The sequence below is a fragment of the Mycobacterium persicum genome (assembly GCF_002086675.1).
GTDB classification, from domain to species: Bacteria; Actinomycetota; Actinomycetes; order Mycobacteriales; family Mycobacteriaceae; genus Mycobacterium; species Mycobacterium persicum.
The window spans coordinates 1-57671 of sequence record NZ_MVIF01000022.1 but is presented as its reverse complement, the minus strand read 5'-3'; the positions used below and the strand labels follow the sequence as shown (position 1 = coordinate 57671).

Below are 57671 nucleotides of genomic sequence, written 5' to 3'. Positions count from 1 at the left end.
CGGGTGTCGGAGGAGATCGACGCTGTCGAATGCATGGCGGTCCACTCGGTCTCCTACCTGGTGTCGACCCGGTTGATCGCCGGCCTGGTCGCTATCGTTCCGCTGTATTCGCTGTCGGTGCTGGCCGCGTTCTTCGCCGCCCGCTTCACCACCGTGTTCATCAACGGGCAGTCCAAAGGCCTTTACGACCACTACTTCAACACCTTCCTGATCCCCTCCGACCTACTGTGGTCGTTTTTGCAGGCGATCGTGATGTCGATCGCGGTGATGCTGGTGCATACCTATTACGGCTACAACGCCAGCGGCGGGTCGGTCGGCGTCGGAATCGCCGTCGGTCAGGCGGTGCGGACATCGCTGATCGTGGTGGTGGTCATCACGCTGTTCATCTCGCTCGCCGTGTACGGTGCGTCCGGCAACTTCAACCTCTCCGGATAAGGACTCGGCAGGGACATGGCAGGCGGATCACGACGCACCAGTGTGCGGGTGGCGGCGGCGCTGCTGGCCGGCCTGCTGGTGGGATCGGCCGTCCTGACCTACCTGTCCTATACCGCTGCCTTCACCTCGACCGACGCCGTCATCGTCTCCTCGCCGCGGGCCGGGCTGGTGATGGAGAAGGGCGCCAAGGTCAAGTTCCGCGGCGTCCAGGTTGGCACCGTCGAGGACATCACCTACAGCGGCGACCAGGCACGGCTGCGACTGGCCATCAGAAGCGGCGAGATGCATTTCATCCCGTCCAACGCCACCGTGCACATCGCCGGCAACACCATCTTCGGCGCTAAATCGGTCGAGTTCATTCCGCCCAAAACGGCGCCGTCGCCCACGTCGCTGCGTCCTAATGCGCACGTCGAGGCATCCCAGGTGCAGCTGGAGGTCAACACGCTGTTCCAGTCGCTCATCGACCTGTTGCACAAAATCGACCCGGTTGAATTGAACGGAACGCTCAGCGCGCTGTCCGAGGGCCTGCGCGGCCACGGCGACGACCTCGGCGCACTGTTGTCGGGGCTGAATACGCTGACGCGCCAAGCCAATCCGAAGCTGCCCACCCTGCAGGAGGATTTTCGCAAGGCGGGCATCGTGACCAACGTCTACGCCGACGCCGCGCCCGACCTCAACACCGTGTTCGACAGCCTGCCTACCATCAACAAGACACTGGTGGACAAGCAGAAGGACCTGAACACCACGCTGCTGGCCACGATCGGCCTGGCCAACAACGCCTACGAGACGCTCGAGCCCGCCGAGCAGAACTTCATCGACGCCGTCAACCGGTTGCGGGCCCCGCTCAAGGTGCTCTCCGACTACTCGCCGGAGTTCGGCTGCCTGTTCAAGGGAATCGGCCGCGGTATCAAGGAATTCGCGCCGTTGATCGGGGTCCGCAAGGCGGGCCTGTTCACCTCGTCGAACTTCGTGCTGGGCGCGCCGGCCTACACCTACCCCGAGAGCCTGCCGATCGTCAACGCCTCCGGCGGGCCGAACTGCCGCGGTTTGCCTGACATCCCGACCAAGCAGAACGGCGGGTCGTTCTACCGCGCGCCGTTCCTGGTCACCGACAACGCCAACATTCCGTACGAGCCGTTCACCGAGGTGCAGGTCGACGCGCCGTCGACCTTGCAGTTTTTGTTCCACGGCGCCTTCGCGGAACGGGACGACTTCTGATGGCGGGCGGGGGCATGCCGTCGCATCGCTCGATGGTGATCAAGGTCAGCATCTTCGCACTGGCGATGTTGCTGGTGGCCGCGGCGCTGGTGGTGGTGTTCGGCGACTTCCGGTTCGGCCCGGAAGCCACCTACCACGCCACCTTCACCAACGCGTCCCGGTTGAAGGCCGGCCAGAAGGTGCGCATCGCCGGCATACCGGTCGGGGCGGTGTCGGGGGTCGCGCTGAACCCGGACAACACCGTCGACGTGACGTTCGGAGTCGACAAGCGTTACACGCTGTACTCGTCCACGCGTGCGGTGGTCCGGTACGAAAACCTGGTCGGCGACCGCTACCTGGAGATCACCTCCGGGCCCGGGGAGCTGCGCAAGCTGCCGCCGGGCGGCACCATCAACGCCCAGCACACCCAGCCGGCGCTGGACCTTGATGCGCTGCTGGGGGGACTGAAGCCGGTGCTCAAAGGCCTGGACGCGGACAAGGTCAACACGATCACCAGCGCGGTCATCGAGTTGCTCCAGGGCCAGGGCGGCGCGTTGTCCGACGTGCTCGCCGAAACCAGCGCTTTTTCGACGGCCCTGGGCCAACGCGACCAGCTGATCGGCGACGCGATCACCAACCTCAATTCGGTGCTGGCCACCGTCGACCAGAAGAGCGCGCAGTTCTCCGCCAGCGTCGACCAGCTGCAACAGCTGATCACCGGGCTGGCCGAGAACAAGGACGCGGTTGCCGGCGCGATCCCGCCGCTGGCCTCGACGACGACCGATCTCACCGACCTGCTGAGAAATTCGCGCCGGCCGTTGCAGGGCGTCGTGGAAAACCTGCGTCCGCTGGCCACCGAACTCGACGACCGCAAGGCCGAGATCAACAATGACGTTGAGCAACTCGGCGAGGACTACCTGCGGTTGGCCGCGCTCGGTTCCTACGGGGCGTTCTTCAACATCTACTTCTGCACCGTGACGATCAAGATCAACGGTCCGGCCGGCAGCGACATCCTGATCCCGATGGGCGGCCAGCCGGATCCCAGCAAGGGAAGGTGCGCCTTTGCAAAATAACAAGCCAGATAACAAGAAGCCAGGCAGCAAACGCGATCGCGACCCGCTGCGCACCGGCATCTTCGGCGTCGTGCTGGTGGTCTGTGTGGTGTTGATCGCCTTCGGCTACGCCGGGCTGCCCTTCATTCCCCAGGGCAAGACCTACGACGCCTACTTCACCGATGCGGGCGGCATCACCCCCGGCAACGCCGTCTACGTCTCGGGCTTCAAGGTGGGCAAGGTCTCGGAGGTGAGCCTGGCCGGTGACAGCGCCAAGATCACCTTCAGTGTGGACCGCAAGGTCGTCGTCGGCGACCAGTCGTTGGCCGCGATCCGGACCGACACCATCCTCGGCGAGCGGTCCATCTCGGTGACCCCGGCCGGCAGCGGGCATGCCACCACGATTCCGTTGAACCGCACCACCACGCCCTACACCCTCAACGGTGCCCTGGAGGAGCTGGGCCGCAACGCCAACGACCTGAACAAGCCGCAGTTCGAGCAGGCCTTGAAGGTGCTCACCGAGACGCTGCACGACGCCACGCCGCAGCTGCGCGGTGCGCTGGACGGCGTGACGTCGCTGTCGCGCACCCTGAACAGTCGCGACGAAGCGCTGCAGGGCCTGCTGGCGCACGCCAAGACGGTGACCGGGGTGTTGTCGCAGCGCGCCGCGCAGGTCAACAAGCTGATCGATGACGGCAACCAGTTGTTCGCCGCGCTCGACGAGCGCCGTGCCGCGCTGGGCGCGCTCATCTCCGGCATCGACGACGTTTCGGCGCAGATTTCCGGCTTCGTCGCCGATAACCGCCGAGAGTTCGGCCCGGCCCTGTCCAAGCTCAACCAGGTGCTGAGCAACCTCAACGAGCGCCGCGACTACATCACCGAAGCCCTCAAGCGGCTGCCGGCCTATGCGACCACGCTGGGCGAGGTCGTCGGATCCGGACCGGGATTCAACGTCAACGTCTTCAGCGCGATTCCGGCGCCGCTGATGGCCATGGTGTTCGACATGGTCTACCAGCCCGGCAAACTGCCGGACAGCTTCGCCGACTATCTGCGCGGGCTCATCCAGGAACGCTGGATCATCAGGCCGAAGTCACCATGACGACCGCCATGCAGCGACGTTTCGGCCGCCGGGGCGTGCGCACCGTCACCATCATCGCGTTGGTCGCGGTGCTGGTGGGCGGTGTCTACGTGCTGGCGTCGGTGGGCGGCAACGGCCGCAAGATCGTCGCGTACTTCACCTCTGCCGTCGGGCTCTACCCCGGCGACGAGGTCCGCATCCTCGGGGTTCCGGTCGGGACCGTCGACACCATCGAGCCGCGGCCGTCCGACGTCAAGATCACCATGTCGGTGTCCGAGGACGTCAAGGTTCCCCGCGACGCCCAGGCCGTCATCATGTCGCCAAACCTGGTGGCGGCGAGGTTCATTCAGCTCACTCCCGCCTACACCGGCGGCGCGGTGCTGCCCGACGGCGCCAGCATCGAGTTGTCCCGCACCGCGGTCCCGGTGGAGTGGGACGAGGTCAAGGAAGCCCTGACCCAGCTGTCGGTCACGCTCAGCCCGGCGGCGGGCGAATTGCAGGGCCCACTGGGAGCGGCGATCAACCAGGCCGCCGACACCCTCGACGGCAACGGCGACTCGTTCCACAAGGCGCTGCAGGAACTCTCACAAGTCGCCGGGCGCCTGGGGGATTCGCGCAGCGACATTTTCAGCACCGTCAAGAACCTGCAGGTGCTGGTCGACGCGCTGTCGCAGAGCAACGAGCAGATCGTGCAGTTCGCCGGGCACGTGGCCGCGGTGTCACAGGTGCTCGCCGACAGCTCACGCAACCTGGACCACACTCTGGGCACACTCAACCAGGCGCTCTCCGATATCCGGGGCTTTCTGCACGAGAACAACTCGACGCTGATCGAAACGGTCAGCCAGCTGGGCGATCTTACCCAGACCTTGAGTAACCAGAGCGACAACATCGAGCAGGTGTTGCACGTGGCGGGTCCCGGTATCGCCAATTTCTACAACATCTACGATCCCGCGCAGGGCACCCTGAACGGTCTGCTGTCGATACCCAACTTCGCCAACCCCGTGCAATTCATCTGCGGCGGCTCGTTCGACACCCCTGCGGGAACGTCGGGACCCGACTACTACCGGCGCGCCGAATTGTGCCGGGAGCGCTTGGGCCCGGTGCTGCGGCGGCTCACGGCGAACTACCCGCCGATCATGTTCCACCCGCTCAACACCATCACGGCCTACAAGGGCCAGGTCATCTACGACACTCCGGCCACCCAGGCCAAGGCCGAGACGCCGGTTCCGGAGTTGACCTGGATTCCGGCCAAGCCGGCGACACAGCCTGCGCCGGGCAACACCACGGACCTGCAGAGCCTGTTCGTTCCGCAGGCGCCGGGCCCCCCGCCCGGGTACGGACCGCTGCCGGGACCGCCGCCCGCTCCGGCTGCCTCCGCGGCGCCCGCGGCACCGCTGCCCGCCGAGCAGGGGGCCGGCCGATGAGACGAATCATGTTGCGCGCCGGTGTTTTTGCTGCCGGCAGCACGCTGCTTGCCGGTTGTCAGTTCGGCGGGCTGAACTCGCTACCGTTGCCCGGGACCGCCGGCCACGGCGACGGCGCATTCACGATCACCGCCGAGCTGCCCGACGTGGCGACGCTGCCGCAGAACTCGCCGGTGATGGTCGACGACGTCACCGTCGGCAGTGTCGCCGGCATCGACGCCATGCAGCGGCCCGACGGGTCCTTTTATGCCGCGGTGAAATTGGCGCTGGACAAGCAAGTGGTGCTGCCGTGCAACTCGACCGCCACGGTCGCCCAGACGTCGCTGCTGGGTTCGATGCACATCGACCTGGTGCGTCCGGCTGATCATCCGACCGGCAGGCTGGGGGACCGCACCTGCCAGTCCATCCCGGAGTCCCGCACGGGCCGCGCGCCCACCACCGAGGAGGTGTTCGCCGCGCTCGGGGTGGTCGTCAACAAGGGCAATGTCGGTGCGCTGGAGGAGATCACCGACGAGACCTATCAAGCCGTGGCCGGCCGGCAGGGTCAGTTCAAAGACCTGATCCCCAGGCTCGCGGAGTTGACGGCCGGACTCAACAAGCAGGTCGACGACATCATCACCGCGGTCGAGGGGCTGAACAGATTCTCCGCAATCCTGGCGCGGGACAAGGACAACCTGGGCCGGGCGCTAGACACCTTGCCCGACGCGCTTCGGGTGCTCAACAAGAACCGCGCCAGCATCGTCGAGGCGTTCGCCGCGCTGAAAAAGCTGGCCATGGTCACCTCGCACGTGCTGTCCAAGACCAAGACCGACTTCGCCGCAGACTTGAAAGACCTCTACTCGGTCGTCAAGGCGATCAACGACAACCGTAAGGAATTCGTCACCTCACAGCAGCTGCTGCTGACCTTCCCGTTCCCCAACTTCGGCATCAAGCAGGCGGTGCGCGGCGACTACCTCAACGTGTTCACCACGTTCGACCTGACCCTACGGCGTATCGGTGAGACATTCTTCACCACGTCGTATGCACTCGACCCGAACATGGCGCACATGGACGAGGTCCTCAACCCGCCCGACTTCTTGACCGGGGAACTGGCCAACCTGTCCGGACAGGCGGCCGACCCGTTCAAGATTCCGCCCGGTACGGCGTCGGGTCAGTAAGGGTCAGTAAGGGGCAGTAGGAATGCGGAGATGATCGACAGACTCACCAGGATCCAGCTGGCCATCTTCGGGGTGATCACCGTCATCACCCTGGTGGTGATGGGTGTCTTCTACCTGCGGTTGCCGGCCACGTTCGGCCTCGGAACCTACGGTGTCAGCGCCGATTTCGTCGCCGGCGGCGGTTTGTACAAGAACGCCAACGTCACCTACCGCGGTGTGGAGGTGGGGCGGGTGGAGTCGGTCGAGCTGAATCCGTCCGGCGTCACCGCCGAAATGCGGCTAAACAGCGGCACTCCGATTCCGTCGAACGTCACCGCCACCGTGAAGAGCGTGTCGGCCATCGGCGAGCAGTATGTCGACCTGATGCCGCCCGCCAATCCGTCGCCGGCCAAGTTGCGCAACGGATCCACGATCGAGCGCAAGAACACCCGGATCGGCCAGGACGTCGCCGATCTGCTGCACAAGGCCGAGGTGCTGGTCAACAGTCTCGGCGACACGCGGCTACGAGAATTGCTGCACGAGGCGTTCACCGCCACCAACGGCACCGGTCCGGAGCTGGCCCGGCTGGTGGAATCGGCGCGGTTGCTGGTGGATGAGGCCAATACCAACTACCCGCAGGTCTCGCAGCTTATCGACCAGGCCGGTCCGTTCCTACAGGCTCAAGTCCGCGCCGGCGCTGACATCAAGTCGCTGGCCGACGGGCTGGCGCGGTTCACCGCCGAGCTCCGTGCGGCCGACCCGCGGATGCGCGACACCCTGGCCACCGCTCCGGACGCGATCGACGAGGCCAACACGGCGTTCTCCGGTATCCGGCCTTCCTTCCCGGCGCTGGCGGCCAGCCTGGCCAACCTGGGCAGGGTGGGCGTGATCTATCACAAGTCGATCGAGCAGCTGCTGGTGGTGCTGCCGGCGCTGTTCGCCGCGCTCACCACCGCTGCCGGCGGGGTGCCCCAGGACGAGGGCGCCAAGCTGGACTTCAAGATCGACCTGAACGACCCGCCGCCGTGCAACGTCGGCTTCATTCCGCCGCCGCTGATCCGCTCGCCCGCCGACGAGGGGCTGCGGGAAATCCCGACCGACATGTACTGCAAGACCGCCCAGAATGACCCCAGCACGGTGCGCGGCGCCCGGAACTACCCATGCCAGGAGTTTCCCGGCAAGCGGGCACCGACGATCCAGTTGTGCCGCGATCCGAAGGGCTACGTGCCGCTCGGCCGCAACCCGTGGCGCGGGCCGCCGGTCCCGTACGACACACCGGTAACCAATGGCCTGAACGTCTTGCCGCCCAACAAGTTTCCCTACATTCCACCGGACGCCGATCCGGATCCGGGCACGCCGATCGCCGGGCCGCCGCCACCGGGTGTGGTGCCCGGTCCCGGACCGGCACCGCACCAGCCGGCGCAGCCGGCGCCGCCGCCCAACGACAACGGTCCGCCGCCGCCCTTCACGTCGTGGATGCCGCCGGATTATCCACCGCAGCCACCGCTGCTTCCGTACCCGAAGACGCTGCCGCCGCCGCCCCCGCCGGTGGGCACCGGGCCGGAACCGCAAGCCAGTGGCCAGGCTTACACCACCTATGACCAGAGCACTGGAGTCTTCAAGGACCCGGCCGGCGGCACTGGTATCTGCGCGCCTGGCATCAATGGCGCGTCCAGCGCGGAGAATTGGGTGGACCTCATGCTTGCTCCGAAGGCTATGTAGTGGCACCACAGCAGCCGGGCGCGCAGCGGGTGCGCCGGCGGGCGTCTCGCGCGGCGGGTCCGGCAAAAGCCGCCTCGAGCCAGCGTGAAGCAGCCGAAACCCCGGTCAATGTCTTGTCCACGGCCGAGCCGAAGCGTCCGGACAAGTCGGCTAAGCCGGTCACGCCGGTCACGCCGGTCGCTGCGGTCAAGGCTCGGTCGGCGGTCCGGCCGCCGCCCCGTCGGCGGGCCCGGGGCAGGCTGGTGGCCTGGATCTCGCTGGGCGCCGCGGTGGTGATCGTCGCCGCGCTGAGCTGGGGGGTGCTGGCCCTGGTCGGTCAGCACCGGGACGCCGACGCCGAACAGGCCCGTCAGCGACGCTTCGTCGACACCGCCACGCAGCTGGTGGTCAACATGTTCAGCTACACGCCGAACACCATCGACGAGGCCGTCAACCGATTCGTCAACAGCACCAGCGGTCCCCTGCGCGGGATGCTCAGCGCCAACAACAACGTCGACAACCTCAAAGGCCTGTTCCGCGCCACCAACGCCACGTCCGAGGCCGTCATCAACGGTGCCGCCCTGGAAGGCATCGACACCGTCAGCGACAACGCTTCGGTGCTGGTTTCGGTGCGGGTGACGGTTGCCGACATCGACGGCGTCAACAAACCGTCCATGCCCTACCGGTTACGGGTCATCGTGCACGAGGACGAGACCGGACGGATGACCGGTTACGACCTGAAGTATCCCGACGGGGGCAACTGATGCGACTGCGGCGCGTGTGGCGTGCGCTGGGAGCCGTTGCCGGCGTCCTGCTGGTCGCCGCGATCGTCGGGCTGGCCGCGGCCGGTGGGTGGTTCTACTGGGACCGGGTGGAAACCAGCGGCGAGCGGAGCGCGCGGGCGGAGTTGCCGAAGGTGGCCGCCGATCAGATACCGAAGGTTTTCGCCTACGACTACCAGACGGTCGAACGCAGCCTCAACGACGCGTATCTGTTTCTGACGCCGGACTATCGCCAGGAGTTCAAGCGCAGCGCCAACGCGCAGATCATCCCGGAGGCCAAGAAGCGCGAGGTGGTGGTCCAGGCCAATGTCGTCGGCGTGGGAGTGATGTCGGTGCAACGCAATTCGGCGTCGGTGATGGTGTATATGAACCGTACCGTGACCGACAAGTCACGCCAGCCGCTCTACGACGGCAGCCGGCTGCGGGTGGACTACAAACGGATCGACGGCAAGTGGCTGATCGCCTACATCACGCCGATCTGAGCCCAGTTCCGAGCGGTCGAGGCCGGAGCCGACGCGGTCGCGCGACCCGGAAAATTATCTGTGACCTGGCGCACAATCTAGGCGTACCCTAGAAGCGTCTCTTGGAGAAGGGAGACGTCAATGAAGGGTGCATATCGCGATCCGGTGGAACACTCCCGAACCACCCAACCGCATGCCGGTGAATCGTTTATCGACACGCTGTGGCTGCCGGGGTTGTTTCTCATCGTCCTCGGAGTGATCGGCATGGCCGGGATCGTGGCGGCCCTGGCCTACAACCACGGCGAGTTGCTATTAACGCTGGGCTCGGCCGCGGCCGGTTTGCTGATGGCCGGTGGGTTGTTGATCATGGCCGAGCATCACCGGGTGCAACGTGTGGAGCGTCGGTGGCTGGCCGAACACCCGGACTACTGGCGTCAGCAACACCACGCCGTGTAGTTCCGGGTAGGGCACAAGGACGCCCGTCGAGCGCCATGAATGGCACGTGCCCGCAGCTCTGCTGCGCCTGCGCCGCCGCCGGTTAGTAGCAGATCGCAATTTGGTTGCAGCGCAACGGGTACCGTTCGACCGGGCTGGGCGGCGGCCCCACCAGCTGGAGCGAGAACGGTTCCTTTTTCATGTCCGGTGCCAGACCACAGACCGCGCCATGCAAGGTGGTGTGCGTGCCGCTCATGTTCTCGTCGCTGAAGGCATAGGTTTCGGTCGACGGCGCGGTGCTGCCGTCGGGGCACAACACGCCCTCTGCCTGGTTCACCTGGAAGGTCCACAGCACACTGGTCAGCCGAGCCCGGGCGCTGAAGTTCTGCAGCTTGTCGGCGCGGGTGATCTGTTGGGGCGTCGTGCTCGCGATATTGAGCGCACACTGGAACGCCCACGTGACCGGGTCGGAGTAGTCGTTCATGTTGCGCGTTCCGGACGGCTGGTCGCACAGCGCGGTGATGGTCCAGGTAACCCCGGAAACGCCGGCCTGGCTGAAGGAGTAGGCACCGTCCGGCGGTGGCGCGACGGCATGGGCCGGTTCGCCTGACTGCAGCGCGGTCGCCAGTGCGACGGCCGAGACGATACCCGCGCCGGCGGCCAGTCCGTGACGGATGTTCACGTCGCTTCCCCCTTGATCTTCTTCGCTGCCTACCGCGCTGCGGTGCTGCATCGAGTATCACAGCGTTTCGGCGGGAACACCATGGCTTCGCAACGCCGGCCGGCGGCTAGCTCAGGCCCCCCACTCAGGCCTCCGTGCCGAGGACTTCGTGGGCCAGCTCTCGAAGCGCACGGCGATCGTCGGCCAACGCCGCGCGGCCGGCCGCGGTGGCCCGGTAGACGCGGCGCGCCCGGCCTGCCACCACCTGTTGCTCCGACACCAGCAGACCGTCGGCCTCCAGCCGGTGCAGTGTCGGATACAGCGTGCCGGGGCTGACCTGGTATCCGTGGCGGCTCAGTTCCCCGGTCAGCCACGCGCCATGGACTTCTCCCTCGGCGGCGTGATGCAGGATGTGCAGGCGCAGTGCGGCCCGCTGAAATTCCCGCATGGACAACCCCTTTCGGGACAACCCCGTACGCGTCGGTGACGAAGCCGATATCGGGTTCCGATTCTACGGTGTGCAGGTCTAGGAGCAGCGCAGCAGCGTCATGAAACCGAAGTCCATGTGTATCTGTTGGTGGCAGTGCAACAGCGACAGCCCCGGTTGGTCGGCGGTGAAGTCGACCTCCATGATCTGGTACCCGCCCAGCATCGCGACGTCCTTGCGAACACCTGCCGTCGGTGTGCCTGCGACATGGGTGATTTCGAAGGTATGTCGATGCAGATGCATCGGGTGGATGTCGTCGGTGCCGTTGCGGAACCGCAGCCGGTAGCGCTGCCCCCGCACGATGTCGAGCACCGGTTGGTTGGTGCCCATGGCGAACGCGGCGCCGTTGACGGTCCAGACGTTGAACCCGTCGCTGGCGGCGTTGCGCTTCTCGATGAACAGGTCGATAACCCGATCAGCGGCCGGGGGAGTGCCGCCGCTGCCGAACACCCGGTAGTCCCAGGCAAACTCGGGCGGCGGGGCCCACTGCGGGTCGCCGGTGCGGCCGGCGTATTCGACGACGGTGCCCATACCCGCTTGACGGTCCTCGTCGGAGAGGTCGCCGAGGATCCAGACGCCGGGGTGGTTCATCTCCACGACCGCCGAGATGCGTTCGGCGGCGCCGAGCCACAACACCGGAACCGCAACGGGTTTGGGCACCGGATTGCCGTCCAGGGCCACCACGGTGAAGACGTGTCCGGGCAGGGCCAGGCTGCGGTTCTCGGTGGCGCTGCCGTTGAGGACATGCAGCATCACCCGCTCGCCGCTCCTGACCCGGATCGGTTCGCCGTGGCCCAGGGTGCGGCCGTTGACGGTGAAGACCTCATAGCCCACTTCGTAGCCATGCGGCAGGCCGGCAGCCAGTGCGGCGTTCATCGCTTGCTCGCCTTGGTCTTTCAATCCGGCGACCGCCTCACCGGCCAGGAAGCCGCCGGGCATGTCACCGCCCTGGCTCAGGCTGGGCTCGAACTCCTTGAGCGTCAGGAACACTTCGCGGTCGTAAGCGCCCGGTTCATGCTTGGGCTCGATGTAGACGGGGCCGACCAAGCCGCCGTATTGCCCGCCCGTCAGGTCGGCGCCCGGGTTGAGGTGGGTGTGGTAGAAGCGGAATCCCGACGGGCCGGGAACAAACGAGATCCGGCGCATGCCGTGGGCGGCGATGAACGGGGTGCCTTCCTCGGCCGAGCCGTCGACCTCCACCGGCAGGTGTTGGCCGTGCCAGTGCAGCTGTTGCGGGGTGCCGGTGTCATTGTGGACGTCGACGGTGATCTGCTTGCCCTCGGTAAACCTCAGCAGTGGCCCCGGGAATTGGCCGTTGTAGGTGGTGGTTGCGACGAGTTTGCCGGGGGCGACTTCCACCTGGCTCTGCCCGATGCGCAGCGTGTAGTCGGCCTTACCGGCCGGCGGGCTATGCGAGCAGGCGGTCGCCAGGCCGGTGGCGGTGAGCACCCCCAGGCCGCTCCAGGTGAGGAAGCCGCGTCGATCAACCGGCATTGGCCAGCCGCGCATCCAGTGACCACCGGCCGGGACCGGCCCACAGCAAAAAGATCAGCCCGAGCAGCATCGACAGGTCGGTGCGTGCGTCGTGGGCCATGCCCCAGAAGCCCTGCACACCGAGAAAGCCCCCGGGCCGCAGCTCGGGAATCTTGGTCAAGGCGATCGCACCGATAATGTCGACGAGCAGCGGAATGGCCGCGACCCGGGTCAGCAGGCCCAGAACAACCATTGTGCCGCATAAGATTTCGACAACGCCGTCCAGATTGGCGAAGAAGGTGGCGGCGGGTATTCCGATCCGCTCGAAGCGGCCGGGCCCAAGTTGCTGCGGGTAGCGAAACTTCTGGATGCCCTCGCTGAGGAACACCAAGCCGACGAGCAGTCGTATGCAGATCGCGGCCGGCGGCCCCTCCGCGTGCAGCAATCGCCGCCAGGAGACTCGTCCCGAACCCGTCACCGCCAACTCGGACTCCGATATCGTGTTCCGATAGTCTTCGGAGTGAGCGTACCGCAGGAATCGTTCGCGACCGACCCCCGGGCAGATCGAGGCTTAGCAGTGGATTTGGCAGTGGATGACGTTTCGGTGTTCGACTTCGCCGACGTTGTCGTCCAACGTGACCGGGTGCGAGCGTTGGACGGGTTCACCGCCGCCATTCCCCGGCACGGGGTGACGGCGGTGTTCGGCCCGTCCGGATCGGGCAAGTCGACCCTGCTGCGGTTGTGCAATCGACTGGAGGTGCCGACGAGCGGGCGAGTGTTGTTCTGCGGCACGGATATAGCCGAGACCGACCCGTTGTGGCTGCGGCGCCGGGTGGGCATGTGTTTCCAGCGTCCTACACCGTTTCCGGGCACGGTCGCCGACAACCTGCTGGTCGCCGAGCCGACTGCGTCGCAAGCGCAGCTGCGGGACACGCTGGCCCGGGTGGCGCTCACCGGGTCATGGTTGGACCGCGACGCGACCGCGTTGTCGGGCGGGGAGGCGCAGCGCATGTGCCTGGCCCGCACCCTGATGGCCCGCCCGCAGGTGCTGCTGCTCGACGAACCCACCTCAGCCGTCGACGCCGAAGCGGCCCGGGTGATCGAGCGTGCGGTGCGTGGGCTGGCCGACGACGGCATTCCCGCCCTGTGGGTCACCCACGACCCGGCGCAAGCCGAGCGGGCCGCTGACCGGATCGTGCACATCGAACGGGGCCGCTGCGTAGGACTCGTCGACGTTGTCTCCAAGCCGGCCTCCAAGCCGGGCGACGGTAAGGCCGACGATCAGGTGACGTCATGACCGGCCAGGTCGGTTGGATCGGGCTGGCGACATCGCTGGCCCTGGTGGTGTTCGCGGCGGCCATCTCGCTGTGGCAGCGGCTGGGCCTGGAAAGGCAGGTAGTCTGGGCGGCCGCCCGCGCGCTGGTCCAGTTGCTGCTCGTCGGGGGCGCGCTGACGCTGCTCTTCGCGCCCGGCCGGTCGTTGTGGTGGTCGGCGGCGTGGACGGCGGGCATGATCGGCTACGCCGGCGATGTCGCCCGCCGGCGGGCACCCGAGGTGCCGCGGCTGGCGCCGCTGGCCATTGCCGCGTTCGCCGCGGCGGCCGCGATCACCTTGGGGGTGATATTCGGGCTGCGGGTCTTTCCGCTGCAGGCCCGAACCCTGGTGCCGATTGCCGGAATGATGATCGGCAACTCGATGACCGCCATGGTGCTGGTGGCCCGGCGCCTGGTCGACGAGCTGCGCGACAAACGTGACGAGGTGGAAGCCAGACTCGCCCTCGGGCAGCCGTCGCGTCAGGCCGCGGCTCCGTATCTGCGGATCGCGCTGCGGTCGGCGATCTCTCCGCAGATCGAGACCACGAAGGCCACCGGACTGGTGTTCCTTCCGGGTGCCATGACCGGACTCATCCTTGCCGGGGTGCCACCGGTGCAGGCCGTGCTGGTGCAGGCGGTGGTGATGTTCCTGGTCCTGGGCTCGGTCGCGACCACCACCGTCGTCGTGGCACTGGGGCTGGTGCGCCTGGTTTTCACCCGGGACCATCGGTTACTGCCGCTGCGTTCCCGGCCCCGGAGTTAACCCGGGTCCTTCGGACGCGCCTCGGCAAGGGCGTCGAGGAACGAGCGAGCCCAGCGGTCCACGTCGTGGGCCAGCACCTGGCGCCGCAGCGCGCGCATCCGGCGCCGTCCCTCTTCGTCGCTCTGGTTGAGCGCCCCCTCGATCGCGTCCTTGAGCCCTTCGAGGTCATGCGGGTTGACCAGATATGCCTGTCGCAGTTCGGCGGCGGCCCCGGTGAATTCGCTGAGGACCAGGGCGCCGCCGAGATCACTGCGGCAGGCGACGTACTCCTTGGCCACCAGGTTCATCCCGTCCCGCAGCGGGGTGACCAACATGACGTCGCTGGCCACGAAATAGGCGATCAGCTCGTTGCGGGGCACCGGACGGTGCAGGTAGTGCACCACCGGGTGACCGACCTCGGCGTACTCGCCGTTGATGTGGCCGACCTGGCGTTCGATGTCGTTACGCAGTATCTGGTAACTCTCGACCCGCTCGCGGCTGGGTGTTGCCAGCTGGATCAACACGGTGTCGTCGCGTTTGGCGCGCCCCTCGGCCAGTAGCTCGTAGAACGCCTTCAGCCGTACGTCGATGCCCTTGGTGTAGTCGAGGCGGTCCACGCCGAGCAGGATCTTGCGGGGGTTACCGAGTTCGGCGCGGATCTCGCGAGCCCGGCGCTTGATGTCGCGATGTCGCGCCGCCTGGTCGAGCGCCCCGGAGTCGATGGAGATGGGGAAGGCGCCCACCCGAATCGTGCGCGACTCGAGTTGTACCGCACCGAATCGGGACCGCACGCCGACAGCTCCGCGCGACGTTTCGGCGTCGAGCAGCTGTCTGGCCAGAAACAGGAAGTTCTGGGCGTCGCCGACCAGGTGGAACCCCACCAGGTCGGCCCCGAGCAGGCCCTCGATGATCTCGGTGCGCCACGGCAATTGCATGAACAGCTCTACCGGCGGAAACGGGATGTGCAAGAAGAACCCGATGGTCAGATCGGGCCGCATCGTGCGCAGCATCTTGGGGACCAATTGCAGCTGGTAGTCCTGAACCCAGACGGTTCCGCCGCGACCGGCCGCGCGTGCGGTGGCTTCGGCGAAGCGACGGTTGACGTCGACATACCGCTCCCACCACTTGCGGTGGTAGAGCGGCTTGACGATGACGTCGTGGTAGAGGGGCCACAATGTGGCGTTGGAAAACCCTTCGTAATACTCAGCGATGTCGTCGGCGGACAGCCGTACCGGATGCAGCCGCAGCTCATCCTGGACGATGGGCTCGTCAACCACGTCGACATCGGCTTCGGCAACACCGGGCCAGCCGACCCAGGCCCCGCGCCGGCGCCGCAGTAGCGGCTCGAGCGCGGTGACCAGCCCGCCAGGGCTGCGCTTCCAGGTGGTGGTGCCGTCGGGAAGCCGCTCCTGGTCGACCGGCAGTCGGTTGGCGACGACGACGAAGTCAGAGTCCCCGAAGACTTCCGTTGTTGTGGGCTCCGCGGATCCCCTGGAAGCCATTAGCTCTCGAGCTTCGCCGGCCCAATACCGAGCATGGACAAGAAAATGCGGCACTCGTCGGCGTCGTTAGCGTATGCGGCGACGACCCTCCTGGCCTGGCTCGCGGTGCTGTCGGCCACCGGTTCCACGTCGCCGATATCGCCATGGTCAGTTTTGGTAGGCATTACACAACTCTAAGCGAAACTAAATCCGGGACGCAGCCACGACGGCGAGCCAGGCTCAATCCGCGGCGAGCACCTCCCGGGCCGCCCGTTCGCCCGATTGCGCCGCACCACTCACACAGTGGTACGGGTACGTCGAGGTGTCGACGCCCGCCCAGTGGACACGTCCGACCGGCTCGCGCACCGCGGGCCCGAACCCGTGACCGGTCCACACTCCAGGTCCCATGCAACCGGCGAAATCCCCGCGGGTCCACTCGTCCATGGACCAGTTGAACTCGAAATAGGAGTCCGCGGCCGGGTTCTGCGGCGACACGGCCGGGAAGTGAATCCGTTCGGACAACTGCCCGCCGTCTGCGCCGAAGCGATGCGACATCTCTTTGAGAACCTGCGCTTTGCGCTCGGCTCGGGTCAGGTGGTTGAAATCGCGAGCTTTGTCACCGGCGAGGAAGACACTCATCAGGCCGGGTCTGTCGCTGCTTTCGTCGAACCCGCATTCCCGCGCGTTGGGGCTGTAATCGCCCGGGTAGATCGAAATGGATTCACCGACCAACCCGCGCCGGCGCCAAAAGGCCTCGTCGTAGCAGAGCCAGATTTTCCAAAACGCGCCGGTGGGGACGCGGTGCTGGAGTTGCGCCCGGTCCGGCGGCAAGATCGGATCGAAGTGGATGAAGTTTGTCATGGAGATGTTCGTCGCGACGATTACCCGGCGGGCCCGGACGGCGACGTTTTCCGCGCTTACCGTGACTCCATTGGCGTCCTGGGTGATCTGACGGACCGGTGAATTGAGGTGTACCGCTTCGGGGCCCAGCGTCGCCACTATCCGATCCGCCATTTGTTGCATTCCGCCGCGGACGCGATACTGCTGGGCCTGGCCCGGAGCCTGGCCGCTCATGTTGAAGAGCTTGCTGCGGTAGATCTTGAGGACAAACAGCCAGTGCAGCAACGAACACGCCGCGAGCTCCACCCCCGTATATCCGACTATCGCCGCGCCCAGCAGCGCTCTTGCCTCTTTGGTCATGATGTTCAGGTTGAACCAGGATTGAACGGTCATCTGGTCGGCTTCGCGGGTGGTGCCGGGTCCCAGGCTGACCGTAAACGGAAACCGGACGTCGTCCCACGGTGCTTCCGGATTAACCACTTCGGACATCTTTTCCATACTGAGTATGGCCTTGCTTAGATCCAATTTTGCTGCCATCGAAATCGGCGGCAGCGCGATTAACGGATTCGCATCATGGGCGTCGTAGGTGTGGATGTTGTTTTTCAAATCGACGAAGACGGTCTTTCCCCGGTCCCATTGTCCATAGACTTCGATTCCGAATTCATCCATGAGCCTGCGGACGTCCGGCTGTGCGTCCTCGTCGCCCACCCATTGTCCGTCGATCTCGAAGAGCGCACCGTTAGAAAGCTTTGCCGACCAGGTACGCCCGCCACCGCGGGGTCCGGCTTCGAACACGGTTACCGAGTGCCCCGCTTGATGAATGCGGTAAGCGGCGGTTAGCCCCGCATATACCGCCCCCACGGCACAGAAATCCGATTGATGATGAGCCATTGCCATTCTCCCGGGGTCGGGCACGGCGTATTCACGCTACGCCTCGACGACCGGTGCCGCAGCAAATCTTTTCCAACGTGTGACGACGCATCGAGGGCCCGGCCCGCGCTCTTCTTACAGAGTCGCCGTAATCTGTAAAGTCGATGCCAGCCCCAGATGACCACGCGAGACAAGACAGGTGGGCGCAATGACAATCTCGGATCACGCCGGTGCCCAGGCCGACGGCGCCAACCCCGCCGAGCTGGTCGCATACGAGACCCTCGACGACGGGCGGATCGCGCGGATCTGGCTCAACCGTCCGGAGGCTCACAACGCGCAGAATCGAACCCTGCTGGTTCAGCTCGACGAGGCGTTCTGCCGGGCCGAGGCCGACGACGCCGTGCGAGTGGTGATCCTGGCCGCGCGGGGAGAAAACTTCTCCGCCGGGCACGACCTCGGGTCCGAGGCGGCGATGCTGGAGCGCAAGCCCGGACCGGCGCAGCATCCGACCTTCCGCTCCCACGGCGCCACCCGCGATGCGGTCATGGAAAAGCTGTACCTGCAGGAGTGGCACTTCTACTTCCAAAACACTTGCCGCTGGCGCGATTTGCGCAAGATCACCATCGCCCAGGTCCAGGGCAACGCGATCTCGGCGGGCCTGATGTTGATCTGGGCGTGCGACCTGATTGTCGCCGCCGACAATGCCAAGTTCAGCGACGTGGTGGCGGTGCGACTGGGTATGCCGGGCGTCGAATACTACGCGCACCCTTGGGAGTTCGGTCCGCGCAAGGCCAAAGAGCTGCTGTTGACCGGTGATTCGCTGGATGCAGACGAGGCCTACCGGCTCGGCATGGTGTCGAAGGTCTTTCCGGCCGCCGAGCTGGCGGAAAAGACCCTGGAGTTCGCGCGGCGTATCGCCGAGCGTCCCACTATGGCGGCGTTGCTGGTCAAGGATTCGGTCAACGCGGCCTCCGACGCCATGGGCTTCACCGAGGCGCTGCGGCACGCGTTTCACGTCCACGAGTTGGGACATGCCCACTGGGCCGCCCACAACCAGAACAGGTTCCCGGTCGGCCTGCCGCCCGACGTCGAAGACTGGCGTACGGCCAAGCCGACCAAGGTGGCCCGCCGCGATACGCCGTAGTGCCGCGAGTTTGGGTGACACCCGGCACACCGGTACCCGGAAGGGGCAGAGGTGTCCCTTCTGTTTTCGGCAGACCGATTGGGCGGTGTCGCTCAAACCTCTTGTGAGGGATGGCGTTCGGGGGATGTGTCAGGTGCTCACCGAATCGGTTGTCGTGCCGCCGCATCGAGCGCGCGGTGACGGCGTCGACGCTGCGCCCACGGGCGCGATTGTGCGTCCTGGGCGGAAGAATTGCCGCCCGATTGCCGCCCTTGATGCAATGTCAATGCCGTAGACGCACACTCGAAACCATCACGGCACACTCGGCGCCGACTCAACCGCATCAGCACCCGATTTCCATCTATCCACACCGTCCACACCCGAGCGCAGCCCCACGACCGGGAACAGCGACACCTTCACAGTCGCTAGTAGATGGGCAAGTCGCCGCCCAACTTCCCGAGAAACCGGTGAGACAGCTGTGACGAAAGTGTTCGGTGGCACCGGGGACTCATGCCCGCGCCGACGGCCGCATGGTTCGATAACGAGAACCTGTTTCAGCTTCACCGTGAGGGGCTCGAATGCAGCTTTCCTTTCAAGACCGGACCTACCTGGTCACCGGCGGCGGCAGCGGAATCGGCAAGGGGGTGGCCGCCGGTCTGGTGGCGGCCGGAGCCTCGGTCATGATCGTCGGCCGCAACCCCGACCGGCTGGCGGGCGCCGTGCGAGAACTCGAAGCGCTGAAGGCACGCGGCGGATCCATCCGTTACGAGCCGGCGGATGTCACCAACGAGGAGGAGACCGCCCGTGCGGTCCACGCGGTAACGGCCTGGCATGGGCAGCTGCACGGCGTGGTGCACTGCGCCGGCGGGTCGGAGACCATCGGGCCGATCACCCAGATCGACTCGGCGGCCTGGCGTCGCACTGTCGACCTCAACGTCAACGGCACCATGTACGTCCTCAAACACGCCGCGCGCGAGATGGTGCGCGGCGGAGGCGGGTCCTTTGTCGGCATCTCCTCGATCGCGGCCAGCAATACCCACCGCTGGTTCGGCGCCTACGGGGTCACCAAGTCCGCGGTCGACCACCTGATGCAGTTGGCGGCCGACGAGCTCGGCCCATCCTGGGTGCGGGTCAACAGCATCCGTCCGGGACTGATCCGCACCGAACTCGTCGCGCCGGTCACCGAATCGCCGGAGCTGAGCCGCGACTACGCCCTCTGCACGCCGCTGCCGCGGGTCGGCGAGGTCGAGGACGTCGCCAACCTGGCGATGTTTCTGCTCAGCGACGCCGCCGGATTCATCACCGGGCAGGTGATCAACGTCGACGGCGGCCACATGTTGCGACGGGGCCCGGACTTCTCGGCGATGCTGGAACCGGTGTTTGGCCGTGACGGACTACGCGGAGTGGTCTGAGGCCATGGAGCGACTGCACGGCCAGCGGATCCTGGTGACCGGCGCCGCCTCGGGGATCGGCCAGGCCACCGCGCTGCGGCTGCTCGACGAGGGGGCCGCGGTGGTGGGCAGCGATATCGCGGCCGACGGCTTGGCCACGACAGCGGCCCGCGCCGCCGAGGCCGGGACCGGTGGCACGTTCACCACCTGCGAGATGAACGTCGCCCACGAGCGATCGGTGATCGAGGGGGTGCGCCGCGCCGTCGAGACCCTGGGCGGCCTGGACTCACTGGTCAACGCGGCCGGCATGCTGCGCGCCGGGCACACTCACCAGACCGGCATCGAACAGTGGAATCAGATCATCGCGGTCAACCTGACCGGCACCTTTCTGGTGGTCCGGGAAGCCCTGCCGGCGCTGCTGGCCAACCAGCGCAGCACGATAGTGAATTTCAGCTCCACCTCGGCGGCGTTTGCACACCCGTACATGGCCGCCTACGCCGCGAGTAAAGGCGGCGTGCAAGCCTTTACGCATTCCCTGGCAGTCGAGTATGCGAAGCGCGGTCTGCGGGCGGTGTGTGTGGCGCCGGGCAGCATCAAGTCCGGCATCACCGATGCCACCGGCGGTTACCTTCCGCAAGATGCCGACTGGTCGCTGTTCACCCGGCTGCTGCCGGTGCTGCCCACCACCGAGACATCCAGCGGCGCCGGAATGGCAGATCCGTCGGTGGTCGCCGGCGTCATCGCCATGCTGGTGTCGCAGGACGGTGCATTCATCACCGGCACCGAAATCCGCATCGACGGCGGGACGCACGCCTAATTCACGCACCGCGAACAGCGCCCCGTTGCGCGCCTTAATTCACGCAGGGAACTCCACCGCCGTCGATCGGCTTGCCGTGATCGGGCGTCGGGTATGTGCTGGTGGTACCGCCGCTGTAATAGGTGTTGTAGGTGTTCCCGGCCGTCCCGTTCGATGTCCCGGTCGATGTGGTGGTGCTGCTCGTTTCTTGGGATTCGTCGAGGGTCGGCATCGCGAAGTCGGTGTCCACGGTCAGCTGAATGTGTCCGGGCGCCAGGCTGGGGTCCGCTTTCAACGTATCGACGTCGAGCAGGTTGGCCAGATTCTGTGCGTCGGTTTGGGCGCCGGCGCCGTATTTGATCGTGCTGGTCGACGGATCGCCGGCTTGGCGGTCCCGGACCTGGCCGGCGGTGTAGCCGCGCTTTCGCAGCACGCTGGACACCTGGCTGGCCATCCCGCTGATGCTGCCGGCATTGACCACATCGACGACGGTGGACGGGTTCGGCTTCGCGGCCGGGGTCGTGGTGGTCGCTGCCGGGGCGCCGGTGCCGATCGCCGCGGCTACCTCGGCCTTGATCGCGGCCGGGTCGATGATATTGACGTCTTGGCCGTCGATGTTGTCGTAACGCACCACGGGCAGGGTCCGGAACTCGACGTTGCCGCCCGCCAGTTCGCCCATGCGGCGGAACAGGTCCTCATCCCAGCCGGCCGACAACACGACGTCCTTACGAGCCACGGCCATCAGGCTGTCGAGGCGGTCCAGGTTGGTGAAGGTGCCCGAATCCTGCAGATCGTGCATCACCGACGACAGGAATGCCTGCTGCCGATGGGTCCGGTCCAGGTCCCCGTTATCCAGGCCGTGACGCTGCCGCACGAACGCCAGCGCCTGGGTCGCGTCGAGTCGCTGGCGTCCGGCCGGAAAGTCGGCGCCCGAATACGAGTCGTACACGGCGTGGTTGAGACACACCTCGACGCCGCCCAGCGTCTCGGCCAGGTCATAGAAGCCGGCCAGATTGACCTCGGCGAAGTAGTCGATCGGAACGCCGGTCAGGCTGCGTACCGCCCGTAGGGTCGCGGCCCGGCCGGCCTCGCGTCCCCGGGTCTCCAGCTCTCGCTGGGAGCTCACGCCTTGGTTGGCCAACTGCTGCGCGACGTACTGCTTGGTGAGCCCGTACGCTTCCTTGATCTTGATGTGGTTGTAGCCCGGAACGCCGGTGAAGGGCACCCAGTCGTCACGGGGTATCGAGAAAGCGACGACCTTTCCGTCGGCGCCGACGTGCACGAGGATCAGGGTGTTGGTGTTGTAGCCCCCCTGGTCGGAATCACCGGCGTGCAGGTGTTTGAGGATCGACCACGGCAGGTCGTTGCCCTCCTGGTCTTTGCGGGAGTCCAGCCCGATCAGCAGGATGTTCATGTTGTTGCCGGTGGACCGCGGGTCCTCGGCGGTCAGGGCCTGCGAAATGGTGATGCCGCTCAGCGCGCCGTGGGCCACCCAATATCCGGCCCCGGTCATGCCCAGGGCCACCACGGAGACCAGCGTCATGAAACTGCGCGACAGCCGTCGGCGCAGCGGCGACGGCTTACGGACAGCGCGACGGCGGTGACGTCCGCCCGAACGACCCATCACATGCCTCGACCCGTCACCGGTTCACCGGACGGCACCGGGCCGGCGGTTTGCGGGGACGTCGCTTGCTGCATGCCGTCTAGTATGCGGCAGATTGCTGCGCTGCCCCCACTCCAGATGCGCGGATGTGGGCAGATTCACCCGCTGAGCAGCGGCTACTCCGCGGCCGGTTCATTTCCCCTACCTGCACCTTCTGGCTACAATTCGCCAAGCTCGGAAGTACCGGGAGGCATCTGCCGCCCAACAGGGAGGGGTGTCGGGCACCAACATGGCATCGGGCGATATCGACCCTAACTGGCCCCCGCCGGCCTACGAGCCGTCCGACGCTGTCGATACGACTCCACCGTCGGGGCCGGCCCGGTCCGCGCGCGCCGTCTGGCTGGTGGCGGCGGTCCTAGCTGTCCTAGCCGTCGTAGCGCTCGTCATCGTGGCGGTCGTGGTGTTCTCGGGCAAGCCGCGTCCCGGCGCCGGTCCGTCGGCGGCGCCCACGACCGCCCCGTCGAACGCGCCGACGACGACGTCCACCGCGCCCGCGGGCCCGTGCGGGCCGGATGAGGCAACCGCGGTATCCGCGGCGCTCGCCCAGCTTCCCCCGGACAAGAAAACCGGCAAAGCGTGGAATCCCACCCCGCAGTTCAGTGACTACGATCCGTGCGCGGACCTATCGGCGGTGGTGGTGACGGTGGTGGATGCCACCCGCAGCTCACCGGACCAGGCGCTGATGTTTCACCGCGGGGCGTTCGTCGGCACTGCCACCCCGGTGGCGTATCCGTTCACCGAATTGGAGGTTCCGGCCTCCACCGACGACCTGGTCGTCCTCACCTACCGGACCAGACAAAGCTGTGATGCCTGCGATGACGGCACCCTGACCACCGTCGGGTTTCAGTGGCAGGGTGACCACGTCCAAATGCTCGATCCGCCCCCGGAGTCGTTGGACTCACCGCCGTGATCCGGCGCACCCGGCCGAGCCCTCACCGACCCCGACGTTGAATGGAGCGTGACCGTGCCGACCTCACCGCCGGCAGGCTGGTATTTCAATCCCGACGGTTCGGGCGGACAGCGATATTGGGACGGTCAGCACTGGACCGAGCATTGCCGGGCAGACCGCTCGACGGCACGCTCACCGTTTCGGGCCGTTGCCAACGGGGTGCGCCGGGGCTGGTCGGGGATGCCGGCGGCACTGCGGCTGCTCATTCCCATCGCCTTGGTGCTGATGTTGGTCGGAATCGGAGTCGCGTTCTGGGTGAAATCACCCCGCGATGACTGGGCGCGCCTGCCGAGGCGGCTCAACTGCCAGCTGCAGGACGGACCGAAGCCGCCCGACAACCTCACCGTGGCGTCCGTGGACGTCGGTCATCCCCGAAGCGGCGTGTTGCAGCTGGTGGTTCGATTCGCGCAGCCGTTGCCGCAGTCGCCCGCGGGTAACCACTCGTCCGGCTTCGTGGGTTACGTCCTGACGTACAGTGTCGCCAACAACGGCAAGAAGTTCGTCGAACTCGGCCCGGAACAGGACACCGACGACCTAGCCATCATCCGCACCCAGGACCCCGCCAGCACCGATGCGTCGATGCGGCCGGACCGGGACACCAATGCCCGCAGGATCACCCCCGACACCATGCAGATCAACCTCGAGCTGAAGCGGCTCGGCGTCGAAAATCAGCCGGTGATTCCCGAGCTCACCATCGACTCTCAATTCAACACGCCGTCTACCACGACCGTGCAGTATGCGCCGCAAGTCTGCCGAGGCTAGCCAAACCCGTTATGCGCCTTGCGCTTACGAGATTTCCTCGCCGGAGGTGTAATACCAGCGGATGTTGGTGCCGGTGATCATTTCCAGGAGGAAGACCCCCAGTGGTTCGACCTCGTAGTAGTAGTGAAGGTTGCCGTTTGCGTCCAGCGTGCTGGCGCAGCTGCGGCTCGGTGTCCCGCACCGTTGCTTGATCGGCATGGCTAGCGCGGCGATCAGTAGCAGGACCGAAAACCACACCGCAAGCGGGACTCTTCTCAATGCGAACCTCGTCTGCGAAGAAAGCATTACTGCAGGCAGTGTATGTGGCTCGCGAAGCGTCTTGGCCCGCATCGAGCAACCGAAATCCGGACCGATCGGTAGGGTGAGCACCTCGCCACGGAGGTCGGAGACATACACGGTGCCAGTGGTGTCCACCGCCAGGGATTGGGGGCGGTGAAGCCCGCTGAACGGCAGCTCGGTCTCGGCGAACGAACCGGACGCCAGCTGCGCCACCGGTTGTTGTAGTAGTCGCCGACGTAGACGGCGCCACCGGGGCCGACCGCGACCGGGGTGGGGCCGTTGAGCCCGGTGAACGGCAACACGACCGGTGCCGGCCGGAGCGGCTCGGACGGTCCCGCGGCCTGCGAGAGGGTCTGGGCCGTCGGGTTTCCCGCGATCGCGCCGACCCCGACGACAGCGATGACCAAGGCAGCGGCCGCACCGCCGAGTTGCCAGGGGTTGCGCCGGTGCCATGCCGGCGCGCCCTGTGAGGGCGGTCGTGTGGCCGTCTCCGATCGGGCTGGCTGCTCGGCGGTGCCGCTGTTGTCGGGTGTCGCGTCGGGCCGCCGCGGGTCCGCCGGCGGTGCGGTGTCGCCGTTCGGGGTGCGGTCGGTGTCGCACGGGCCGAGGTCGGATGCGTCGTCGAGCACCTGGCGAGCCGCGGCGGCCAGTTCCCGGGCGGTGGGGTAGCGCTGGTCGGGATTCTTGGCCAAACCCGGGGCGATCACCTCGTCGAAACCCGGCCGGCAGTTCGGGCTTGACGTCGGTGGGACGTGGCGGGTCCTGTGTCGTGTGCCCGGTGAACTGCTGTTCGAGCGTTTCACCCGGAAACGGCAACTGCCCGGTGAGGCATTCGTAGAGCACACACGCCAACGCGTAGATGTCGACGCAGGCATCGTTGGTCCCGTCGGTGAAACGCTCCGGCGCCATGTAGCCCCAGGTGCCCAGGATCGAGCCGGTGTAGGTCAATTTTGGGGCGGCTTCGCCGCGGGCGATCCCGAAATCGATCAGGTAGACGAACTCGTCGGCAGTGATCAACAGATTGGACGGCTTGACGTCGCGGTGCACCAATCCCTGTTCGTGGGCGGCGTCGAGCGCCGCCGCCACCTGCTCGACGATCGTGACGGTCAGCTCTGGGGTCAGGTGACCGTCACGGTTGAGCAGGGCCGGCCAGCTCACCGAGGACGTGTGAGACGCGCCGCAACCGGCCTTGGGCCGCGGCGCGAGACGGCTCGCTACGTAGGCACCGGCCCGGGTACCGGCTGGATTGTGATCCACTGCGCCACCGGAAGAACCCTGTTGGCCATCAGGCTGGCTCGCGCTGAGCGTGCCACGTCGCCGCCGTTCACCCAATCGAACGTGATCCGATTCCTGCGTATGTCAAATCCATCGTCATTGCGAGCTTCGCAAGCTCCCGGGAATTTTTCATGTAGTCGCGCGCAAGTTGGGTTTTCCATCGCGTTTCAAAATTCCCCCAAATGATGACGGTCGACTTAAATAGCGTGCAAAACAAGGGTGCTGCTGCATCCGCGGCCAGATATGTGCCTGCGGCCTCACCGAATTTGGCCTGCGCGATATCCAGCAGCGCATTCACCTTGGCGGCGTCCGCTGCAACCCGGGCATGCGAAGCCTGAAATGTCACGGCCGACTCGCCATACTGAAACTCTTACGTTGATATCGCTCACTGTTCAGCCGAGCCAATACGGTGAGGCAACAACGCCGCCTTGGCGACAAGCGCGGATTACGAAGCCGCTAAATGAACGCTTAAACCGGGCTCAAACGGCTGCGCCGACGAACTCGTCCTCGCCTGGCGCCCCAGCCAACTCCGGCGTCCAGCTAGCGGGCAGCATCGGCAGCCGCGCACTATCACCAAATCCGGCACCCAGACTGGCCAATCCGGCAGGTTGAGCCCCAGAACCCGTGGCGAGGGTCCCCGCACTGCCCATATCAGCCGCGGCCTGACCAGCAACGGCCACCGGCATCGGTGCCAGACTCCCCGCCCACACCCCCGACACCAACTGTGTCTGCGACACCACCGCAACCGCCGGCCCCACCGTGTCCACCGCCATCGCCGAAGCAAAGCCAGCCGCTCGGGCCGCAGAGCTGGCGCTTGCCGCAGCCGCCGCCGGACTTGCCAACACCAGCCCCTCGACCAAATTGTCAAACAGCGCCGGACCAACCGCGCCGAGATTTCCGGTCAACCAGCTGATTATTCCTACGATGATCTCGTAAGTGGCCAAAAAGGGTGTCGTTATGACTTGAAGCGCCAGACCCGCCATGCTTGTAATCAGGCCCCAGACGTTAGCCAGAATGGAGTCGGCTATTCCAGTCTGTCCCATTAACACGGCTAGGCCGTAGAAGAAGAGGCCAAACGGGACGAGAAAGAGGACAACCGGCAGCAGGATCCAGAACGCGGGTATGCCAACCAGCTCCGTGACGATAATCCCTAAAATATCGCGCAGGATTTGCCATATCGGGAAGGGTGCGAGGGCGGTTTGGGTGAGGGCGGCGGTGGTGGTGCTGCCGGGTTTGATGATGACGGGTGCGGGGGTGGTGTGTGGTGTGGTGGCCAGTGCGGTTGTGGTGATGGCTTCATAGACGCTCATGGTGGCGGCGGCTTGGATCCACATCCGTAGGTAATCGGCTTCGTTGAGCGCGATCGGGATGGTGTTGATGCCAAAGAAATTCGTGGCTATCAGTACTGCGTGGGCGACGTGGTTGGCGGTCAGGTCGGTTAAAGTCGGCATCGCCGCCAGGGCGCCGACATATGCTGTTGCCGCGGATTCATGAGCCGCGGCGGTGGCCGCAGCGTCGGCACTGGCCTGAACCAACCACGCCAGATAGGGTGCGTAGGCTGCTGCGCAGAGTTGGGCGCTGGGTCCTTGCCAGGCCCCGGCGCTGACCGCGGCCAGCACCATGGTGAGTTCTTCGGCCGTGGCGGCGTAGTCGGTGCTCAGTGATGACCACTGCGTTGCGGCAGCTAACACCGGGGCCGGGCCCGGGCCGGCGCTGAGCAACGTCGAATGCACCTCCGGGGGGCTGGCCAACCAGATCAGCGCGCTCATGCCAGATCGCCGGCGGGTCCGTAGGAGACCGCTGCGGCGGCATCGCCGGCGGCGTAACTGGCCGAGCCCTGGGCTGTCGGTGCTTCAGAGCGGGCCAGCTGTTCGAGCCCTGCCGCCGCGTGGGCGCCGCCCAGCTGCGCGCTCCGCGCCTCGATCCGTGCAGCCGAAGCTGCCAAACCCTCCGGAACCACCCACAGCGTCACAACAGCTCTCCCATCGCAAATGCTTTCAGATGCCCCGTCTTTCAAACATCACGCCGAAATGCGGTGTCGAAACGGTCGATCGATTGCACCATGGCGCCCGACGCCGAACAAGGGAGAAGTCCATGCATACGCTCGCTCAAACCTTAAATGAGAGTTATCAATTCGCGAATCGCGGCACTGCACAGGTTGCGCCGTGGGTTGCGCTCGACCACTCACTCAGTGCGCAGCGGGCGGTGCGCCATCGCGGCGCACAGTGCCCGGGCGGGCGGCTCCGGACTGCCGGGTCCTCGTCGAAGCTGCTACGCCGGTAGTGTTGCTCAGCTATGGCCACCGCAAGCTCGGCGGATGCTTCGTCGGCGCCCACCCGGGTGGAAGTGCTCGGCAATATCGGGCCCAACTGGTTCGCCTCGGTCATGGGCACCGGAATCGTGGCCATCGCCGGGGCCACCCTGCCGGTCCACCTGCCGGGGTTGCACGCCTTTGCCGAAGCGGTTTGGGTGATGGCGACGGTCCTGCTGGTCGTGCTGATCGTTCTGGTTGGCGGTCACTGGCTGCGCCACCCCACGGTGGCCCGCACGCACGCCCGCAATCCGCAGATGGCCCACTTCTACGGCGCCGCACCCATGGCGCTGATGACCGTCGGCTCGGGCGCAGTGCTGGCCGGCGCGCACCTCATTGGCGAGCGCATCGCCGTCGACCTGCACTGGGTGCTGTGGAGCGCGGGAACGCTCGGCGGCCTGTTCACCGCCGTCAGCATTCCGTTCCTGATGTTCACCCAGCTTCGGGTGGAGCCGGACGCGGCATTCGGTGGCTGGCTCATGCCGGTGGTCCCGCCGATGGTGTCGGCCGCGACCGGGGCGCAACTACTCCCGCACATGCCGGCGGGCACCGGCCGCGAGACCATGCTCTACGGCTGCTACGCGATGTTCGGACTGTCGTTCGTGGCGTCGCTGAACATCATCGCGATGATCTGGAGCCGGCTGGCGTTGTACGGCACCTCCGGCTCGGTGCGGGTGCCGACACTGTGGATCGTGCTGGGGCCGCTGGGCCAATCCATCACCGCCGCAGGACTTTTGGCGGCCGGTGCGCTGACCGGCGCGGTGCCGCACGAGCTGGCCGAGGACATGGCCGGGTTCGCGATCATCTTCGGGGTTCCGGTGTGGGGTTTCGCGGTGCTCTGGATTGCCTTGGCCACCTCGCTGACGGTTCGAACCTTGCTGCGCGGCATGCCATTTGCCCTGACATGGTGGAGCCTCACCTTCCCGGTAGGCACCTTCGTCACCGGTACGTCGCAGCTGGCCGTGCACACGCAGCTGCCTGCGTTCAAGGTGGCCGCCGTCATCGGATATGCGGGCTTACTCGCTACCTGGGTTCTGGTGACCCTTCGCACCGCCAAGGGCAGTCTGCGTGGCACGCTGCTGGTGCCGCCCAGCTCGGCACCGGTCACGGTCGGCAAGAACTCGCAGTCCTGACCGAGCCGGCAGGCGTCAATGTGCCGGTTGCCGGACTCGTCCGTACCGGGCCATGGCCCAGGCGAGCAACACGAATGCTGTTGCGCCACAAGCCGCGAACAACAGCCCCAGCGGTGTCTGGGTGCGTTCATGGAAGGCGCCGACAGCCGCCATGGCGGCGCTGACCACGAGATAACCGATGCCGCTCACCAGCCCGCCGATCAATCCGAGATTGCGGGTGAACAAGCCCATCGCCAGGCCGTACATCTGCGGGCAGAGCACCCCGCACCCGGACAACGCCAGACCGGAACCGATGGTGAGCGCCCACGCGTCGTTTCCGATCAGCAGTCCCGATCCGACCAGTATCGAGGTGCCGATGCCGAAGACCGTCAGCGCGCCCATGGCGAGCCGACGCGCCGAGATGCGCACCGCCAAAATGCCGCAGGCCAGTTCTCCGAACAGGTTAGCCACCCCGACGATCAGTGCCATCAAACCGTAAGCCGCCGGCGAGAAACCCAGGTTCTGCTGGTACAGGAAGGGTCCGGCCACCCCGAAGGCAAGCTGCGCCGAGGCCATCAGGCCGAAAACCAGCACGAAGCTGGTGAACACCCGATGCCGCAGCGCGGCGGCCAGCACCCGGATGATCGGCCTCGGGTGGACCGGTGAACGCTTCTGCCGCGCAAGCGTTTCGGGCAACAGCAGCACCACGACCACCGCGGCGAGCGCGGCCAACCCCGCGATCGAGGCGAACACCAGCCGCCAGTTGAGAAACTGGACCAGCACCCCGCCGGCCGCCGGCGCCAGCACCGGCGCCAGCCCCCACGCGACGCCGAGTAGTCCCGACACCGATGTCAATCGCCGACCGCGGAAGCAATCAGCGGCAATGGCGTAAGGCACCACCATGCAGGCGGACGCGGCCGCGCCCTCGGCGAAGCGCGCCGCGAGAAGCACCGGCACGCTGCCGGCTAGCGCACACAGCACACTGGTGGCGACAACGATGCCCAGGCAGGACAGCAGGACCGGTTTGCGGCCGCGGGCGTCCGCGACGACTCCGACGGGGACGAGCGCCAAACTCATCCCGAGGAGGTAGGCCGCCACGGTGTGTTGCATCGCCGTCGGCGAGGCGCGCAGATCGACGACCATCTGTGGCAGCGCCGGGGTGTAGAGGTCCAGCGGGATCTGGCTCATCGGCACGACGAACATCAGGATCGCTACGAGATACCGTGGCGGCGACGCGGGTCCATGTTCGGGATACGCGTCCCTCACAACGCCGGATCATAGACCGGATCGTCGCTCGTCAAGGCGAATCCCTGGGAGATCCAACCCCCGGGGCGCGGTGCGGTGGCCGGTCGATGCGAAGATTTCAGCCCGTGACAGCAAATTGGGGCACGGTGCTGGCCCCGCTGATTCCGCTCGCGCTCGTGATCGCGGTTTCGCCGTTGACGGTCATCCCGGCGGTCCTGGTGCTGCACGCGCCGCGGCCGCGGCCGACGGGCCTGGCATTCCTGGGCGGCTGGCTGTTGGGACTGGCGGCGGTGACCGCGATCTTCATCGCGGGCTCCGGTCTGCTCGGCGGCCTGCACCGGACGCCGCCGGCCTGGGCATCCTGGGTGCGGGTGGTCCTTGGTTCGGCACTGATCCTGTTCGGCGGCTACCGCTGGCTGACTCGCCATGGACACGCCGAATCGCCGCGCTGGATGCGGTCGTTCTCGACGATTACGCCGCGGCGCGCCGGTATCACCGCGGCGGTGCTGGTGGTGCTGCGACCCGAGGTGCTGATCATTTGCCTGGCGGGTGGATTGGCTATCGGCACCAGTGCGCTCGGCGTTGCCGGTAAGTGGATATGCGCCGCGATCTTCGTCGCGCTGGCCGGGAGTACGGTCGCCTTCCCGATAGTGGGTTACCTGAGTGCCGCCGATCGCCTCGACGAGCCGCTGACCCGGCTCAAAGACTGGATGGCGAAGAACCACGCCGCAATGCTGGCGGTGGTGTTGGTGTTGATCGGAGTGATGGTGCTCTACAACGGGATCCGTGCGCTATGACGTGCTTTCACCGGCGTCCGGGCTTGGCGGCCGCGATGACCGTGATGCCCAGCGCGACCGCGCCCACGGCGATCAGCGGCCGCCACCACTGTTCGCCGAGCCAGTAGATGTTGGCGCCGAGCAGACCGGGATGGTCGGCGTCGCCGAACAGCCAGCTGCGTACGACGGGCGTTGCCAGCGCAAGCACCGCGCCGGCCAGCGTGACCGATAGCAGCGCAAAGAGCGACCTGCTGGAGAACTGCCATGTTCCCAGGACGATCAGATAACTGCCGGTTCCGGCCATGATCAGGCCGGTGACGCCGAGCACCGTTGCCGATTGAATCGCGGTGGCAACACCCAGGATTAGCAGCATGACGCCGACCATGATCGTGGTACGGGCGATGCCTTTGGTCAACGACACAACCCGGTATCCACCTAGCGCCAGCGTTCGCAGGGTGACCACGGACGGTTTCAAAGCGCTGGGCAGCAACCGAATTGAGCCCGCCGCCGCCGAGGCGGTCGCGACGGCCTTCGCCAGGGTTTGCGCCATCAGCGGTGATCGCTTGTCGCTGGCGAATGATTCGCCCGCGACCGGGTTCTCGTTCAAGAGAGCGTATTTGGCGTCCCCCTGCGTTGCGGCCAACACTTTCTTGGCCCAGCTGCGCGATGTTGTCGGGCTCCAATCCGGTCGCTGTCCCGGCTGCGGGTCGATCACCGTGTTGGCCAGTGTGTCTAGCTCCTCGTCGAGGATTCGCTGGTGCCACGCCTGCGCCAGCCACAGCGCCGTCAGCGGAATGCTCGTCGGCAACGGCATCGTCGGGTCGTCGAGAAATGCCAGCTCGTCGAGCACCATGTTTTCGGTGAGTAGCTGCTCAGGGCCGCCACCAAAGGTCGGCAGCCGGTAGCCCGAACGCGGAAACTCAGGTGCGCCCAGGGTTTTGAGTTGACGCAGAAACCACTGCGCGCGGCTCTCCGGTCCGGGCGTGCCGACCCGGGTCTGCGCGATCCAATGCACACGTCGGGGGTTCAGCAGGACATGGACCAGCCAGCCGGCTCCGTCGAGCCGTCCCCACATCCAGTCGTTGACGCGCCAGGACCGCTTGTAGAAGGCGCCGAACTGATGGAACTGCATGCCGGTGAGCTTCTGCTGGGCACTGCGGCAGTCGGGCGCGAGCAGACTGCGGGTATCGGCACTGACCTGCACGAGCTCCACCGGCTGCTCGATCCCCGAATCTGCCGGCAGCATGGCCCGCTGTGTCGCGGCCAGATCGAACAATTTCGTCGCTATCGCCGTGGGGTCGTCGCCGGTCCCCAGGTAGTCCAGGTAGGTGTCGAGCGCACTGGGACCGACGCGATCGTGTGACAGCAACCCGCCCCGATCGGCGCCGGCGGCAGCCGCGGCGTTGGCGCACAACCGTTTTAGCGTGTCATAGCCGTTGACCAAGGCGTCGCCGAGCCGGTCCCAGGCGTCCTGTTGCACCGCCAACTGTTGGAGATAGCCGTCGGCGATCAAGGCGGCGGCATCCTTGAGCGACCCTTCGCGGATGGACGTGTTCTCGCATACCGCGCGAACAAGATCACCCAGGTCGACCGCGGTGGGCGACGGGCCCGCGGCATGGATGGTGCCGGTGAGCGCCGCCAATTCGGCGATATCGGAGTCGGACTTCGCCAGGTGGTATGCCGCCTGGGCGACGGCGAGCGCGCTGCCCTTGGCAAGCTCGTATGCCGGCTGGCCATACCGGGCGAGGTCGGCGGTGCTCTCGGGTAGCGGCTGGTGGGGCGGTTGCGACCAACATCTCAGCAGCGCCTCGGTGATGTGTTGGCGGCACGCCTTCTCGGTATCGACTGCCGCCAGTTCGGGCTCCCAGTTCTTGGGAACCCGTTCGGTTGCGGTGCTCGACGCCGGTAGCCAGCTGCCCAGCTGGCGGAACAGCGCATCGGTCAGCTCGCGCGCATGTTTTTGCGCCTCCCGTGACTGGTAGTCGGCCAGCAGCGGCGGGGTCAGTAGCCGAGAACCGTGCGGCAGCGTCGCGGCCAACTCGGCCAGGCGCAATTTCGCGTCGATCCGCGCCGCCGTGCGGTCCTGATGGGCGCGAATCGCTCGCAGGTCGGTGGCGATGGACTGAGTGGTGATCGCCCCCAGATCCCGCAACAGGCTGGCGAGCAGCCCGAGCCGCTCGTCGGCGCTGTCCGGGGCCGCCTGCTGCACCAGGTTCGGTGGGGGTCCGGACGACGGCACGACGAACAGCAGCACCCGGCGCACCGGACGCCGGGCGGGGCGGTCGCAGATGCGTTTGAGCAACACGTCAATGGGCCGGTTGTCGAGCAGGCTGCCGTCGGCGACCCAGTGCGGACGGGTGATATTGGCGTACGGCGCCATCGGTGGTCGGGCCGGGACAGCGCCCTGCGCGGGGGTCCCCTTCATGAAGGGCACGAACGAGGGTTCGAACGCGAGGGGAAACGAGGCCGAGCTGCGCGCGGCCAGCGCCAGAGCCGAGGCGATGCCATGGTTCGTCAGGTCTGCCTCGGTGAAGGTGAACAGGCCACGCCGGTTGACGTATTGGACGCGGGTGCCGAACGAGTCGGTGAAGCTGCTCGCCTCTCCGGACAGCAGGGTTGTCGTGATGTACAGGGTGGTGGACGGGATCCGGATACCGCCGGGAAACTCCGCAGGCGGGAACGGACCGGTCTCGAGTCTGGGTAACTGCGTCGCCAGCGTCGCGAACAGCTTCTCGTCGCCGTACAGCAGGGACGGCGTGAACTCGTCTCGCGGGTCTCGCAGCAGGTCGGTCAGGGACCCTAGATCAAGCCACAGGTCACGGAGCCCACCGAGATCGGCGCCCGAGATGCGCGACGACGCAAGCAAAGCCGCGTTGATGCCGCCCCCGCTTGTCCCGGACAGGATGTCGACGTCGACGATCATGTCGAGTAGGTCGATGAGTTGGGCATAAAGCCGCAGGGATGCCGTCGACTCGGTGGTGAGCCGGCTGTTCGTCGGGAAGGTGCCGCCCGCCCTGCGCCATTGCGAGGCTTGCGCGAGCAGGTTGAGCTCGCGCGCGACGCCGGCTATCCAGACCGCGAGACTGACTCCGCCCGTCATCATCGTGGCGAGTCGCAGTTCCAGCGTCAGCTGGGTGACCGGTGTCGGCTTTTCGAATGCCATCGCGCACCCTTCAATGTCGGGGGGCCGGCTGACCGAGCCGAGTCCCGGGGCTTAGATTAGCCAGCCGGGGCTGCGTCGGAGCGTCTTAACATCAGCTGATGACGACTGCACCGGAATCGTTTTCGATCCAGGGGCCGGGCGGTGTCCGCATCGTCGCCGACCGATTGGGTGATCCGCGGGCGCGCGCCGTGGTGTTCCTGCACGGCGGCGGGCAGACCCGTCGCTCCTGGGGCCGGGCGGCTGCCGCCGTGGCCGAACGGGGTTGGCAAGCTGTCACGGTCGACTTACGGGGCCACGGCGAATCGGACTGGTCCAGCGAAGGCGACTATCGCGTGGTGAGCTTCGCCGGCGATGTCCGGGAGCTACTGCGCGGCCTGCCGCCGCGCCCGGTGCTGGTGGGCGCGTCGCTGGGTGGGTTCACCGCGATGCTGCTCGCCGGCGAGCTCGCGCCGGGTATCGCCAGCGCGGTGGTGTTGGTGGACATCGTGCCGAACATGGACCCGTCCGGGGCGAATCGGGTGCACGCATTCATGGCCAATCGGGTGGAATCGGGGTTCGGTTCACTCGACGAAGTCGCGGACATGATCGCCGAGTACAACCCGCATCGCCCACGACCGTCCGATCTGGAAGGTCTGACCACCAACCTCCGCCGCCGCGGCGATCGCTGGTATTGGCATTGGGACCCGCAATTCATCAGCGGCGCCGCGGCGTTTCCCCCGATCGAGGTCACCGACGCCGACCGCCTGTACGCCGCCGTTGGGGCGATCCTGGATGGCGGCGTGCCCATGCTGCTCGTTCGTGGCCAGATGAGCGACCTGGTCAGTCAGGAGCGTGCTGAGGAATTTCTGTCCCGCTTCCCGCAGGTGGAGTTCACCGACGTGTGTGGTGCGGGGCACATGGTGGCCGGTGACCGCAACGACATTTTCGCCGGCGCTGTCCTGGACTTCCTGGCCCGACGGGTCGACGACGCGTGACGTCGGTGCGCGGCCGACGGGTCAGCGATCGAGCGCCCGGGTGAGGAGATTCTTGATTTCGGCGGTGGAGGTTTCCAGCGAACGGATGCGTTGGTTGGAGTCGTCGGCGGTGGCTCTCATCTCACCGGCGTAACCCCGAAGCACGTCGGCAAGCAGTTGCTGCGTTTCGCCGAAGGCCTTGATGGCCTCGACCATCGAACGGTAGTCGGCCTGCGATCTCTCGACCGCCGCGACGCGCGCTTTCAGATTTGCCAGGACGCCGTCGAGATCCTCTGGTGTGGCCACGTCGGCATCGTAAGGGTTGTGCGGATTGATTACCGGAATTTCCTCCTAGCCGGGTGGCCGGTTCACCGGCGCCGAGATCCGCGGGCGGCGTTGCGGGCATCAGGAGGCCATTCCGGCATCGATCAGGCTTTGCACTCCGCTGGCGCAACCACGCAGGAAGTCGGCGTCATTGACCCCGGTGACGGCCTGCACCGAGGCCAGTTCCCTGGCGCAGACCTTGTGCACCTGGCTGGAGATGACGATCGCGTCGTCCGGAAAGCCCATGGCGCGCATCCTGCTGACCGTGAAACCGCCATCCTGGACCGCCTTGGTGTAGCCCAGCTGGTAGGACGGGCCGGTTTCGGCGACGTCGGCAAAAGCGGGCGCGGAGGCCAGCAGGGCTGCTCCGGCAGCGGCGACGACGAGCAGGCGAGCGAGCCGCCCGGCGGTGCGGCGTTGTGACGGCAAGGCGTGGTTCGTGGTGGCTGCGCTGTCTGCCATGGCGTTAACCCCGATCTGGTCCGGTGAGGATCTCGTTTCGTGTGACGGGCCTCCGTGCCGTCTCAACACCTCACAGCGAGTACATTACGTTATGTGTTCCAAAAATGGAATAGTCTCCCGAAAAAAGATCATTGCCCGCCCCAATCCCGCTCAGGTTCCACTAGCGCGTCTGAATTGACGCGTGCCGGAACCGGCACTACGTTGGTGGGATGCCAAGACTTAACCGAGCGGGTAAGGACCTTGGCCGCGTGCTGGAGTGGCTGCTCAACCGCGACGTTCCGGACAGCGAAATCGGTTCCGCGCTCAAACTGCCCAAAGCCACCTACTCCCGCCGCAAGGAGGCCGACGACTTCCCCGACTTTGCCGAGCTCATCGCGGTCGGTGAGTACTTCGATCTGTCGCCGCGGGTGCTGCAGATCGCGTTCGGCTGGCGCGGCGAGGACGAGCTGATCCTGCTCGACATCGACGAGATGCGCCAATACATGGAACAGGCCGGTGTCGCGCTATTCGGCAACGAGCGGATTCGCCGCTATATCGAGCAACGCGAAGGCGCCGACTACCCGTTGGCCGCGGCAATCCTGAAGATGGGCGCCAAGGGTGCGAGCCCGGCTACCGAAGGCAACTGACCCGATACCGCCGGCGGGTGCTACGAATCCGCCTCGATCAGCCGTACCCGGGGCGTGGCCCGTTTCGGCAGAAACGACGCCGGAATAGCGATCATCGCGGTCAAGACCATGGCGACTCCGAACACCCCGGTGTAGGAGAGCGCCAGGTCGTCGGCGAGGTGCTCGGCGAAGTCGGGGGCGCGCACCTGTGGCGGCAGGGACAGGTCGGCGGAAAAGCCTCGCCGGGCCGCCCGTTCCCGGATCGAATCGGCTTGTCTGGCCGCGGCAATGGCGGCGCTGCCGTTGAAGCTGCTGGTCAGGATTACCGACATCAAGGCGGTGCCGACGGACGCGGCGACGTTGTGGTTGACGTTGAACAGCGTCGAGCCATGGGCTACTTCGCTGGAATTGAGCGTGTGCACGGCCGCCCAGGTGACCGGAACCATCAGACAGGCGGTGCCCAGGCCGAAAAGGCCGAGTCCCCCCAGCAGCACGGTGAGGTCGATGCCCTGGTGGCGGATGGCGTAAACAAACATGCCCATGCCGACGACGGTCACCGCTATGCCGACCAACACCACGTTGCGCGGTCCCCGGGTTTCCATCAGCCGCCCGACGATCGGCATCACCGTGGCAGCGGCCACGGTCTGTGGGATGAGCAGCAGTCCCGACTGCATCGGGGTCTTGCCGAGCACCTGCTGGAAGTACGCCGGAAACAATAGGCAGCTGCCGAAAAAGGTGATGGCGAACAGGAACCGGGTCGCGTTGGCGGCCGCGACCGACCGATTCTTGAGCAGCCGCAGATCGATCAGCGCACAGTCGCTCCGGCGCAGCGCGTGGTGGGCGAAAGCGCCGATCAGCAGCACACCGATGGTGGCAGGTGCCCAGACATACGGGTCGGCGAAGGTGCCGCGCCCGGGCAGCTGTGACACTCCGTAGAGCAGCAGCACCAGCCCCGGCGACAGCAGCGCCATGCCGATCACGTCCAGCGACTCCGCGGGCAGCGAATCATCTTGGGGCAGCGTCAATCCCGCCAGCAGCAGGGTCACTACTCCGATTGGGAGATTGATCAGGAAGATCCACTGCCAGCCGAACGAGTCGATCAGCCAGCCGCCGAGAATGGGTCCGACGATGGGGGCCAACAAGACGGTGATCATGCTGATCGTCATCACCCGGCCCAACCGCGCCGGACCCGCCGCGCGCGCCAGGATGATCAGCTGCAGCGGCAACAGCATCCCGCCGCCGAAACCCTGCACCGCCCGAAAGGCCACCAGCAGTGCGATATTCGACGCCAGCGCGCACAGCAATGATCCCGCGGTGAACATCAGCACCGAGGCCATCAAGAGCCGCTTGGTGCCCAGCCGATTGGCCAGCCAGCCGGTCAGCGGGATCACCGCCGCCAGCGCCAAGGTATAGCCGGTCGATGCCCAGGCCACCACGGCCTGGGTCGACGAGAACTCCTCGATGAACGTCCGCTGCGCCACATTGACGACCGTGGTGTCCAGCGTGACCATCAGCGGCAGCATCATGCACGTCACGGTGATCAGCAACAGCCTGGAATCCAGTCGGCAGTCCGCCCCGGGATCCGGCGCGGCGCGGCGGCCCGCTGTCCGGGCATCATCGTCCAGACGCTGTTGGCTTCTGGCATGAGTGCTGGCTACGGTCGTCGGCGCGTGCGGTGCCCGACCCGCCTGGCGGCGCATCGTGTCACTGTATCTCCTGAAATGGCTGCCTAAGGCGCTCTTTCCAAGGATCTGCCAAGGATTCGACCAGCACCCGCGCCGACGCTGTGCCCATGTTCGTCAGCAACGTCAGGGATGCGCAGCCGTTTGTCGCGGCGGACCACTCCGAGGTGCGGCTGTTGGTCGACCGGTTGAACGTGGGCATCGCGTCGGTCAGCCTGGCGCACGCCACGGTGGCGGCCGGCTCCGAAACGGTGTGGCACCGCCTGGAAAACACCGACGAGATCTATTTCGTGCTGTCCGGCAGCGGCCTGGTGTTCGTCGGATCGGAAACCCGAGCGGTGGGCAGCGGCGACACCGTCTGGATCCCGTCCGGGGTGCCGCAGAAGATCCGCAATCTCGGTCGCGACCCGCTGGTGTTCCTGTGTGCCTGCGGTCCGGCCTACGCCCCCGAATGCGACACGCGTCAGGTCCGGCCGTGACGACGGTCGGCGACCATCTGGTCAACCGGATGCGCGAGGCCGGCATAGCTGTGCTGTGCGGGCTCCCGACGTCCCGGCTCGACTCCTTGCTGGTGCGTGTTGCCCGCGACGGCGACTTCAAGATCGTGCTGACCCGGCACGAGGGCGGCGCCGGCTATCTCGCCGACGGCTACGCCCGGGCTTCCGGCCGGCCGGCCGCGGTCTTCGCGGCCGGACCCGGGGCCACCAACGTGGTGACCGCCGTGGCCAATGCGTCGGTAAACCAGGTGCCGATGCTCGTTCTTACCGGCGAGGTTTCGGTCCCTGAATTCGGTATGCATTCGCAGCAGGACACCAGCGAGGACGGGCTCGGCCTGGGTGCGGTCTTTCGCCGGCTGTGCCGCAGTTCGGTGTCGATCGAATCGGTGGCCAACGCGCGGTCCAAGATCGACCGCGCCTTTCGGGCGCTGGCCAGCATCCCGAGCGGACCGGTGCACATCGGCCTGCCGCGCGACCTGGTGAACGAGGTGCTGCCCGTCGACCCGGTTGGGATGGGCGCCACCGGCCGCGCCGCCGCCGCACTTCTCACCTCGAGTGGTACCGAGATCGCCGACGCGGTGATCGATCGGCTGCAGCGCTCCGTTGCGCCAATGCTGTTGCTGGGCAACGGGTGTCGCGGGGACGGGATCGGAGCCGGAATCCTCGCGTTCTGTGAGAAAGCTGGGCTTCCGTTTGCGACAACCCCCAACGGACGCGGAGTCGTCGCGGAAACGCATCCGCTTTCCCTCGGCGTGCTCGGGTTGTTCGGCGACGGCAGGGCCGAGGACCATCTTTTCGGCACGCCCTGCGATCTGCTGATCGCGGTCGGCGTCTCCTTCGACGGCTTGGTCACGCGCTCGTTTTCGCCGCGCTGGAGCGGGCTGCGAGCCGAGGTCATCCACGTCGATCCCGACCCGGCGGCGTTCGGCCGCTTCGTCGCCACCTCGCTCGGCGTCACCGCCACCGCCCGGGGCTTCGTGGCATCGCTGAGCGCCCGGCCGGTGCGATCGTCGCGACCGGTTACGGTGCCGGCGCGGGTTTCGTTGCCGGTCCCGCCAACCCGAGGCGACGCCATCCATCCGCTGGCGGTCATGCGGGAGCTGGACGCGCTGCTGGCGTCGAACAGCACGCTCTGCACGGATTCCGGGACCTGCATCTATTGGGCCTTTCGCGGGATACCGGTGCGAGCGCCCGGCGCGTTCTTCGCCACCGTCGACTTCGCCCCCATGGGATGCGGTGTTGCCGGCGCCATCGGCATGGCTCTGGCCCGGCCCGGCGAACGTGTCGTCTGCATCGCCGGCGACGGCGCTTTTCTGATGCATGGCACCGAGGTCTCCACGGCCGTCGCGCAGCGACTCCCGGTCACCTGGGTGGTCTTGAACGACGGGCGGTTGAGCGCCACCACCGCGGTGATCCGCGGGCGCATGGATCCGTCGCCGCTGGCCTCGACCGGCGTCAACGACTTGGCCGCGATGGCCAATGCCCTTGGCGCGCAGGGTATTCGCGTCGACAATGCCGCCGATCTGCGCGCCGGTCTGGAAAAAGCCCTGGTTGCGACCGGCCCGTGTGTGGTCGACATCGCGATCGATCCGGAACTCAACACACCCGAGATAGGAGTCGGAAAATGACACGTGAACCGGTCATCCTCGACACGACCATCCGCGACGGCAGCTACGCGGTCAACTTCGGTTACCGCGATGACGATCTGCGCACCATCATCGGCGATCTCGACGAGGCGGGCATCCCCTATATCGAAATCGGGCACGGTGTCACCATCGGCGCTCCGGCCGCGCAGGGGCGGGCGGCTCAGACCGACGAAGAGTATTTCCGCACCGGTCGCGCCGTGGTGCGCAAGGCGAAACTGGGCGCGGTGATCGTCCCGGCCCTGGCGCCCATCGAGGCGGTCGACCTGGCCGGCGATTACCTCGACTTTCTTCGGATGTGCGTGATCGCCACCGAACTGGACAGCTTCGCGCCGTTTATCGAGCGCGCGCAATCCAGGGGACTGGAGGTTTCGGTCCAGCTGGTCAAGTCTCATCTGTTCGAGCCGCAGGTTTTGGCCGGCGCCGCGACGCGGGCCCGCGATCTGGGCGTGCGAATCGTCTACGTGGTGGACACCACGGGCACGTTCCTGCCCGAAGACGTGCGGCGCTACGTCGAGGCCATCCGCGACGCGACCGATGTCAGCGTCGGTTACCACGGGCACAACAATCTGGGCCTGGCCGTCGCCAACACGCTGCAGGCGTTCGAGGCGGGGGCCGATTTCCTGGACGCGACGCTGATGGGCGTCGGGCGCGGAGCGGGCAACTGCCAGACCGAGTGCCTGGTCGCCGCACTGCAGCGCCGCGGAAAGCTGGCGGGCATCGACGTGGACCGGCTTTTCGACGCGGCGCGATCGGACATGCTGGGACGCGCACCCGACAGCTACGGCATCGATCCGTGGGAGGTCTGCTTCGGATTCCACGGCCTTGATTCGCTGCACGTCGAGCACGTGTGGGCAGCGGCGCAACAGGCCGGCCTCGCGGTGTCCCGCGTGATCCGTCAGATCGCGAAAGATGCTGCCGGGTCATGGCTTTCACCCGACGACATCGATCGGACGGTCGCCGCAATGCGCGGCTGAGGCCGGTGCTTGAAGGAATCCGCCAGTACCACATAAGGGGACATAGATGCGCGTCACTGCAACCGGAGCTCACCCAGCCGCCACCAGAATTCACACCGCTTCCCGAATCGCGCAGCTGTTCGCGCGCAGCGGCCATGCGGTGCGCACGCTGGTCACCGGCAGCTCCGGGCACCTCGGTGAGGCCCTGGTGCGGACGCTGCGCGCCCGCGGCGCCAACGTCGTGGGCCTCGACTCCCGGCCCTCGGAGTACACGAATGTCGTTGGCTCGGTGACGGATTCGGACTTGGTGCGCGAGGTGATGGCCGGGGTGGACGTGGTGTACCACGCGGCGGCCCTGCACAAGCCGCAGCTGGCGTTCGTCGCAGGCCAGGAATTTCTGGACACCAACATCAGCGGCACGCATACCGTGCTGGAAGCCGCGGTCGCCGCGAAGGTGCGCGCCTTGGTCATGACCTCCTCGACAACGGTGTACGGCGACGCGCTGGTCCCGCCGGCCGGCCGGCCCGCCGCGTGGATCGACGAGTCGGTGCCGCCGGTGCCGAAGAACATCTACGGCGTATCGAAGGTCGGCGCGGAGGACCTCTGCCAGTTGGCGCACCGCAACCACGGCCTGCCCTGCGTCGTGCTGCGCGCGTCCCGCTTCTTCGCCGACGGCGACGACATGCCGCAGCTGTACGACGGCCGCAGCGACGACAACATCAAGGCCAACGAATATGCGTTTCGCCGGGTCGCGCTCGAAGACGTCGTCGACGCGCACCTGCGAGCCGCCGCGCGCGCCCCACACCTCGGGTTCGGCCGGTATGTCGTCTCGGCCACCACGCCGTTCACCCGCGAGGACCTCGCGCTGTTGCGCACTGACGCGGCAACGGTTTTCGCCCGGCGGGCACCGCTGGCCGCGCGGGTGTGGCAGCGCCGCGGGTGGCGCTTTCCGGACCGCCTGGACCGGGTGTACGTCAACGCTCGGGCCCGGCACCACCTGGGCTGGCGCCCGCGCTTCGACCTCGACTCCATCGCCGCGCGGGTGGCCAGTGGTGAGCCGGTCCAGACGCCGCTGTCGCTGCAGGTGGGCGCCAAGGAGTACCCGAGCAGTTCCTATCACCTCGGCGTGTTCCAGCCGATGGCTGTGGGGATCTAGGAAGGGCATGCTGTAGTTGCGGTGGCATCCCGCCGGGCCGCGAGGAGGTGTGCCGTGGGCGACCGCGTCGATGCTTCCGGCCTGGTCGTCGGCCACGAGCGTGAGGTGCGGCACCGGCTGCGGCGATGCGTTGCCGCGTTGCGCCGCATGGTCGACGACGGCTGGTTCACCGGCCACCAGGATTCCATCGGCATGGAGGTGGAACTGGATCTGGTGGACCCGCTGGGCCGGCCGCGGCTGGTCAACGACGCTGTCCTGGCCCGCCTCGGCCGCGCGGACATGCAGCACGAGCTCGGCCAGTTCAACGTCGAGCTGAACCTGGCACCCCGCCGGCTACACGGCAGCGTGCTGCGCGACAGCGAACGCGACCTCGCCGAGGTCCTCGACGGATGCCGGGCACGCATCGAGCGGCTGGGCGCCCGGCTGCTCGCGGTCGGCATGTTGCCGACGCTGAGCGCCGAGCAGCTCACCGTCGAGCGCATCTCGCACAACGCCCGCTACGAGCTGCTGACCAGCCGGATGTCGGCCGCTCGGCAGCGGCCGTTCCTGGTGCGCATCCTCGACGGCTGCGAGTCGGTGGAGTTCACCACCGATTCGGTGGCACCCGATGCGGCCACCACCAGCCTGCAACTGCACCTGCGGGTAGCGCCGGACCGGTTCGCCGCCCACTACAACGCCGCCCAGGCGATCGCGGGAGTGCAGGTGGCGGTTGCGGCCAACTCGCCGTACCTGCTCGGCCGCCAGGCATGGCAGGAGACCCGCATCACGCTGCTCGAACAGCTGCTCGACACCCGTCGCCGCGAAGAGGTACGCGCCGGCGCGCCGGCGCGGGTGCGGCTCGGTGACCGCTGGATCGACGACCCCGTCGAGCTGTTCGACGACCTCGTCCGGTTGTTTCCGCCGCTGTTTCCGATGCTGGAGGCCCAGGACCCCGATGCCGCCCTGGAGGCCGGTCAAGCGCCCACCCTGCGGGAGCTGCGGCTGCACAACGGCACCGTGTGGCGCTGGAACCGTCCGGTCTACGACGTCCAGGGCGGGCAACCGCAATTGCGCATCGAAAACCGGGTGCTGCCAAGCGGTCCGACCGCCGTCGACATGGTCGCCAACGCCGCCTTCTACTACGGGCTGATCCGGTCGATCGCCGACAGCACCGACAGCGGCGCGCCGTGGCGGCAGTTACCGTTCGCCGCGGCCGAGCAGAACCTGCATCGCGGGGCCCGCGACGGGCTGGCCGCCCGGCTGCATTGGCAGGGAGGCGAGCAGCCGGTCGAGCGGCTCGCCGGTGAGTGGCTGCTCCCGGCCGCCGCTGCAGGGCTGGATGCCTGGGGCGTCGATGCGGCTGACCGCGACCGCTATCTCGGTGTCGTCGCGGCGCGGGTGCGGACCGGGCAGACCGGGGCGGCCTGGCAGACCGCGGTGGTGCGTCGCCTCGAGGACCGCGGGATGCCGCGCATCACGGCGCTGCACGAGATGACCCGGCGTTATGCCGAGAATGCGCACACCGGCGCTCCGGTGCACGAATGGCCTTGAGCGGGAGCCTAACTCGCCGCCACTGCGGTCGCCGGATGCCGTTGCGCCCAGGGGCGGGCCTCTTCGAGTTGCGCGGCCAGCTGCAACAGGTCACCGTCGGCGCCCAGCCGTCCGACGAACTGCACCCCCAGGGGCAGCCCGTCGTCGGTCCAATGCAACGGCACACTGATGGCGGGCCGCCCGGTCAGATTGGCGAGTTGCGTGTAGGGCACCCAGCCCAGGCTCTCCTGAATCAGTTGATCCAGAATTCCGCTGAACGCCAGCACTTTTCCGGCATGCAGCTTGCTCAGCACCCGGGCCACCGTCTGCAGGCGGGGTGACGTCGCCGTGGCGCCGACCGCAAGGGGTGGCGTGGCCAGGGTCGGGGTCAGGAAGTAGTCGTAGCTCTCGTGGAACGTCGTCAGGGATTGGATGTAGTTGTTAATGTTCTCCAGCGCCTGCATCGGCGCCAGCACGCCGGCGGACCGCGCGAGCTCACACATGCCCAGGGTGTCGGCCTCGAAGTCGCTGTCGCGGGCGCCGATTCGCGCTTTGATGTCGGCGACGTGGCGGTAGAGCTGAGCGAACCAGATGATCAGAAAATCACGCGCCAGGGCGGCGTCGTCGTAGGGCGGCTTGACTTCCTCGACCCGGTGACCGAGGTCCTGCAGCAGCTTGGCCGCGCCGTCGACCGCGGCGACGGCCTCCCGGTGAGGGCTGGGGTTGATTGCCGACGACGTCGAGAAGCCGATCGTGAGGACGCCCGGACGGTTGTTGATGTGTTCGGTGAACGGGACGTCGGGGAGCCGAACCTGGTATCCGGCACGGGGATTGGGTCCGATGATTGCGTCGTAGAGCCCGGCGCTGTCGCGCACTGTGCGGGACACGACGCCCTGGACCGCCATGCCGAACATCGGCTCGCCGGTCTGCGGACCGTACGGCGCCAGCCCCCGGCTGGGTTTGAGGCCGACGAGCCCGTTGCAGGCGGCCGGGATGCGGATCGACCCGCCGCCGTCGTTGGCCCCGGCTGCCGGCACGATCCCGGCGGCGACCGCCGCTGCCGATCCGCCCGACGAGCCGCCCGGCGTGTGCTGCAGGTTCCATGGGTTGCGGGCCGGACCCCAGTACTCGGGCTCGGTCACACCCTTGGCCCCGAACTCCGGGGTGTTGGTCTTGCCGAAGATCACCAGGCCGGCGTCCAGGAACCGCTGCGTGATCAGAGCGTGCCGGTCGGCCACGTCGTTGGCCAGCGACCGGGATCCGGACGAGGTGGGAAAGCCCTGATATTCCTGGTCGAGGTCCTTGATCAGAAACGGCACACCGGCGAATCTGCCGTGCAACCGCGGGTCGGCGGCTTGCCGGTCGGCGACCTCGTCGAGGCGACGAACGATCGCGTTCAACCGCGGATTGACCGCATCGGCACGTTGGCGCGCCAGCGCGAGAAGTTCGGCCGGGGTGAGCTGTTTGCGTTCGACGAGCTCGGCCAGAGCCGTCGCATCCAGTGACAGGTACTCGTCAAGCTGCATTGACCGATCCTACGAGCCGGCCCGCTGCCGCGCGCCGTCCGACTCGAAGCCATGCGTGCGCACTGGTGTTCGCCGCGGCAGGTTTACCCGCCGCCAGAAGGGGTAACCCCGGCGGGTGCAGTGTGCGCATCGGGCAGCGCCACCGTCTGATACCCGCAGCGAGTCAGGGGAGAGCATTGTGGAAAGACTGAGCGGGCTGGACGCCAGTTTCCTATACCTGGAAACCTTCACACAGCCGTTGCATGTGTGCTCGCTGCTGGAACTGGACACTTCGACCATGCCGGGCGGCTACACGTTCGACCGGCTGCGCGACGCGTTGGGGATGCGGATCAAGGCGATGCCGCAATTCCGCGAGAAGCTCGCCGACTCCCGGCTGAATCTGGATCACCCGGTGTGGATAGAGGACGCCGGTTTCGATCTCGACCACCACCTGCAGTGCATCGGTGTACCGGCCCCGGGCGGGCGGGCGGAAGTGGCCGAGACCTGCGCCCAGATCGCCGAGGTGCCGTTGGACCGGGACCGCCCGCTGTGGGAGATGTGGGTCATTGAGGGCCTCGCCGGCACGCCCGCATCCGCGGGTGGCCGAGTGGCGGTGCTGACCAAGGTGCATCACGCCGCGGTGGACGGTGTCATGGGCGCCGACCTGCTGGCGCGGCTGTGCAGCACCGAGCCGGACGCGCCACCGCCGGATGCGGTGCCCGGCCCCGGTGGTGCCAACTGGCTGCAGATTGCCGCCAGCGGGCTGGTGGGCTTTGCCTCCCGATCATGGCGGCTGGCCAACGTGTTGTCGCTGACGGGTGCTTCGCTCGTCGAGACGGCCCGGCGAGCCCGTAGCGGGCGAAGCATGGCACGTCCGTTCGCCGCGCCGCCGACGGCGTTCAATGCCGCCGTCACCGCCCAGCGCAACATCGCGTTTACGCAGCTGGAGCTATCCGACATCAAGCAGGTCAAGAATCGGTTCGGCGTCAAGGTCAACGACGTGGTGATGGCGGTGTGCGCGGGAGCGTTGCGGCGCTGGCTGTTCGACCGCGGCGAACTGCCCAGCAAGCCGCTGGTGGCGATGGTGCCGGTGTCGGTGCGGCAGGCCTCATCGCGGCCCGGTCATAACCAGGTCTCGGGCATGTTCTCCCGGCTGGAGACCCACATCGCCGACCCGGGCCGGCGGTTGCAGGCCATCGCACAAGCGAACTCGCGCGCCAAGGACCACAGCTCGGCGATCGGAGCCACGCTGCTGCAGGACTGGGCGCAGTTCGCCGACCGGGCAGTGTTCGGTACCGCGATGCGGCTTTACCCCAAGATCCCGCTGACTCATTCACCGGTGCATAACCTGATCGTCTCCAATGTGGCCGGCCCGCAGGGCACGCTGTACTTCCTGGGCGCACGGCTGACGGCGATATATCCGCTTGGGCCGATTTTTCACGGCTGCGGGCTCAACATCACCGTCATGTCGCTCAACGACAAACTTGATCTCGGCATCATTTCCTGCCCGAAGCTGCTGCCCGATCTGGCGGACCTCGCCGACGACTTCACCGCCGCGCTGCAGGAACTGCTCGCCGCTTCACCGCCCGGCTGACGCCGCGACGGGTACGCGGGCGGCGAATAGCACTGCGGCGCAGCCGATCTTATGAGACCGTCGTGCCGGTCGACATCTGGATGCGCCCTCCGATGTGGGTGCCCATGCGGTAGGGCAATCCGGCGCTGAGTAGAGGGTCGCGGCTGGCGTCGCTGACGCTGTGGTCGGCGAGAGTGCAGATATCAGTCAATAATGTTGAGCTGAAATCTATTTCGGCTCGGCTCGCCCCGGCGATGACCGGCGTGGGAGCGGCGCGCCGCGCGACGACGGCAGGTAGCTTCCCCTGCAGGGTCTGGCGATCCAGGCACCCCTCACCGGTGATGATGACGTCGACGTCGGCCAGGCGCCGCTGAAAACCGACGGTCGCCCCTTCTGCAAAGCGAAAAGCACAGCGGCACAGTCGGGCCCGGTCAGCGGGCTGGTGACATCACCGGCCACGACCAGCTCGACCCCGCTCAGGTCGACGGCGCGCGAGGCGTCCACCCGACGAATTCGGTTGAGGGCGTGGGCCTGCGGTGGCCGGCAGGCTGCCCTTGAACTTATCAGGTGCGACGAGTGCCCGCATGCTGCATTCCGGGTCCGACGAGTATCGGCTCGGTGTCCCGGCGTATCGGACGAGTACGGCTGCCGGCGAGCACTTTTCGAGCCTGATCAACGTCGAGCTCGCGGTTCCACTTGGCCACGAACAGGGTGGCTACCGCGTTACCGATGAAGTTGACCAGGGCTCGGCACTCGGCCATGAATTTGTCGATCCCGAAGATCAGCATGATGCCGGAGGCCGGGATGTGGCCGACGGTGCTCAGTGTCGCGGTCAGCGCGATGAACCCGCCCCCGGCCGTGCCGGCCGCGCCCTTGGACGTCAGCAACATGACTGCGAGCAAACCGATTTGCGCACCGATGCTCAGGCGGGTGTTGGTCGCCTGGGCGATGTAGACCGCGGCCAGGGAGAGATAGATCGCCGCACCGTCGAGGTTGAACGCGTAACCGGTCGACACGATCAGCCGCACGGTGGCCGCACTGACCCCGGCGTGTTCGAGCTTGCGCATCAATCCGGGCAGTGCGGGCTCGGGGCTGGAGGTGCCCAGGACCAGCAACAACTCCGCACGCAGGTAGCTCAGCAGGTGAAAGATGTTGAGCCGCAAACACGCCATCACCGAACCGAGCACGACCACCACGAACAGCGCGGACGTGACGTAGAACAGCACGACCAGGCCGGCCAGGCTGGTCAGCATGTGGACGCCGCATCCGCCGGTCGCAACGGCCATTGCCCCGAAAGCCCCGAGCGGCGCCAGCTTCATGAGGTAGGACAGCACCTTGAAGACGACCGCGGTCAGTCGGTTGACGGCGTCGAGCACCGGGCCGCCGATCTGGCCGACCGCGTTGAGCGCCACGCCGAAAAGCACGGCGAGAAAGATGATTTGCAGGACGTCACCGTCGACGAACGGGCCCACCACGCTGCTGGGAACGAGGTGGCTGAGCAGCTCCCACCCGTGCTTGCCCGCGGTGGTCGGTTTGACCCCGGGTAGCCGGCGGGAATCTTGCCCGGGTCGGCGTTGACGCCGTCGCCGAGCCGGAACACGTTGATCGCCATCAGCCCGGTGACCATCGCGACGATCGTCCCGGCCTGGAAGTAGGCCAGCGCTTTGACACCGGTCAGTCCGACCTTGCGCAGGTCCGCGACGCCGGCGATACCCCCGACGATGGTGAGGAACACGATGGGCCCGATCAGCATTTTCATCGCGGCGACGAATGTGGTGCCGATCGGTTCCATCGCCACACCGGCGGCCGGCGCCAGCCAGCCCAGCACGATGCCCGCACCGATGGCGACCAGCACCCAGAAGTACAGCTGTCGGTACCACGGCGTCGTCCCGTATGCCGTCATGACAGTGGTCAGGCCGCGCTGAGAACCGGTGCCAGCGCGGCGATCACCGCGTCGGCCATCTCGTCGGTGCTGGCCGTGCCGCCGATGTCGCGGGTCAATACGCCACGGCCGGTGGCGATTTCGATCGCCGAGTCGACGCGGCGAGCCTCGTGATGCAGCCCGAAGTGGTCGAGCATCATTGCGGCACTGGCGATCGCGCCGATGGGGTTGCTGATCCCGCGACCGGCGATGTCGGGCGCCGAACCGTGCACGGGTTCGAACATGCTGGGGAAGCGCCGTTCCGGGTTGAGGTTGGCGCTGGCGGCCACGCCCAGGCTGCCGGCCAGCGCCGAGCCCAGATCCGAGAGGATGTCGGCGTTGAGGTTGGACGCCACGACCACCGACAGATCTTCGGGATGCAGCACGAACTTGGCGCTCATCGCGTCCACCAGCACGCTCTCGTGCGCCACGTCGGGATAGTCCCGGGCGACCCGCGCAAAGACCTTGTCCCACAACACCATTCCGTATTGCTGGGCGTTGGACTTGGTGACGCTGGAGACCTTCTTCACTCGGCGGGTGCGGGCCAGGTCGAATGCGAACCGGATGATGCGTTCGCAGCCCTTGTCGGTGAACATGGCGGTTTGCAGGGCTACCTCGTTGCCCGGGCCGCGACCGCTGAGGTTGCGCCCGCCCAGTCCCGCGTACTCGCCTTCGCTGTTTTCCCGCACGACCACCCAGTCCAGGTCGTGGTCGTCGGCGTTGCGCAGCGGTGAAACCACGCCGGGCAGGAACTTGACCGGGCGGACGTTGGCCCACTGGTCGAAATTCTGGGTGATGTTCAGCCGCAGTCCCCACAGGCTGATGTGGTCGGGCACGTCGGGCCAGCCCACCGCGCCGAAATAGATGGCGTCGAACGCCCGCAGGGTTTCCAGCCCGTCGGCGGCCATCATCCGCCCGGTCCACTCGTAATACTCACAGCCCCAAGGGAACTCGGTCCACTCGAAGGTATACAGGCCTGACTGTGTCGCCAGGGTGTCCAGGACCCGTCGGCCCGCGGCGACGACTTCCTTGCCGACGCCGTCGCCGGGAATCGCGGCGATCTTGAAAACCTGCCGTGTCTGCCCTGTCTGCCCTGCCATGGGAAGCCTCCGTTGCTGACTCTGTGGTTGCTACACAGTCCATTAGCGGGACGCCGGCCGGTGCGCGTCCAAGACCAAGTTGCGATCGGTGGTATAGGCTTCGCCTATCGAAGCTGATCAGAGGAATGGCCATGGATGTCAGGCAGCTCAAGTTTTTCCTGGCGGTCGTCGACTACGGCGGCTTTGGCAGGGCGGCCGAACAGCTGATGATCGCCCAGCCGTCGCTGTCGCAGGCCATCGCCGGCTTCGAACGTGAGCTGGGCATGCCGCTGTTTCACCGGGTCGGGCGTGGGGTGGTGCTCTCCGACGCCGGTAAGGCGCTGGTGGGTCCGGCCCGGGTGGTACTCCGCGATATCGACCAGGCAACAGCCGTCATGCGGGAGCTGAAGGGACTGCGTGGTGGTCGGGTCGATCTGATCACCATGCCGTCGCCGGGAATGGAGCCGCTGACAACGATTTTGGCCGCTTTTGCCGGCGACCATCCGGACGTCGCCGTCAACGTCGAGGCCGGCTTTACTCCGCAAGAGATTCTGGACAGCGTGCGCAGCGGCGCAACCGAGATCGGGGTGCTGGGAGCGGCCGAACCCACGCGCACTTCCGATCTCGACGTCGTCGCGCTGGAACGTCAAGCGCTGGTACTGATTTCGCGTCTCGATGATGACGAGCCGGGTGGCCCGACGGTGCGGCGCGAAGACTTGGCCGGGTGCCGGCTGATCGTGTCCCAGCGCGGCTCGTTGATGCGTGCGCTTGTCGATGATGTCCTGGCCGAAGGCATCCCGGCCACCATCGTCGCCGAGGTTGCGCACCGCACCTCAATGCTGCCGATGGTGCTCAACGGGATCGGCCGGGCTGTGATGCCGTCGTCGTGGACCCGGGTGGCGCAGCGCGCCGGCGCACGAGTGCAGCGCATCGTTCCGGAGGCCTACCTGTACGTGGCAGCCGTCAGCCGTCGCAGCCACCTGACCGCCGGCGCCACCGCGCTGATGGATACGGCGCGCCGCTACAGCGAGCTGGCACCGGAGCCGACGAAATTCTAGCGGGGTGCACCTTGGCACGCGCCGGCTGGGCTGGTGATCGAACATCAAATACCTTGGTGCCCTGTGATTGTCGATCTCCGCCGGGATGACCGGCGGTCGCACCGCAGGCATCGCCGAAGCCCGACGATCGGTCTGCGCACTCATGAGCACTAGGGCCTGTCCTACAAAGGTACAAATCCCCTATAGGGATGGGTGTCGCGCCAACGAAACTGTACGTCGCTGGCCGCACGCACGTGGAGGTGTCAGATGTCGTTTGTGATCACGGCCCCGGAGACCATGACGGTGGCAGCAACAGATCTCGCGAACATCGGCTCCGCGATCGGTTCGGCCAATGCGGTGGCGGCTGCGCCCACGACAGGGGTGCTGGCTGCGGGCGCCGACGAGGTGTCAGCGGCGATCTCCGGATTGTTCAACGCGTACGCCCGGGAATTTCAAGCCCTGAGCGCCCAGGCCGCGACATTCCATGAGCGGCTGGTGAGCTTGTTGAATGGCGGCGCGGCAGCATATCTCGGCACCGAGATCGCCAACGCCGAGCAGGCGTTGATCAGCGCGGTTAATGCGCCCGCGCAGACCTTGCTGGGACACCCGTTGATCCCGACCGGCGGCGCCTCGGCGGTCGGACAAGGCGTCGGTGCGATCATGGCCGCCGGACGGGGTGCGGTCGATGCGGCTGCCGGGGCAACCGCGGCGTTGGCAGCGGAGGCGACTCCGGGCATTGCGGGCCCGTACCAGGACCTCATTGCGAATACATCCGCCAACCTGCAAAGCCTCGGCAGCACCTGGGCTACCAACCCGGCACCGTTCTTGCGCCAGATCGTGGCCAACCAGATGGCATACGGTCAGACGATCGCCACGTCGCTGCAGAACGCGGCTCAACACCTCGGTACCGCGCTGTCTGACCCGTCGGCGCTGAATCATGTTGTGACGGACCTATTCCCGATCGCTGCCATTCCCGCGCAGATCCAGCAAAACCTCGTCAATATCGGGACCACACTCACCAAGGTGACGCCGGCGGTGGCCCTCGCGGCGTTAGGTCCCCCGCTGAGCACCCTCGAGGGATTCGGGACCGCCGTGGCGGCCTTTACCGGCGCGGTGCAGACCGGAGATGTCGCGGGAGCATTAGGAGCGTTGATCGATGCTCCCGCATTCGTCGCCAATGGCTTCCTCAACGGCGAAGTGACACTACCCTTGTTCCTACCGCTTGGCCTGGGACTTGTGGTGCTTGATATCCCCTTCGACGGGATTCTTGCTCCGCCACACGCCATGACAGGGACTCTGGTGTGGTTCTTGCCGCCGCTTGTGGACGATATCTCCGGTCCGCCCGTCAGCGGCATTCTTCCCACCCTGATGAACGTTGTGCCGCAACAACTCGCGCTGGCGATCACCCCGGCGTAGTCGTCTGAGGATCCGCCGGCAGCGCGCATGGTCATGCCGCAGTTGTCACGGTGCGCTCGGTAAACGAGCACAAGGCCGGCTCCATTTTTTCGATACCCGCGTGTTTTCCGGTGTCGGGCCCCATGATGACTAGTACGCGATAGCACGAGGGGTAGGCGATGTCGTTTGTGCTGGTAGGGCCGGACATGGTGGCGACGGCCGCCGCGGATGTGGCGCGCATCGGTTCGGCAGTGAGTGTGGGCAATTTGGCGGCGGTCATTCCGACGACCGAAGTCGCGGCAGCGGCCGCCGACGAGGTGTCGGCGGCCATTGCGGCGCTGTTCGGCGCGCACGCCCAGGAGTATCAGGCGGCGGCGGCGCAGGCAGCGACGTTTCACGAGCAGTTCGTAGCCACCTTGAGCGCGGCGGCGGCATCGTATGCCAGTGCCGAGGCGACCGTCGCGGGCGCTCTGGTTTCAGCGGTTTCCGACGGATTCCAGACAGGGGTCTACGGTCCCGTCCGCAACGCCGGCCAAGCGTGGATCACCAGCCCGTTCGGCCAAGTGCTCGACCCGGTCATCAATGCGCCCACCCACCTGCTGTTGGGGCGTGACCTGATCGGCAACGGAACTGCCGGCACCGCGGCAAATCCCACCGGCGGCGCCGGCGGGGTGCTGTTCGGCGACGGCGGGGCCGGCTATACGCCGACCGGCGGTCCCGGAGCTGTAGCCGGCGGTCGAGGCGGGAATGCCGGATTCATCGGCAACGGCGGCCCCGGCGGCGACGGCTTTGGCGGCGGGCCGGGCGGCATGGGCGGCACCGGCGGACTGCTGATGGGCAACGGCGGCATCGGCGGTACCGGCGGTGTCGGCGGTGCGGGCGGCCAGGCGTTATTGTTCGGCACCGGCGGCCTCGGCGGGCCCGGCGCGCCGAGTGGTCGCGGCGGGCTGTTCATCGGCGAGCCCGTCAACGTCGGGAATTGGCTGCACCCCGGCAGCGGCAACGAGCAGTCGATCGTCATCGACTTCGTGCGGCACGGGCAGACCACGGCCAACGCGGCGGGATTGATGGACACGGCAATACCGGGAGCCAATCTCACCGCGGTGGGCCAGCAACAGGCAATAGACATCGCCAATGTGCTTGCGCCGCAGGGCCCCTTCGCCGGGCTGTTCGACTCGCAACTGGTCCGCACGCAGCAAACCGCCGCGCCGTTGGCCACCATCCTCGGGATGACCCCGCAGGATTTGCCGGGGCTCAACGAGATCAATGCCGGCATTTTCGAAGACTTTCCGCAGATAAGTCCCGCGGGCCTGCTGTATCTGGTCGGCCCGATGGCATGGACGTTCGGATTCCCCATCGTGCCGATGCTCAACCCGGGCTCCATCGACTTCAACGGAGTGGTCTTCGGCCACACCTTCAACGGCGCGGTGCAAACGATGTACGACACCGCGCTGGCGAACCCGGTGCCGGCGGCGGACGGCAAGGTCACCGTGGTGTCCTACTCCAGCGCCTTCACCATCGGCGTCGGGACGATGATGGGCGTCGACAATCCGAATCCGCTGCTCATCCTCACCCACCCACTGCCCAACACCGGCGTTGTCGTGGTGCAGGGCAATCCCACGGGGGGCTGGACGATGGTCAGTTGGGACGGGATGCCGGTCGCGCCGGCGTCGTTACCGACCGAGCTGTTCGTCGACGTGCGTAACCTCATCACCGCGCCGCAGATTGCCGCTTTCGACATCGGCTGGTCGCTGTTCACCGGCGACCCGGCGACGATCGTGAACGCGGTCCGGACCGGGATCGACGAGGTCGGCACCGCGGTGGTGCAGTTCCCCGTCGCGGTGGCCACCGACCTGATCGACGCCGTGTGCTGATCCGGACCTGCTTCATAGCTGGAGCCACCTGCTGGCATCAGCGCGCGTCCGCAGCGCGCGGCCGTCATCAACAGCTAGCTGCTCGGACGCACCTCGGTCCGCCGATGGTCGCCGGCACGACTTCATTGACGACGTCCTGAAAGGCATCCGATGTCGCCTGTGTGGCGACAACTCGGCATTCGCTGCCTCCGCCGTCGGTGGGCCGGGCGGTGACGGCGGTAACGGCGGCTACGCCAACTTCATCGGGAACGGTGGCCCCGGCGGTGACGGTGGCACCGGTGGGACCGGCTTCACGAACGGGGTGGGCGGCTATCTGGGTGGACGCCCTGGAAAGAATGAGCGGCCGCACCCATCACCAGCCCGCACGCCGGGCACCCCATCCATCATCATGTCGCCGGACCGTACGTCCGTGGACCCAGATAAGGCTGGGCGCCGGCACGCCACGCTTGCTGTCTTCGACCCCTCAGCACTCACGGAGGCGTCACATGATTTGAACCGCAACGTCTTTGCCTCGCTCCGCGCCGACCCAGTATGCGGCGGATCCTCGTCGGCCTCGAGGTCGTTCGTCCTCGCTGCGCTGCGGGCACTCCACCTCGACCCCGACTGCGGTCCACCGCCCCTCAACACGGAGCGGGGAGCACGGGCCAAACAACAACGACCAACCCGGATCCACCTTTACGGGGGTCCCCAACACAGATAAGGGGGAAGGGGAAACGGGCTCACTGAGCACCGCGCCCCCGACTACCAGTGACTCGGCCAGAGCAGCACCCCTACACAGCTTCGAGTTCGACACTAGGGCGCTGACTCCCGACATCTGGCTTGATATGGGCGAAGCGATGAGCAAGTGCCAGCACTTGGCCGGCGTCCCTCTGAAGCCTGCGCGGGCCGAGGAAATGGGCGCGGTATACCTGGCACGCGGTGTCCAAGCGACAACGGCCATCGAAGGCAACACCCTCACCGAGTCCGAAGTGAAACGGATCGTCTCCGAAGGCACTGCCCATGTCGGTAAATCGCGCCAATACCAAGAGCGTGAAGTGCGCGAATATCCTCGCGGCGATCCGCGACATCGACCTTGCGCTGCGCAGCGGTCAGGCGCTGCCGATCACGCGGGAACGCCTGGAAGAACTGAACTTCCAAATACTGGCCGGCATACCCGACGCGCCCGAAGTCATAAGGGTAAGTTGCGTGAGCACAACATCACCGCCGGCAAATACCTGGCCCCGTGTTGGCAGGACGTGCCCGACTTGGTCGACCGTTTCGTGCAGTGGCTCGTCCGAGTTGCGTTCAGGTGTAAGCCCGGAGTCGCCGGTGCGTGAGCGGTTCATCAACGCGGTGCTGGCCGCGGTGCTCGCCCATTTGTACATCGCCTGGATTCACCCGTTTGGCAACGGCAACGGTCGACTGGCACGCCTCATCGAGGTGCAAATCTTTTCGGAATCCGGCGTCGTGCCCACCGTGGCGACCAACCTGCTTTCCGACTTTTACAACAAGACCCGCGATCACGGCTATTACCGGGGCCTCGACGCCCCGGCTAGCGCGTATCTACGCGAAGGTCGGCGAAAGGACGCCCACCCGTGACCTGAATGATCTATCGAAGCTCAATTTGGTGCGCAAGGATAAGCGGCGTTACCGTGCCAAGCGCAGTGTCATCAGGGCGTTCATTCCGCCAACATGGGAAGCGCCGCAGCAATCATCGCTCGAGGACGTGCTCGCTGAGCGGCCGCCGATCGACGAAGGCCCGACGTTGTTCGACGAGGATCGGGCGTGATAGGCAACAATGTGACCGATTTGGGGTGCGCCCGACTAGCGAGACATTCGCTGCCGCAACAATGGCAATCCGGGCCCGTGGGGCGCATCCAGCGTGGCGGTGCGGCCAACCGCCGCCATCAGCAGATCAGTTGCCCGCCCACCGATTTACGGTCCGTTGCCCCATTTCGGTCGATGTCGGTAGCCTGCCGACTAAGACCGCGTAGCCGTCCAAGCGGCATGAAGCCGTAGAGGAACGGTCCGGTTAACATCTCCAGCGCGATCATTGTCAATTGCGGATCGGGTTCGAAGGGCACACCAAGCGGGATTCTGATGTCGCCGCTACGGCAGAGGATTTCAATGCGACGCTCCTGCGCGATAGCGGCGTGAATTTTCTCGCGGTGACCCCTCCTCGCGCCGTCTTGGGATTGGTTAGGGGCTTGCCCATCGCGATTCTGTTGGGGCGGTTGGCTTCGCGGTGTTTGCCGCGGGTCATTTCTTGGCCTTACGGGGTGTGACTTAAGTCCCCACATGACAGGCCTTGTGTCACAGATCGCCAAGGTGCGGCGATGCTTCGAGCGGGCGGGCGTAGCGTCTCGAAACAGTCTTGAGGGTCCTGCTCGGACTTGGGCCACCCGCTTGTGATGGGGGTTAGCATGTCATCTTTCTTGTTCGCCGCGCCCGACGAGTTGGCCGCAGCGTCTTCCAGCTTGACCAGCCTGGGGTCGTCGATCAGCGAGGCCCGTCTGGCGGCGGCGGGCTCGACGACGTCGATTGTGGCGGCGGCTGAGGACGAAGTGTCGGCGGCGGTCGCGAAGTTGTTTGGCGGTTACGCCCAGCAGTTTCAGGCGCTGGGCGCGCAGGTGTCGCTGTTTCATGACCAGTTCGTGCAGGCACTGAATGGCGGTGGGTTGTTGTATGCGGCCACTGAGGCCGCCAGCGCGTCGCCGCTGCAAGCGGCCACGTCTGCGGCCGCGGGGGTGCAAGACGCGATCAATACGCCGGTCCAGCAGTTAACCGGGCGCCCGCTGTTTGGGCCGGGCACCAATGGGGTGCCGGGCACTGGGCAGGCCGGTGGTCCCGGTGGATGGTTGTGGGGCAATGGCGGCGATGGCGGGTCGGGCACGCCGGGTACGCCCACCAGCCCAGCTGGTGGCAGTGGCGGGGCCGGTGGGTCGGCGTTCCTGTTCGGCTCCGGCGGCACCACCTATCAGCTGGGTGGAGCCGCCGGTGCCGGTGGTGCCGGCGGGCAGGGCGGACCCGGCTATAACGCGGCCGCCGACCCGATGGCCGCGCCCGGCGCGTCTGCCGGCCAGGGCGGCCCCGGCGGGGTCGGTGGCG

Annotated in this window: 52 protein-coding genes and 4 pseudogenes (1 of these 56 running past the window's edge); 33 read left to right on the top strand and 23 right to left on the bottom strand. The window is 66.7% G+C overall.

The genetic code is table 11. The features are described from left to right. From BST40_RS10040 to usfY, 10 genes are all read left to right on the top strand, one after another. Positions 1 to 435 carry the 3' portion of an MlaE family ABC transporter permease gene (locus tag BST40_RS10040; protein WP_083154133.1) on the top strand. The gene continues 408 nt to the left of window position 1, outside the view, so the window shows 435 of its 843 coding nt (coding positions 409–843); its start codon lies beyond the left edge, outside the window; its stop codon occupies positions 433 to 435. Positions 436 to 450: 15 nt separating this feature from the next. Continuing rightward, positions 451 to 1653, top strand: a complete 1203-nt coding sequence (locus BST40_RS10035) for a virulence factor Mce family protein (RefSeq protein ID WP_075545620.1) — start codon at positions 451 to 453, stop codon at positions 1651 to 1653. Beyond that, a complete protein-coding gene (locus BST40_RS10030) occupies positions 1653 to 2705 on the top strand; it encodes an MCE family protein (RefSeq protein ID WP_075545621.1) in 1053 nt (350 codons plus the stop codon). Before BST40_RS10035 ends, BST40_RS10030 begins: the two co-directional genes overlap by 1 nt. Beyond that, positions 2695 to 3783: a virulence factor Mce family protein gene (locus BST40_RS10025; RefSeq protein ID WP_082275240.1), complete on the top strand. Its 1089-nt coding sequence runs from the start codon at positions 2695 to 2697 to the stop codon at positions 3781 to 3783. The genes BST40_RS10030 and BST40_RS10025 overlap by 11 nt, the downstream gene beginning before the upstream one ends. Further along, a complete protein-coding gene (locus BST40_RS10020; protein ID WP_075545622.1) occupies positions 3780 to 5186 on the top strand; it encodes a virulence factor Mce family protein in 1407 nt (468 codons plus the stop codon). Before BST40_RS10025 ends, BST40_RS10020 begins: the two co-directional genes overlap by 4 nt. Beyond that, positions 5183 to 6343, top strand: a complete 1161-nt coding sequence (locus BST40_RS10015; protein WP_083154132.1) for an MCE family protein — start codon at positions 5183 to 5185, stop codon at positions 6341 to 6343. Before BST40_RS10020 ends, BST40_RS10015 begins: the two co-directional genes overlap by 4 nt. 30 nt (positions 6344 to 6373) lie before the next feature. Then, a complete protein-coding gene (locus tag BST40_RS10010) occupies positions 6374 to 8044 on the top strand; it encodes a virulence factor Mce family protein (RefSeq protein WP_083154130.1) in 1671 nt (556 codons plus the stop codon). Further along, the gene (locus BST40_RS10005) at positions 8044 to 8787 is read left to right on the top strand and encodes a mammalian cell entry protein (protein ID WP_075545625.1); all 744 of its coding nucleotides are present in this window, start codon (positions 8044 to 8046) and stop codon (positions 8785 to 8787) included. Before BST40_RS10010 ends, BST40_RS10005 begins: the two co-directional genes overlap by 1 nt. Continuing rightward, entirely contained in the window at positions 8787 to 9287 is a 501-nt protein-coding gene (locus tag BST40_RS10000) for a mammalian cell entry protein (protein WP_075545626.1), read from the top strand. Before BST40_RS10005 ends, BST40_RS10000 begins: the two co-directional genes overlap by 1 nt. Positions 9288 to 9407: 120 nt before the next feature. Then, entirely contained in the window at positions 9408 to 9722 is a 315-nt protein-coding gene (gene usfY / locus BST40_RS09995) for a protein UsfY (protein WP_075545627.1), read from the top strand. An 82-nt stretch (positions 9723 to 9804) separates the two neighbouring features. Here the strand turns inward: usfY and BST40_RS09990 are convergent, their stop codons facing one another. The 4 genes from BST40_RS09990 to BST40_RS09975 form a co-directional block, all read right to left on the bottom strand. Then, positions 9805 to 10383, bottom strand: a complete 579-nt coding sequence (locus tag BST40_RS09990; protein ID WP_075545693.1) for a hypothetical protein — start codon at positions 10381 to 10383, stop codon at positions 9805 to 9807. 124 nt (positions 10384 to 10507) lie between these two features. Further along, entirely contained in the window at positions 10508 to 10810 is a 303-nt protein-coding gene (locus BST40_RS09985) for an Rv3488 family transcriptional regulator (protein WP_075545628.1), read from the bottom strand. A 78-nt stretch (positions 10811 to 10888) separates the two neighbouring features. Further along, complete coding sequence (locus BST40_RS09980) at positions 10889 to 12343, bottom strand: multicopper oxidase family protein (protein ID WP_083154149.1); 1455 nt, start codon at positions 12341 to 12343, stop codon at positions 10889 to 10891. Next, a complete protein-coding gene (locus BST40_RS09975) occupies positions 12333 to 12764 on the bottom strand; it encodes a DoxX family protein (RefSeq protein WP_075545695.1) in 432 nt (143 codons plus the stop codon). Before BST40_RS09975 ends, BST40_RS09980 begins: the two co-directional genes overlap by 11 nt. A 147-nt stretch (positions 12765 to 12911) precedes the next feature. Here BST40_RS09975 and BST40_RS09970 point away from each other — a divergent pair, with 147 nt between their 5' ends. Next, entirely contained in the window at positions 12912 to 13619 is a 708-nt protein-coding gene (locus tag BST40_RS09970) for an ABC transporter ATP-binding protein (protein ID WP_083154148.1), read from the top strand. Then, positions 13616 to 14398 carry an ABC transporter permease gene (locus tag BST40_RS09965; RefSeq protein WP_075545629.1) on the top strand — a complete coding sequence of 261 codons (783 nt, stop codon included), beginning with the start codon at positions 13616 to 13618 and terminating at the stop codon, positions 14396 to 14398. Before BST40_RS09970 ends, BST40_RS09965 begins: the two co-directional genes overlap by 4 nt. Here the strand turns inward: BST40_RS09965 and BST40_RS09960 are convergent. The 3 genes from BST40_RS09960 to BST40_RS09955 are packed head-to-tail and all read right to left on the bottom strand — an operon-like array spanning position 14395 to position 17589. Further along, the gene (locus BST40_RS09960) at positions 14395 to 15879 is read right to left on the bottom strand and encodes an alpha,alpha-trehalose-phosphate synthase (UDP-forming) (RefSeq protein WP_075545630.1); all 1485 of its coding nucleotides are present in this window, start codon (positions 15877 to 15879) and stop codon (positions 14395 to 14397) included. The two genes, BST40_RS09965 and BST40_RS09960, sit on opposite strands and share 4 nt — an antisense overlap. After that, on the bottom strand, positions 15879 to 16043 hold the full coding sequence (locus BST40_RS28935) for a hypothetical protein (RefSeq protein WP_023368290.1): 165 nt from the start codon (positions 16041 to 16043) through the stop codon (positions 15879 to 15881). The genes BST40_RS09960 and BST40_RS28935 overlap by 1 nt, the downstream gene beginning before the upstream one ends. Before the next feature lie 55 nt (positions 16044 to 16098). Next, entirely contained in the window at positions 16099 to 17589 is a 1491-nt protein-coding gene (locus BST40_RS09955; RefSeq protein ID WP_158084003.1) for a flavin monoamine oxidase family protein, read from the bottom strand. Positions 17590 to 17776: 187 nt separating this feature from the next. On the opposite strand from BST40_RS09955, the gene BST40_RS09950 reads away from it, so the two are divergent. The 3 genes from BST40_RS09950 (at position 17777) to BST40_RS09940 (ending at position 20899) form a co-directional block, all read left to right on the top strand. Beyond that, entirely contained in the window at positions 17777 to 18712 is a 936-nt protein-coding gene (locus BST40_RS09950; protein ID WP_083154146.1) for an enoyl-CoA hydratase, read from the top strand. A 557-nt stretch (positions 18713 to 19269) separates the two neighbouring features. After that, a complete protein-coding gene (locus BST40_RS09945) occupies positions 19270 to 20103 on the top strand; it encodes an SDR family oxidoreductase (protein WP_075545632.1) in 834 nt (277 codons plus the stop codon). Between the two features lie 4 nt (positions 20104 to 20107). Next, entirely contained in the window at positions 20108 to 20899 is a 792-nt protein-coding gene (locus tag BST40_RS09940) for an SDR family NAD(P)-dependent oxidoreductase (protein WP_083154126.1), read from the top strand. Positions 20900 to 20933: 34 nt separating this feature from the next. Here BST40_RS09940 and BST40_RS09935 read toward each other — a convergent pair whose 3' ends face one another. Continuing rightward, entirely contained in the window at positions 20934 to 22502 is a 1569-nt protein-coding gene (locus BST40_RS09935) for an LCP family protein (RefSeq protein WP_075545634.1), read from the bottom strand. 268 nt (positions 22503 to 22770) lie between these two features. On the opposite strand from BST40_RS09935, the gene BST40_RS09930 reads away from it, so the two are divergent. Further along, a complete protein-coding gene (locus BST40_RS09930; protein ID WP_075545698.1) occupies positions 22771 to 23451 on the top strand; it encodes an LppP/LprE family lipoprotein in 681 nt (226 codons plus the stop codon). A gap of 54 nt (positions 23452 to 23505) precedes the next feature. Further along, positions 23506 to 24252 carry a DUF2510 domain-containing protein gene (locus BST40_RS09925; protein ID WP_083154144.1) on the top strand — a complete coding sequence of 249 codons (747 nt, stop codon included), beginning with the start codon at positions 23506 to 23508 and terminating at the stop codon, positions 24250 to 24252. Between the two features lie 284 nt (positions 24253 to 24536). On the opposite strand, the gene BST40_RS33195 is transcribed toward BST40_RS09925, so the two are convergent. The 5 genes and pseudogenes from BST40_RS33195 to BST40_RS09905 all read right to left on the bottom strand — a co-directional run bounded on the left by BST40_RS33195 (position 24537) and on the right by BST40_RS09905 (position 27778). Continuing rightward, complete coding sequence (locus BST40_RS33195; protein ID WP_425270696.1) at positions 24537 to 25406, bottom strand: serine/threonine-protein kinase; 870 nt, start codon at positions 25404 to 25406, stop codon at positions 24537 to 24539. Continuing rightward, positions 25354 to 25617 (bottom strand): annotated as a pseudogene (locus BST40_RS33190) (protein kinase domain-containing protein); the annotation flags it as partial. The gene BST40_RS33195 and the pseudogene BST40_RS33190, both read right to left, overlap by 53 nt. 409 nt (positions 25618 to 26026) lie before the next feature. Beyond that, positions 26027 to 26173, bottom strand: a pseudogene (locus BST40_RS32495) (type VII secretion protein EsxS); the annotation flags it as partial. A gap of 112 nt (positions 26174 to 26285) precedes the next feature. Beyond that, a complete protein-coding gene (locus BST40_RS09910; protein ID WP_075545638.1) occupies positions 26286 to 27575 on the bottom strand; it encodes a PPE family protein in 1290 nt (429 codons plus the stop codon). After that, complete coding sequence (locus BST40_RS09905) at positions 27572 to 27778, bottom strand: hypothetical protein (protein ID WP_075545639.1); 207 nt, start codon at positions 27776 to 27778, stop codon at positions 27572 to 27574. The genes BST40_RS09910 and BST40_RS09905 overlap by 4 nt, the downstream gene beginning before the upstream one ends. Before the next feature lie 323 nt (positions 27779 to 28101). Between BST40_RS09905 and BST40_RS09900 the strand changes: the two genes are divergently transcribed. Then, a complete protein-coding gene (locus BST40_RS09900) occupies positions 28102 to 29250 on the top strand; it encodes a TDT family transporter (RefSeq protein ID WP_083154122.1) in 1149 nt (382 codons plus the stop codon). Between the two features lie 15 nt (positions 29251 to 29265). Here the strand turns inward: BST40_RS09900 and BST40_RS09895 are convergent, their stop codons facing one another. After that, entirely contained in the window at positions 29266 to 30495 is a 1230-nt protein-coding gene (locus BST40_RS09895; protein WP_240316516.1) for a multidrug effflux MFS transporter, read from the bottom strand. A gap of 86 nt (positions 30496 to 30581) precedes the next feature. Here BST40_RS09895 and BST40_RS09890 point away from each other — a divergent pair, with 86 nt between their 5' ends. Then, positions 30582 to 31271 (top strand): GAP family protein, encoded by a 690-nt coding sequence (locus BST40_RS09890; RefSeq protein WP_083154120.1) that lies wholly within the window; start codon positions 30582 to 30584, stop codon positions 31269 to 31271. Positions 31272 to 31278: 7 nt separating this feature from the next. Here BST40_RS09890 and BST40_RS09885 read toward each other — a convergent pair whose 3' ends face one another. Then, complete coding sequence (locus BST40_RS09885; protein WP_083154118.1) at positions 31279 to 34413, bottom strand: patatin-like protein; 3135 nt, start codon at positions 34411 to 34413, stop codon at positions 31279 to 31281. 98 nt (positions 34414 to 34511) lie between these two features. On the opposite strand from BST40_RS09885, the gene BST40_RS09880 reads away from it, so the two are divergent. Beyond that, on the top strand, positions 34512 to 35387 hold the full coding sequence (locus BST40_RS09880) for an alpha/beta fold hydrolase (RefSeq protein WP_176357749.1): 876 nt from the start codon (positions 34512 to 34514) through the stop codon (positions 35385 to 35387). A 21-nt stretch (positions 35388 to 35408) separates the two neighbouring features. Here the strand turns inward: BST40_RS09880 and BST40_RS09875 are convergent, their stop codons facing one another. Beyond that, positions 35409 to 35672 (bottom strand): hypothetical protein, encoded by a 264-nt coding sequence (locus BST40_RS09875; protein WP_075545643.1) that lies wholly within the window; start codon positions 35670 to 35672, stop codon positions 35409 to 35411. A gap of 99 nt (positions 35673 to 35771) precedes the next feature. Continuing rightward, positions 35772 to 36152 (bottom strand): hypothetical protein, encoded by a 381-nt coding sequence (locus BST40_RS09870; protein ID WP_075545644.1) that lies wholly within the window; start codon positions 36150 to 36152, stop codon positions 35772 to 35774. A 209-nt stretch (positions 36153 to 36361) separates the two neighbouring features. Here BST40_RS09870 and BST40_RS09865 point away from each other — a divergent pair, with 209 nt between their 5' ends. Beyond that, positions 36362 to 36778: a hypothetical protein gene (locus BST40_RS09865; protein WP_241780159.1), complete on the top strand. Its 417-nt coding sequence runs from the start codon at positions 36362 to 36364 to the stop codon at positions 36776 to 36778. Between the two features lie 20 nt (positions 36779 to 36798). Here the strand turns inward: BST40_RS09865 and BST40_RS09860 are convergent, their stop codons facing one another. Further along, entirely contained in the window at positions 36799 to 38457 is a 1659-nt protein-coding gene (locus BST40_RS09860) for a DHA2 family efflux MFS transporter permease subunit (protein ID WP_083154117.1), read from the bottom strand. A 92-nt stretch (positions 38458 to 38549) separates the two neighbouring features. On the opposite strand from BST40_RS09860, the gene BST40_RS09855 reads away from it, so the two are divergent. The 5 genes from BST40_RS09855 to BST40_RS09835 all read left to right on the top strand — a co-directional run bounded on the left by BST40_RS09855 (position 38550) and on the right by BST40_RS09835 (position 44221). Further along, a complete protein-coding gene (locus BST40_RS09855; protein ID WP_075545647.1) occupies positions 38550 to 38918 on the top strand; it encodes a cupin domain-containing protein in 369 nt (122 codons plus the stop codon). A 29-nt stretch (positions 38919 to 38947) separates the two neighbouring features. Continuing rightward, complete coding sequence (locus BST40_RS09850) at positions 38948 to 40564, top strand: thiamine pyrophosphate-binding protein (RefSeq protein ID WP_425270695.1); 1617 nt, start codon at positions 38948 to 38950, stop codon at positions 40562 to 40564. Then, a complete protein-coding gene (locus BST40_RS09845) occupies positions 40561 to 41556 on the top strand; it encodes a 4-hyroxy-2-oxovalerate aldolase (protein WP_083154113.1) in 996 nt (331 codons plus the stop codon). The genes BST40_RS09850 and BST40_RS09845 overlap by 4 nt, the downstream gene beginning before the upstream one ends. Positions 41557 to 41695: 139 nt before the next feature. Next, on the top strand, positions 41696 to 42691 hold the full coding sequence (locus tag BST40_RS09840) for an NAD-dependent epimerase/dehydratase family protein (protein WP_176357747.1): 996 nt from the start codon (positions 41696 to 41698) through the stop codon (positions 42689 to 42691). 54 nt (positions 42692 to 42745) lie between these two features. Continuing rightward, positions 42746 to 44221, top strand: a complete 1476-nt coding sequence (locus tag BST40_RS09835) for a glutamate-cysteine ligase family protein (protein ID WP_075545650.1) — start codon at positions 42746 to 42748, stop codon at positions 44219 to 44221. Between the two features lie 8 nt (positions 44222 to 44229). Here the strand turns inward: BST40_RS09835 and BST40_RS09830 are convergent, their stop codons facing one another. Further along, entirely contained in the window at positions 44230 to 45726 is a 1497-nt protein-coding gene (locus tag BST40_RS09830) for an amidase (protein WP_083154112.1), read from the bottom strand. A gap of 178 nt (positions 45727 to 45904) precedes the next feature. Here BST40_RS09830 and BST40_RS09825 point away from each other — a divergent pair, with 178 nt between their 5' ends. Next, positions 45905 to 47299 carry a WS/DGAT/MGAT family O-acyltransferase gene (locus BST40_RS09825; protein ID WP_083154110.1) on the top strand — a complete coding sequence of 465 codons (1395 nt, stop codon included), beginning with the start codon at positions 45905 to 45907 and terminating at the stop codon, positions 47297 to 47299. 49 nt (positions 47300 to 47348) lie between these two features. Here BST40_RS09825 and BST40_RS33185 read toward each other — a convergent pair whose 3' ends face one another. From BST40_RS33185 to BST40_RS09810, 4 genes and pseudogenes are all read right to left on the bottom strand, one after another. Then, positions 47349 to 47699, bottom strand: a complete 351-nt coding sequence (locus tag BST40_RS33185) for a glycerate kinase (RefSeq protein WP_083154142.1) — start codon at positions 47697 to 47699, stop codon at positions 47349 to 47351. Further along, positions 47678 to 47842, bottom strand: a pseudogene (locus tag BST40_RS33180) (glycerate kinase); the annotation flags it as partial. The gene BST40_RS33185 and the pseudogene BST40_RS33180, both read right to left, overlap by 22 nt. Positions 47843 to 47892: 50 nt before the next feature. Then, positions 47893 to 49181, bottom strand: a pseudogene (locus tag BST40_RS09815) (cation:dicarboxylate symporter family transporter); the annotation flags it as partial. Between the two features lie 8 nt (positions 49182 to 49189). Further along, the gene (locus BST40_RS09810; RefSeq protein ID WP_075545654.1) at positions 49190 to 50299 is read right to left on the bottom strand and encodes a tartrate dehydrogenase; all 1110 of its coding nucleotides are present in this window, start codon (positions 50297 to 50299) and stop codon (positions 49190 to 49192) included. Between the two features lie 131 nt (positions 50300 to 50430). Here BST40_RS09810 and BST40_RS09805 point away from each other — a divergent pair, with 131 nt between their 5' ends. The 6 genes from BST40_RS09805 to BST40_RS09775 form a co-directional block, all read left to right on the top strand. Further along, positions 50431 to 51336 (top strand): LysR family transcriptional regulator, encoded by a 906-nt coding sequence (locus tag BST40_RS09805; RefSeq protein WP_083154141.1) that lies wholly within the window; start codon positions 50431 to 50433, stop codon positions 51334 to 51336. Between the two features lie 246 nt (positions 51337 to 51582). After that, positions 51583 to 52731 (top strand): PE family protein, encoded by a 1149-nt coding sequence (locus BST40_RS32490; RefSeq protein WP_083154108.1) that lies wholly within the window; start codon positions 51583 to 51585, stop codon positions 52729 to 52731. A gap of 158 nt (positions 52732 to 52889) precedes the next feature. Continuing rightward, complete coding sequence (locus BST40_RS09795) at positions 52890 to 54584, top strand: PE domain-containing protein (RefSeq protein WP_083154106.1); 1695 nt, start codon at positions 52890 to 52892, stop codon at positions 54582 to 54584. Between the two features lie 999 nt (positions 54585 to 55583). After that, positions 55584 to 56162: a Fic family protein gene (locus tag BST40_RS09780; RefSeq protein WP_083154104.1), complete on the top strand. Its 579-nt coding sequence runs from the start codon at positions 55584 to 55586 to the stop codon at positions 56160 to 56162. Between the two features lie 28 nt (positions 56163 to 56190). Next, positions 56191 to 56352, top strand: a complete 162-nt coding sequence (locus BST40_RS30050; RefSeq protein WP_158084002.1) for a hypothetical protein — start codon at positions 56191 to 56193, stop codon at positions 56350 to 56352. Between the two features lie 634 nt (positions 56353 to 56986). Next, positions 56987 to 57671: PE family protein (locus tag BST40_RS09775; RefSeq protein ID WP_158084001.1), on the top strand; the 685-nt coding region annotated here is incomplete at its 3' end.

Excerpts from the sequence above, each read along its gene's own strand:
- BST40_RS10035 (WP_075545620.1), top strand. The coding sequence starts at position 451 with ATGGCAGGCGGATCACGACGCACCAGTGTGCGGGTGGCGGCGGCGCTG.
- BST40_RS10030 (WP_075545621.1), top strand. The coding sequence starts at position 1,653 with ATGGCGGGCGGGGGCATGCCGTCGCATCGCTCGATGGTGATCAAGGTC.
- BST40_RS10020 (WP_075545622.1), top strand. The coding sequence starts at position 3,780 with ATGACGACCGCCATGCAGCGACGTTTCGGCCGCCGGGGCGTGCGCACC.
- BST40_RS10015 (WP_083154132.1), top strand. The coding sequence starts at position 5,183 with ATGAGACGAATCATGTTGCGCGCCGGTGTTTTTGCTGCCGGCAGCACG.
- BST40_RS10010 (WP_083154130.1), top strand. The coding sequence starts at position 6,374 with ATGATCGACAGACTCACCAGGATCCAGCTGGCCATCTTCGGGGTGATC.
- BST40_RS10000 (WP_075545626.1), top strand. The coding sequence starts at position 8,787 with ATGCGACTGCGGCGCGTGTGGCGTGCGCTGGGAGCCGTTGCCGGCGTC.
- usfY (WP_075545627.1), top strand. The coding sequence starts at position 9,408 with ATGAAGGGTGCATATCGCGATCCGGTGGAACACTCCCGAACCACCCAA.
- BST40_RS09985 (WP_075545628.1), bottom strand. The coding sequence starts at position 10,810 with ATGCGGGAATTTCAGCGGGCCGCACTGCGCCTGCACATCCTGCATCAC.
- BST40_RS09980 (WP_083154149.1), bottom strand. The coding sequence starts at position 12,343 with ATGCCGGTTGATCGACGCGGCTTCCTCACCTGGAGCGGCCTGGGGGTG.
- BST40_RS09965 (WP_075545629.1), top strand. The coding sequence starts at position 13,616 with ATGACCGGCCAGGTCGGTTGGATCGGGCTGGCGACATCGCTGGCCCTG.
- BST40_RS09960 (WP_075545630.1), bottom strand. The coding sequence starts at position 15,879 with ATGGCTTCCAGGGGATCCGCGGAGCCCACAACAACGGAAGTCTTCGGG.
- BST40_RS28935 (WP_023368290.1), bottom strand. The coding sequence starts at position 16,043 with ATGCCTACCAAAACTGACCATGGCGATATCGGCGACGTGGAACCGGTG.
- BST40_RS09955 (WP_158084003.1), bottom strand. The coding sequence starts at position 17,589 with ATGGCTCATCATCAATCGGATTTCTGTGCCGTGGGGGCGGTATATGCG.
- BST40_RS09950 (WP_083154146.1), top strand. The coding sequence starts at position 17,777 with ATGACAATCTCGGATCACGCCGGTGCCCAGGCCGACGGCGCCAACCCC.
- BST40_RS09945 (WP_075545632.1), top strand. The coding sequence starts at position 19,270 with ATGCAGCTTTCCTTTCAAGACCGGACCTACCTGGTCACCGGCGGCGGC.
- BST40_RS09940 (WP_083154126.1), top strand. The coding sequence starts at position 20,108 with ATGGAGCGACTGCACGGCCAGCGGATCCTGGTGACCGGCGCCGCCTCG.
- BST40_RS09935 (WP_075545634.1), bottom strand. The coding sequence starts at position 22,502 with ATGGGTCGTTCGGGCGGACGTCACCGCCGTCGCGCTGTCCGTAAGCCG.
- BST40_RS09930 (WP_075545698.1), top strand. The coding sequence starts at position 22,771 with ATGGCATCGGGCGATATCGACCCTAACTGGCCCCCGCCGGCCTACGAG.
- BST40_RS33195 (WP_425270696.1), bottom strand. The coding sequence starts at position 25,406 with ATGCCTGCGTCGACATCTACGCGTTGGCGTGTGTGCTCTACGAATGCC.
- BST40_RS09910 (WP_075545638.1), bottom strand. The coding sequence starts at position 27,575 with ATGAGCGCGCTGATCTGGTTGGCCAGCCCCCCGGAGGTGCATTCGACG.
- BST40_RS09900 (WP_083154122.1), top strand. The coding sequence starts at position 28,102 with ATGGCCACCGCAAGCTCGGCGGATGCTTCGTCGGCGCCCACCCGGGTG.
- BST40_RS09890 (WP_083154120.1), top strand. The coding sequence starts at position 30,582 with ATGCGAAGATTTCAGCCCGTGACAGCAAATTGGGGCACGGTGCTGGCC.
- BST40_RS09885 (WP_083154118.1), bottom strand. The coding sequence starts at position 34,413 with ATGGCATTCGAAAAGCCGACACCGGTCACCCAGCTGACGCTGGAACTG.
- BST40_RS09880 (WP_176357749.1), top strand. The coding sequence starts at position 34,512 with ATGACGACTGCACCGGAATCGTTTTCGATCCAGGGGCCGGGCGGTGTC.
- BST40_RS09870 (WP_075545644.1), bottom strand. The coding sequence starts at position 36,152 with ATGGCAGACAGCGCAGCCACCACGAACCACGCCTTGCCGTCACAACGC.
- BST40_RS09865 (WP_241780159.1), top strand. The coding sequence starts at position 36,362 with ATGCCAAGACTTAACCGAGCGGGTAAGGACCTTGGCCGCGTGCTGGAG.
- BST40_RS09860 (WP_083154117.1), bottom strand. The coding sequence starts at position 38,457 with ATGCGCCGCCAGGCGGGTCGGGCACCGCACGCGCCGACGACCGTAGCC.
- BST40_RS09855 (WP_075545647.1), top strand. The coding sequence starts at position 38,550 with ATGTTCGTCAGCAACGTCAGGGATGCGCAGCCGTTTGTCGCGGCGGAC.
- BST40_RS09850 (WP_425270695.1), top strand. The coding sequence starts at position 38,948 with ATGCGCGAGGCCGGCATAGCTGTGCTGTGCGGGCTCCCGACGTCCCGG.
- BST40_RS09845 (WP_083154113.1), top strand. The coding sequence starts at position 40,561 with ATGACACGTGAACCGGTCATCCTCGACACGACCATCCGCGACGGCAGC.
- BST40_RS09830 (WP_083154112.1), bottom strand. The coding sequence starts at position 45,726 with ATGCAGCTTGACGAGTACCTGTCACTGGATGCGACGGCTCTGGCCGAG.
- BST40_RS09810 (WP_075545654.1), bottom strand. The coding sequence starts at position 50,299 with ATGGCAGGGCAGACAGGGCAGACACGGCAGGTTTTCAAGATCGCCGCG.
- BST40_RS09805 (WP_083154141.1), top strand. The coding sequence starts at position 50,431 with ATGGATGTCAGGCAGCTCAAGTTTTTCCTGGCGGTCGTCGACTACGGC.
- BST40_RS32490 (WP_083154108.1), top strand. The coding sequence starts at position 51,583 with ATGTCGTTTGTGATCACGGCCCCGGAGACCATGACGGTGGCAGCAACA.
- BST40_RS09795 (WP_083154106.1), top strand. The coding sequence starts at position 52,890 with ATGTCGTTTGTGCTGGTAGGGCCGGACATGGTGGCGACGGCCGCCGCG.
- BST40_RS09780 (WP_083154104.1), top strand. The coding sequence starts at position 55,584 with ATGTCGGTAAATCGCGCCAATACCAAGAGCGTGAAGTGCGCGAATATC.